Below are 44236 nucleotides of genomic sequence, written 5' to 3'. Positions count from 1 at the left end.
ACGATACTTAAATTATTGAACCGCCGTATACGGATCCGTACGTACGGTGGTGTGAGAGGTCGACTAGCCAATTAATGGCTAGTCATCTACTCGATTTAGTTAAATCGTTTGTTCTAAGTGTTGCTCCTCAGCTTCATCATCTGAGCGAACAACAAGGACATCACATGGAGCATAGCGTGTTATATTTTCTGAAACACTGCCAATTAGAAAGCGCTCTACTGCATTTAAGCCTGTTGCACCGCACATGATCAAATCTGCACTAAAAGCTTTTGCTACATATTTTGGGATGCGAACCTTAGGTGATCCATAATCAATATGGGTTTCCACTTTTCTTACACCCGCATTTTCTGCTTGAACTTTATAATCATTTAATAACTGACTTGCATATGTTTCAGAACGATTTATCATCGATTGATCATAGGTTTCAGCAGTTGAGATTGTTTTCGTGTCAACAACATGGGCAATAATAAGATCAGCATCATTACGTTTAGCGACATGCACGGCTTTTTTAAAAGCTTTTAAAGAAGCTTGTGAACCGTCAACTGCAACGACAATGCGTTTATATTCTTCTGCTGGCATCGCTATCACTCCTCTAACGTTTTATATATTCCTATACCCTATTATAGCATTTGTAAACCTTTACGTTTAATCGTAACACCCTTTTCTTTCATTATATTGATTGAAAAGCTTAAACATGTTTTCAATTAAAATCTTTTAAATCGTATGACCAAAATTGATAGTTCAAGTAAAGAACTGTATAATAACACTTGTAGATAAGAAATATAGTACAGTTAAGAAAGTTAGGTGAAGTACCTTGGCGACTAAGCATGAACAAATATTACATCATATTGAGTCATTAAAAGTTGGTAATAAAATTTCGGTTAGACAAATCGCTAAAAATTTAAGCGTAAGTGAAGGTACCGCATATCGAGCGATCAAAGAAGCTGAAAATCAAGGATTAGTTAGTACAATCGAACGGGTAGGAACAATTCGAATTGAACAGAAAAAAAAGGAAAACTTCGAACATTTAACCTTTGCTGAGATTATCGGAATTGTAGATGGTCAAGTGTTGGGTGGACGCGAAGGATTACATAAAACCTTACATAAATTTGTTATTGGTGCAATGAAAACAGATGCCATGATGCGCTATTTAGAAAAAGACTCTTTGTTGATTATTGGTAACAGAGTAGAGGCACATCAATTAGCGTTGGAAGAAGGAGCAGCTGTCCTTATTACGGGTGGATTTGATACAGATGATCACATTAAACGTTTAGCCGATCAACAACAGCTCCCAATTATATCGACAAGCTATGATACTTTTACGGTGGCGGCCATGATTAATAGAGCGATATACGATCAATTAATTAAGAAAGAGATCGTTCTTGTTGGGGATATTTACACCCCTTATGAAAAAACTCATTATTTAAAAAGAACAGATCAATTAGAACGTTGGTATTATTTAAAAGATCATACTACACATTCGCGCTACCCAGTGGTCGATGAACAGATGCGTGTGGTTGGGATTATTACGTCTAAAGATGTGATTGGCAAGTCACCGGAGATCACTGTTGAGAAAGTGATGACAAAGAATCCCATTACTGTCTTCAATCAAACCTCGTTGGCTTATGCCGCTCACATGATGGTTTGGGAAGGTATTGAAATAGTACCTGTTGTTAGTTCGAATCATCGACTGATTGGATTAATTTCTAGGCAAGATGTGTTAAAGGCCCTTCAACATGTACAGAGACAACCTCAAGTTGGAGAAACCATTGATGATATTGTAACGAGCGGGCTTACGATGAGACAAGAAGGATCACAATATATGTTTAAGTCTCAAGTAACACCACAAATGACCAACGCACTTGGTACCTTATCTAATGGGGTGTTGGTTTCATTTATCACTGAAGTAAGTAGCCGTCTTATGGCTTATACTAAAAAAGGTGACCTTGTTGTTGAGAATATTTCTGTTTATTTTATAAAGCCTGTTCAACTTGAAAGTACGATCGATATCATTCCACGTATTTTAGAAATTGGAAGAAAATCTGTTAAAGTAGATATTGAATTATTTCACGAAAAGGATATCGTTGGTAAAGCGGTCTTGATAGGCCAATTGATTGACCGCTATTAAAGATAGGAGTTGACAATTATGAATGACGTCACTGAACGGATTATTGATAGAATTACAGTATACAATCGAATTATTATTCATCGTCATGTTAGACCGGACCCAGATGCACTTGGTGCTCAAGTGGGTTTAGCGAAAGCCATTCAAACAAGCTTTCCTGAAAAAGAAGTCTATTGCGTTGGAGAAGATGAAGCATCATTGGGTTATTTAGCCACAATGGATCAAATAGCAGACAATCTTTATGAAAATGCACTTGTTATTATTTGTGATACAGCCAATCGCCCACGAATTGATGACCAGCGTTTTATGAAGGCAAGCGAAGTAATAAAGATTGACCATCATCCTGAAGTAGATTCATACGGCGATGTAAGCTGGGTCAATACCAATGCCAGCTCTACTTCTGAAATGATTTATACGCTAATTTCTGGGACACAGCAAGGATTAAAAATGAATACCGAGGTTGCACGTTTGCTGTATGCCGGAATGGTTGGAGATACGGGAAGGTTTCTATTTCCGAGCACGACGCCTTATACGTTTAAAGTAGCGGCAGAATTAGTCCGTTATCCATTTGATCGCAGTGCCTTATATAACCAAATGTATGAAATGGAGCTCCCTATTGCGCAATTAAAAGGATATTTACTGGACCAGCTTGATCATAGTCCAACCGGTGTTTGTACAGTAAAGCTAACCAAAGAAATTCTGGAACGTTATCAAGTTACAGCAGACCAAACGAGTGCACTTGTAGGGGTATTTGGTGATATAAAAGGAATAAAATGTTGGGCAATCTTTGTAGAAGAAGAACAATTAATTCGTGTTCGCCTGCGTTCAAAAGGTGTTGCGATTAATGAAATTGCAGCACAATTTAATGGAGGGGGGCATCCGCTTGCTGCGGGTGCTACCGTGTATAGTTGGCAAGAAGCGGATCAATTGAAAGCAGAGCTAGAACAAGCTTGTCAATGAAAAGTATTCTCAATCAATGATAGAGAAGAGTGTTCCAATTTCTAACAACGGTTAAAGAGATTGGAGCGCTCTTATCTCTGGATATCAAGCTCAATGTGAATTTCGCTTTGTTCATTGATAAATAAATGCTTAATATACGCTTGGTAAGTAAAACCATCTATTTCATATTTTTTATTTTCTACCATCTTAATTAATAAAGGATAGTTTTCATTTATAGTAGCCACTTCTGAACCAAGGATATCGCTTACTTCTTCCTTAATCAATTCTTCTAATTCATGTAAAATAAAACGATCTAATTTAAATCGATCAGCATTAGTAATAATGATATCAATCGCATTAATAACTAATTTCTGTTGATACTTTTCATTAAGTTCTGTTAGATTTTCTTCAAGGGTTTCATAAGCCAGTTGCAATTCTTGTCGCTCCGTTCTTAAACGCAAATTTTCTTCAATGCGTTTTTCCATTAATTCACCGTACATGTAAATAAAAACAAGGTAACCGATTAAAGCTCCTATAAACATACCAACCAATAAAAGTTGCCAATCTTTAAATTTAAAATAAGGAGGGATATGCATTAAGTCAGCTCCTCTTGGATTAACCATTCTATAATTAATAAAGCAACTTGAACGCCACCCATCGCGGTGATAATGACGATAATTTGTTTAACAATGTCCAGCGTAGAGCCTTCCATAATACCACGCTCAAAATTAGAAATAACATCAAAAGTTCCACCAATTGCAGCTACTATAGCCCATATCCTGAGGCTTCTAGCAATGCGGCCCATTAGTGTTAAAGGGGGTTCACCACTTGCAAAAGCACCGATACTACCAATGAACGCCCCACCAATAACAACACCTAAAGCAATAAAAAAACATTGGATGATCGTGGCAAAAAAACGTTCTTCCATACGATAAACTCCTTTTTAGGCAAAACATAAGGTTAGTGCTAGTCTATGATTGGAGAGGGTTGTCTATGTTTTATTTTTCAATTGGCTAATCGATCAGCTATAATAGACTATAATAAAGAACTTAATGTAGGAGGTTAGTCCATTGTCATTTGTACATCTACAAGTAAAAAGTGCTTATACGTTTATGCAGAGTACAGTAAAGATTAATGACCTTGTGCAAATGGCGAAGCAACATCAAATGCCAGCTGTTGCTTTAACTGACCACAATGTATTGCACGGGGCAGTGGCTTTTTATCAAGCTTGTGTAAAAGAGGGTATTAGACCGATTATCGGCATGGAGACATCCGTATACATAAATGATCAGTCTGAAGATATTATATTATTGGCGAAAAATACTGAAGGCTATCAGTCGTTAGTGCAAATAAGTTCAATCATTCAAGCAAATGTGGAGAAGTCGATTGATTATCAACAATGCTTAACGTTACTGAAGGATTGTCTGATTATTATTCCATTTCAACAAAGCATTTTAAAGCATTATTTAAATACATCAAATCAAGAAGGGGTGCGTCAATTTCTCAATATTTGGCCTGAGGGAACATCGATCGGCTTAACACGATTTGACTTAGATCAAGTTGATCAACTTCAACAGTTTCAAGTGCCATTAGTTGCGATTGGCGATGTCTCTTACTTAAGAAGTGAAGATCAACAAGCTTATCATTGTCTTCGTGCAATTGATAAGAAAAGCGGCTTGGATCAGTTCGAAATTGCAAATAATAATCACTTTTTTAATCAAACCGAGGCTTATCATTTTTTTGAAGATTACCCTGAGCTTATAGACCAAGCCAATAAAATGGCAACGGCTTGTAAGGTTGAGTTAACGTTTAATCAGCACATGTTACCGAGGTATCCGCTCGAAGACGATCAAGATGCTAGTACTTATTTGCGTGCACTTTGTGAACAGGCTGCAGATCAAAAGTATTCAGACATGAGCCAAGTCAAAGACCGATTGGCCTATGAATTATCAGTTATTCAAGAAATGGGTTTTAGCGATTATTTCCTAATTGTTTGGGATTTTATACGTTTTGCTAAATCTCAAGATATTTTAGTTGGACCTGGTCGAGGCTCAGTAGCTGGTTCTATCGTGGCTTATTTATTAGGTATTACAACGGTAGATCCATTAAAATATAACCTTTTATTTGAACGTTTCCTTAATCCTGAACGTGTGTCGATGCCTGATATTGATGTTGATTTTTCAGACCATCGCAGACAAGAAGTTATTGATTATGTTAAGGCTAAGTATGGTTATGAGTCTGTCGCACAGATTGGGACATTTGGGACCTTCAAAGCACGTTCGATTATTCGTGAATTGGCTAAAGTGTTCAAGCTCAAAGACGCCGATTTGCAATTTATTTTAAAGGAAATTCCTGCTCAAGGCGATGCTTCCCTTGTTGAGGTGGTTAAGTCATCTCATCGGTTATTTGATTTTATTAAAGAGAATGAAGAACTTCAACGTTTTTTTAAAGTTGCACGCATATTGGAAGGATTACCGCGTAATATGTCAACACATGCTGCTGGGGTAATTATTCATGATCAGCCGCTGCTGAATACGATCCCGCTCATTCATGATCAATCGGGAAATCTATTAACCCAGTTTCCTATGGGTGACTTAGAAGCTATTGGATTATTGAAAATGGATTTCTTAGGTTTGCGTAATTTGACTACCATTGAACGAATTATCAACTTGATTAGTCGTTATCAAAAAGAACCGATAAAAATAAGTGAGATTCCTTTTGATGATCAACGTACGTTTGATTTGCTTAAAAAAGGCGAAACCAATGGTGTTTTTCAACTTGAGTCCGCAGGCATGCAACGTGTTTTGAAAGCATTAAAGCCAACTAATTTTGAAGAGGTCGTTGCAGTCAATGCTTTATATCGGCCAGGCCCAATGGATTTTATTGATACTTACATTAAACGTAAGCATCAGCAAGAAAAGGTTAGCTATATACATCCAGATTTAAAGCCAATTCTAGATGCTACTTATGGGGTGTTAATCTATCAGGAACAAATCATCCAATTAGCCCATCAATTTGCGGGATTAAGCTTTGGTGAGGCGGATATTTTACGTCGAGCTATTAGTAAAAAGAAGCAAGCAGACATTGAATCCGTTAAACAACAATTTATAGCGGGTTGTTTGAACAAAGGCTATGCCCAGCATGTAGCTGAAGAGATCTTTTCTTGGATTTATCGCTTTGCCAATTATGGATTTAATCGAAGTCATGCTGTTGCCTATAGCATTATTACTTATCAATTGGCATACTTGAAAGCACATTTCCCGGTCTGTTTTTTTACGGAACTATTAAATACAATTACTGGTCAGCAAGAAAAGGTTCAGCAGTTTATTAGGGAAGCAAAGAAAGCTTCACTTTCGTTATTGCCCCCTTCAATTAATAAAAGTTATTATTACTATCGTCCAGATCGCGACTCAATAAGAATGGGTTTATCATCAATTAAAGGTTTAAGTTATCCGGTTATTAGTGAAATCTTGAAAGTGAGGCAAGCAGGTTCCTTCAAAGATTTATTTGATTTCTGTATGCGTATTTCTTTAGAAATGGTTAATCGTTCAGCAATTGAGACATTAATTCTTGCCGGTGTCTTCGATGAGTGGAATATAGATCGTGCTACATTATTAGCTACCGTTGATCGTGCGATGGAACAAGGAGAACTGTTTGGTGACTTTGGTGATCAAACGGATCTCTTTGTCGATGGCCTGCAACTTGAAGGGCAGTATCAGCAAGTAGAACCATTCTCTGTTATGCAGAAATTAGCATATGAAAAAGAATTATTAGGTATGTTCGTTACAGATCACCCACTTGCATTGAAGCGTCGTGTTCTTCGAAGACATGGTTTAATGGATATTACTTACATTTATTCGAAGCAAGATCAAAAAATACCAGCATTTGTTGCGATTATTCAATCGATTAGAATCATTCGTACCAAAAGAGGCGAATCGATGGCTTTTCTTCAGTTAGCGGATGAGAAGGAAGAGATTGAAGCCGTTATTTTTCCTGATCTTTATCGAGACATAAAGCCAAGTCTAGAAGAACAAATGATTGTTGCAGTTAAAGGGAAAAAAGATTGGCGTCATGGAAAGGTACAAGTCATTATTCAAAACTTAGAACAGCTAGCATTAGAGGAACTACCTTCTGAGCCAACCCTTGATAAACAATTATTTATTAAAGTCAATCAAGAATATGAGTTAGAAGCGTATCTGCCATTGATTAATGATGTAAGTCAGCAATACCCTGGTCAAATACCTATTATCATTTATCAATCCAATCATAAAAAGACCTTTCGCTTATCAGAAGACTATTTTATTGATCCTCAGTACCCAGCCATTAAGCAACTTGAGGCGCACTTTGGGCAAGGAAATGTGGTTTTAAAAGCATAAAACGAAGAAAGACGCTGAGACTATTGAGCTAGATTACACTATTTGTATAAAAATTTGAAGCGGTAATATTTACACGAGGGGCTTATTTGATATAATAGAGAAGTTAATTGGTCAGACCAATCGATACCATATAATGGTTACATACTAACTAAATAGAAGGGCGCGAGTCTCATTGACAACGTTAAAAGCAAAGGCATTAAATATGCATAAAGAGAATAAAGGTAAGCTTTCTGTACAATCGAAAGTATCAGTTACTAACCAAGAAGAGCTTAGCTTAGCCTATTCGCCAGGAGTTGCTGTACCTTGCCTTGAAATTAAAGATGACCCCGATTCTGCCTACTTGTATACAATGAAAAGCAATACGGTGGGTGTGGTTACAGATGGTTCAGCGGTGCTCGGCTTAGGTAACATTGGTGGGCAAGCGGCATTGCCTGTGATGGAAGGGAAAGCTGTTCTTTTTAAAAACTTTGCTGATGTTGATGCCTTTCCGATTTGCTTAAACACACAGGATAACGAAGCTATTATTGAAGCAGTTAAACAAATTGCACCGACATTTGGAGGGATTAACCTCGAAGATATTGCTGCACCTGATTGTTTCATCATTGAAGATCGGTTAAAACGTGAATTAGATATCCCCGTGTTTCATGATGACCAACACGGAACAGCAATTGTTACACTTGCTGGCTTAGTTAATGCTTTAAAGTTAGTGGGAAAAGAGTTTTCATCTACTAAAGTGGTTATAAACGGAGCAGGAGCTGCAGGGATTGCGATTGTTAAATTACTTGCGCATTTTGGTGTGAAAGATATGGTCTTGTGTGATTCTAATGGAGCCATTTATGCAGGACGGCCATATGGAATGAATCCGATTAAAGACGAAGTCGCTAAGATCACAAACAAAGAAAAGCAGGAAGGTGATTTGGCTACAGTTATCAAAGGTACTGATGTCTTTATTGGTGTATCTTTAGCCGGGTTGGTAAGTAAAGAGATGGTTGCATCAATGAATCAAGATCCGATCTTATTTGCGATGGCTAACCCGGATCCTGAAATATTACCAGAAGATGCAATCGAAGCTGGTGCACGTGTTGTTGGCACGGGTAGGTCTGATTATCCAAACCAAATAAATAACGTCCTTGCTTTTCCTGGGATTTTCAAGGGAGCACTTGCGGTGAGGGCTTCAGATATTAATGAAGAAATGAAAGTGGCAGCTGTTCATGCGATTGCCAACCTAGTTAGTCGCGCAGATCTAACGGATGGTTACGTCATTCCTAATCCTTTTGATGAAAGAGTTGCTACTTCTGTTTCCAAAGCTGTCGCTAAAGCGGCACAAGAATCAGGTGTTGCGCGACTATGATTTTGGCGTTTGTTAGCAAGCGTAGATATGATTTTGTTTTATCACAGATAACCATCCGTAAAACATCTGCTGATTGTAGGTTCGCTTTATAACGTATAGGGTATTTTTAGAAAATCGGTTATTTTAATAACAAACACGTTTGTCACTTCATTATCATTTTATCCTTTTCTATAGTAAATTAAGGGGTTGTAAAATGACAGACCGTAAAGACACCAAAGCATATGAAAATGTTTTAGAAAAAATCAAATCATATATCAAAGCGCAACAATTAAAAGCAGGAGATCGTCTACCCTCAGAACGGGAATTAGCTGAACAATTACAAGTAAGTCGTTCAACCATTCGTGAAGGATTGCGAGCAATAGAGTTATTAGGGTTGATTGAAACGCGTCAAGGCGAAGGGACGTATTTAAAAGCTTATCAATCTTATCAAACACTATCGTTACTTTCTACTTTTATTTTTCAAGATGCACGCGTAAAAGGTGAAATAACAGATGTACTTGTTTCACTTGAAGAAACGATTATTAGAAAAGGTTATACTTACCATCGGGAGACCGTTTTAGATGAATGGTCGCATTATAGTATGAGTAAATGGATTGAATTAGGTCATGAAAAATTTTTTCAAGTTATATTGAAGCAGATAAAAAATGAGTTATTCACCAAGATGTGGACACTGCTTTATGGCTTTAATTGCTCATTTGAAAATGATTATCAACCTCCAGATATGGTAAGACTGATGGAAGCTTTTAAATTCAAAAAACTAGAACAGTTTTTTTCAAATGAATGATGGTTTAAATGATGCAAGGGGGGGAAGATCGATGCAAATTAAAAGTATTTTTGCGAAAAAAAAGAAATACGCAGCGATACCAACAGAAAAAGCAAAACAAGAAATTCCTGAGGGCTTGGTTGAGAAGTGTCATAATTGCTCAAAGATTTTCTATGAGAAGGAATGGAAAAATAACCTTCACGTCTGTCCTGCTTGTGGTGCACATCATAAAATGACAGCACAACAAAGAATCAATAGTATCATCGATGAGCATACCTTTGAAGAATGGGATGCTGATATAGAAACAAATAATCCGCTTGATTTTCCAGAATATGAACAAAAGTTAAAAAAGGATCAAGAGAAGACGGGACTTAAAGATGCCGTTGTAACAGGAAAAGCAAAAGTAAATGGTTTACCAACGGCACTTGTTGTGATGGACCCACACTTTCGTATGGCAAGTATGGGAGCGGTTGTTGGTGAAAAGATAACGAGAGCTTTAGAAAAAGCACGCGAACAGGAGTTACCTATCATTTTCTTTACGGCATCTGGTGGCGCACGTATGCAAGAGGGAATGATTAGTCTCATGCAAATGGGTAAAACTTCAATGGCGGTTGAACGGTTTAATCGAGCAGGAGGTTGTATGATTGTTGTGATGACAAATCCTACTACTGGAGGCGTAACTGCCAGCTTCGCTTCAATTGGGGACTATCATTTTGCAGAGCCCGGAGCACTTATTGGGTTTGCTGGTAGGCGTATAATTGAACAAACGATTCGTGAGAAGTTACCAGATACATTTCAGACGGCTGAATTCCAATTAGAGCATGGACAAATTGATCGTGTCGTTAAACGTTCAGATTTGAAAAAACTTTTAACAACTATCCTAGACTTACATCGGCCAAAGGGGGACAAATAATGAAATATGTCCTTGATTTTGAAAAACCAATCTTCGAGCTTAGAGAGAAAATAAATGAATTAAAAACAATGACAGCAGCCAGTGAAGTGGATTTGTCATCTGAGATTAAGACCTTAGAAGCAAGACTAGAAAAGTTAGAAAAAGATATTTATGGACATCTAAATCCATGGGACCGAGTTCAAATTGCAAGACATCCTGAGCGACCGACTGCTTTAGATTATATTGAGCATTTATTTACTGATTTTATTGAATTGCACGGCGATCGTTTGTATCGGGATGACCCTGCCATCATTACAGGGATAGCTAAGTATAAGGATGAACCGGTAACTATAGTTGGACAACAACGCGGTAAAAACACGAAAGAGAATTTATATCGTAACTTTGCTAGCCCTCATCCTGAAGGCTATCGTAAAGCTTTACGCCAGATGAAACTAGCCGAGAAATTTAATCGTCCAATCATTTCATTTATTGATACAAAGGGTGCCCATCCGGGTAAAGGAGCAGAAGAGCGTGGTCAAGGCGAAGCTATTGCTCGAAACTTAAGGGAAATGTCCCATTTATCAGTTCCAAGCATTTCTATCGTTATTGGAGAAGGAGGAAGTGGGGGTGCATTAGGTATTGGTTTATCTGATCATATCCATATGCTTGAAAATTCAACGTATTCTGTCATATCCCCTGAAGGTGCAGCCAGTATATTGTGGAAAGATGCCACCAAGGCTAAAGAGGCGGCTTTGTCATTAAAAATTACCTCGCATGATCTGAGAAGACTAAATATTATTGATGAGATTATTCCTGAGCCACGAGGTGGCGCACATCGAGATTTACCAATGCAAGCTGCTTATTTAGATGTTTATATTGAGAAATCACTTAACTATCTAATGAAATTATCGTCAGATCAATTAATGAATAATAGATGGGAAAAATACAAAAATATTGGAAGTTTTTAATCGTTATTTTTTGAAAAATGTACAGATTATTACTCGACAGAATAAAAATAGTGAATTATCTTTATTTTCACCCCTAAAATGACATATTTAGGGGTGTGATTTTTTGTTCTTTCATGTATAATCTTAAGTGGAATTCATTTAGGATATATTTATGTTATAATGGCAAAGTTAGATAATGAAACATTTTGATTGAGGTGAAAGAGATGAAAAAAATAGGTGTATTAACAAGTGGTGGAGATGCTCCTGGTATGAATGCTGCTATTCGGGCGGTCGTTCGCAAAGGGATTTATCATGATATTGAAGTTTATGGTATTTACAATGGATATCAAGGTTTAATGGAAGGTAAAATCGAAAAAATGGAGCTTGGATCTGTTGGTGATATTATTCAACGTGGAGGGACGAAGCTATTCTCGGCCCGCTCAGAGAAGTTTAAAACAGAAGAAGGACAGCAACAGGCAATTGAGCAGTTAAAAAAAGTAGGGATTGAAGGCTTAATCGTTATTGGTGGAGATGGTTCATTTCAAGGGGCTGCTAAATTGACAGCTAAAGGGTACCCTTGTATTGGTGTGCCAGGAACAATAGATAATGACATTCCGGGCACAGATTTTACAATCGGATTTGACACTGCTCTAAATACAATCATTGAAGCGGTAGATAAGATTAGAGATACAGCCACTTCTCATGAACGTACATATGTAATTGAAGTAATGGGGCGTGATGCTGGGGATCTTGCTTTATGGGCTGGGTTGGCCAATGGAGCTGAGAGTGTGATTATCCCGGAAAAAGACGAACCTTTTGAAGATGTGGTAGAACGCTTAAAGCGTGGTAATGCTCGAGGTAAGAAACACAGTATCATTATTTTAGCAGAAGGTGTTGGTAATGGTATTGATTTTGGAAAACAGATCGAAGAGGCGACAAATTTTGAAACACGTGTGACCGTACTGGGCCATATCCAACGTGGTGGACGTCCAACGGGTTTTGATCGTGTCCTAGCCAGTCGATTGGCTGGAAAGGCTGTTGATTTATTGCTTGAAGGTGAAGCAGGGAAAATGGTAGGTATTCAAAATAATCAACTGGTACATCATGATATTATTGACATTTTAAAATCCCCACACCATGTAGATATGAGCTTATATCAACTTATGAGTGAACTGTCTATCTAATTTATAAAATAGATATACTTAGATGTGAAATTAAGAAGGAGGAAGAAAACAAATGAGAAGAACGAAAATTGTTTGTACAATTGGTCCGGCATCAGAATCAACTGAGAAGTTAACGCAATTAATCGAGGCTGGAATGAATGTAGCGCGTCTGAATTTCTCGCATGGTGATTATGAGGAGCATGGCGAGCGTATTAAAAATATTCGGGAGGCTGCAGCGAAGTTAGATAAAACTGTCGCCATTCTTTTAGATACAAAAGGACCTGAGATTCGTACAGGCACAATGAAAGATGGACAAGTAGATATTATTAAAGGTCAATACATTAATATTACCATGGACGAGACTGTATTAGGAACAACTGAGAAGTTTGCAGTGACATACCCTCAATTGATTGAAGACGTACATGTAGGCTCTAAAATTCTATTAGACGATGGTTTAATCGAATTGGAAGTTGTTGATATCTTGAATGACCAAAAAGAATTAAAAACAAAAGCTCTTAATTCTGGTCTACTTAAAAACAAGAAAGGTGTTAACGTACCAAATGTTAGTGTGAATTTACCTGGAATGACAGATAAAGATGCTGCGGATATTTTGTTTGGCATTGAACAAGGTGTTGATTTTGTAGCGGCTTCATTTATTCGCCGTGCAGCTGATGTGCTAACGATTCGCGAGCATTTAGATAACAATGGTGGTAAAGAAATTAATATTATTCCTAAGATTGAAAACCAAGAAGGGGTTGACAATCTTGACGCTATTTTGCAAGTTTCAGATGGGTTAATGGTAGCGCGAGGCGATTTAGGTGTGGAAATTCCACCTGAAGATGTTCCAGTCGTACAAAAAGAAATGATTCATAAATGTAATACAGCTGGAAAGCCTGTTATTACAGCAACACAGATGTTAGATTCAATGCAACGTAATCCGCGTCCTACCCGAGCAGAAGCATCAGATGTTGCGAATGCGATTTTTGATGGAACAGATGCTATTATGTTATCAGGTGAAACAGCGGCAGGTGATTATCCTGTTGAATCTGTTCAAACGATGCACAATATTGCATTGAAAACAGAGACTGTGCTTGATCATAAGTCGATTTTAGAGTTGCGTTCTAAAACAAGTGAAATGACAATGACAGATGCGATTAGTCAATCTGTTAACCATACAGCGATGAACTTAGAAGTTGATGCGATCTTAACGCCTACTGTAAGTGGCCATACAGCTCGAATGATTTCTAAATATCGCCCTAAAGCACCGATTGTGGCTGTTGCGTTTGAAGAAAAAATAAGTCGACGTTTAGCGTTAAGCTGGGGTGTACATGCCATTGTTGGCGAATTTGCTTACACTACTGACGAAGTCCTTGATTTAGCTATTGATCGTGGATTAGAAACAAATTACTTTAAACGTGGTGATCGTGTGATCATTACAGCCGGTGTACCTGTTGGAGAGCGTGGTACAACGAATATGATGAAAGTACACATTATTGGTGATGTACTCACTAACGGACAAGGTGTTGGTAAAGGAAGTACCATCGGCCGTGTCATTTTTGCTAAAAATGCTACAGAAGCTAATGAAAAAGTGAAAGCTGGAGATATCTTAGTTACTCAAGGTACGGATAAAGAGATGATGCCTGCATTAGAAAAAGTAAGTGGTATTATTACAGTGGAAGGTGGATTAACTTCACATGCTGCTGTTGTTGGATTAGACCTTGCGATCCCTGTTATTGTAGGTGTGAATGATGCAATGTCCGTTATCGAAGAAGGCAAAGAAGTAACAATGGATGCCAAAAAAGGTGATATTTACGCAGGTCGGGCGAGCATTTTATAGTTTAATCGTCCTTTTAAAAAGTGACTCACTTGCTCGTGTAAGATAAACACATTTTAATGTTTTTCTATAATCAAGAAGGGGGAAAAGTGATCCCCCTTCTTTTTAACTCAACAAATGGATGGGACTTTGAAAATAAGAGAAATACTATTCACATGCTTTTCTCAATAAACGATAAGCTATTTTTAACGATAAGGTGTATATTTAACAGCCTCTGAATAGTACCATCAGGTTTTTCGTGATATGATAGAAAGATAAACTGCATATAAAGGATGTGTTTATATGTTTAAATGGCTATTTTTACTACTACTTATTATGCCTGCTTTAGAAATTGGTGTCTTTATTTGGGCAGGGGCACAAGTAGGAACATGGTCTGTTATTGGTCTTATTGTGTTTACAGGTTTAGTCGGGGCGACGCTAGCTCGACAACAGGGAATGGATGCGTTAAGACGTGCCCAAGAAAGTATGCAAGCCGGACAAGTCCCAGCTGATGCTATATTTGATGGTATATGTATTCTAATCGGTGGTGTCGTGCTACTAACACCCGGTTTTATTACCGATTTTTTTGGCTTTATATTGTTAGTGCCATTCACACGTTCTCCACTTAAAGGCTGGCTCAAAGCATTTTTTCAAAAAATGATGAATAATGGCAATGTCTTTATTTACAAACGTTTTTAGTCAATTATGGAATTCACCACATTTTATGTAGTTAATGACCATTTCAATAAGATGACTTGCTCTAAGTGCCTGAAGAGAGATAAGAATAACTGGTGTCATTATAATTCCCCACATGCCTAGTAATGTGTAAGCTAGATAAGCTAAACAAATAACTAATAGTGGATTTGTACCTAGTTGCTTAGAGACTAAGCGCGGTTCAGTTACTTGTCGAATTAGAAGAATAAAACTATAAATAACGGCAAGTTGGATGGTTAAAGAAAAAGCCCCACTAAATAAGCTATAGATTAACCAAGGCCACATCAATAAACCAACCCCAACAAAAGGAATGAGATCAATGATTCCAAAAATAAATGCCAACACAATGGGATTGTTTAATCTTAAAATGTGGAACCCTACAATCAATATAGCGGTTGTAATACAAGATAAAGTGACCTGTGCGCGTAAATATCCCCAAGCCGTTTTAACGAATTGCATTTTTATCTCTAAAAGTAAACGACGTACCTTCTTTGGTATAATGGTACGCACCCTTTCTTGATAGTAACACCAATCTTTGCTTAACAAAAAAGTACCAATTAAAATAATAATGGTTGTTGACGTGAGCTGAACAGTTTGGACAATAGTCTGTCCAATAATTGGCAGCAATTGATTGGTTAATTGTTGGCTGACATCAATAATCGTTTGATAGAGTGTATCTATCGTCTCATTCAAATAGCCGACTATACTAAGATGAAATGGGCTCAAGAAGTGATCAAGGTGAACCAACGTGTGGCTAATCATATAATTAAAACTTTTTTTAAACATATCTATGGTATTCTCGAGGTATAGGGGTAATTGGTTAAATAAATGGTTGACACTATTGAAAAAGTAGATAAAGAGCATGACTAGGTTTAATCCAATCATTAAAAAGGTAATGAGAAATGTTAGCGTCGTTGCTAATAATCTGTTTATTTTTAATGTTTTTTTCAATTGACGAATTGGTTTTTGTAATAACCAGCTAAGTAAAATAATGATGATAAATGGGAACATATATTTAAAGATTAAATAAGTGAGAGCAATGATAATGGTACTAATTAAGACTGCGTAAATGAATCGCAATAGCTTCTGTTTTGATTGTGGAGACAGTTCAATCACCTCACTAGCTTGTCTTAGTAAACGTTATTTTATAATATTAGATTATGAGGTAGTTGTCCTGTTCATGTCACCATCTTTTCTATACCTTACATTTTATGATAAGATGTTCATTAACCAATCAATATTTTATCAAGTAGGAGACTCACTATGTTTAATCTGTCGACAATTTTTTTATTTTTACTTTTTATTTTAGGGTATATTGGAAAGAACCAACCGATCATGATAGCTGTCTACGTTTTATTAGGTTTACAATTATTAAGATTAGATCATAAACTTTTTCCTTTCATCCAAGAAAGAGGGATGGCGATCGGCGTGACCATTATTACGATTACTGTTCTTATACCGATTGCAGCAGGAGAGATTGGTTTTAAAGAACTAGCAGAAAGTGTTAAAACCTATTATGGTTGGATTGCTTTAGGATCTGGTATTTTTGTTGCTGTGGTCGCAAAGGGTGGGCTGGACTTACTAGCAAACGATCCTCACCTTACCACTGCATTAGTCATGGGGACCATTATTGCAGTCGTCTTTCTACAAGGTGTGGCGGTTGGACCTTTGATTGGTGCAGGAATTGCTTATATGATTATGCGAATGGTTGATTTTTTTATACATTAGTAAAAGTTCCAAATATAACAATAAGAAAAGCCAATACAATTGCTGAATGGCGAGTGAATGTGCGTTTTCTAATTTAAAAAGTGTCAATACTTTTTAAATTTACAAGTAAAGGGGGAGAAGGCGATATGTCAACATCAAAAGGTTTAGAGGGTGTTATTGTTGCAGAAACAGACATTACTTCAATTGTTGATGATCAGCTCGCATATGTGGGATATTCAATAGATGATTTAGCGAACCATGCTCTTTTTGAAGAAGTTATTTATTTATTATGGAATAAAAGATTGCCAAATCAAGCAGAGTTAAAGGATTTTACCCATCAATTAACTAAAGAAATGACTTTACCAGAAGAATTGTTAAGCCATTTTCAAACCATGAATTTGGATAAGACACACCCCATGTCGATCTTGCGGACAGCCGTCTCACTATTGGGTGTTTATGATCCGGAAGTTGATATCATGAGTGAAGAAGCCAATAGACGCAAAGCGATTCGTTTACAAGCTCGAATAGCTACTTCGATTGCAACATTTTCACGTTTGCGTCAAGGTAAAGCTCCGATTATGCCAAATCCTAACTATAGTTATGCGGAAAATTTCCTGCATATGCTAAAAGGTGAGGCTATTGATCCTTTGGAGGTAGAGGCTTTTAATAAAGCACTGGTACTCCATGCTGATCATGAGCTCAATGCTTCTACTTTTACTGCCCGTGTGTGTGTTGCAACATTATCTGATCTTTATTCAGGGATAACTGCAGCAATCGGCGCATTAAAAGGTCCGCTTCATGGTGGTGCTAATGAACAAGTCATTCGCATGCTAACAGAAATTGGGGAAGTCGATCGCGCGATTCCATATATTGAAGAAAAGATAGCTAATAAAGAAAAAATAATGGGTATGGGGCATCGCGTATATAAATCAGGAGACCCACGAGCTAAACATCTCAAAGAAATGTCACGTAAATTAACGGCAAAAATAGGTCAAGAAAAATGGTATCTGATGTCTGAAGCAATTGAAAATTATATAAAAGAAGAAAAAGGCTTACCGGCAAATGTTGATTTTTATTCAGCATCTGCTTATCATAGTATGGGAATTGACCATGATCTATTCACACCGATTTTTGCGATGAGTCGAACATCAGGTTGGATCGCTCATATGCTAGAGCAATATCAGAATAACAGATTAATCCGACCAAGGGCAGAGTATGTAGGACCAGTAAAGCAAGTTTATCAACCTATTTCTAAACGCTAAATACATAGCGATTAAGATTATATAGTTTAATTACAGGAGGAATGAACAATGTCAAATGGTGAGAAAATTACAGTGGAAAATGGTGTGGTTAAAACACCAGATCACGCAATTATTCCATTTATTGAAGGTGATGGGACAGGGCCGGATATATGGGCAGCTGCAAGTCGTGTGTTGGAAGGTGCTGTAGAAAAAGCTTATAACGGAAGTAAAGGAATTGTTTGGAAGGAAGTATTAGCTGGTGAGAAAGCATTTAATCAAACAGGAGAATGGTTGCCAGAAGCTACACTTGACGCAATTCGTGAATATAAAATAGCGATAAAAGGACCGCTTACCACACCTATTGGTGGCGGGATTCGTTCATTAAATGTCGCTTTACGTCAAAAACTCGACTTATTTACGTGTTTGCGTCCCGTTCGTTACTTTGACGGTGTGCCTTCGCCGGTTAAACGCCCAGAGGATACTGATATGGTAATTTTTCGGGAGAATACTGAAGATATTTATGCGGGTATTGAATGGGAAAATGGCTCTGATGATGTAAAAAAAGTCATTGATTTCTTTGAAAAAGAAATGGGCGTGACCAATATTCGTTTTCCAGAAACTTCAGGTATTGGAGTCAAACCAGTGTCAGAAGAAGGAACCAAGCGTATTGTACGTGCTGCCATCGATTACGCAATCAAAGAAGGGCGTAAAAGCGTTACATTAGTCCATAAAGGTAATATTATGAAGTTTACTGAAGGAGCTTTTAAAAACTGGGGCTATGAACTTGCAGAGCAAGAATATGGGGAACAAGTATTTACGTGGGCAGAGTATGACCAAATTGTCGAGCGAGAGGGTCGCCAGGCAGCAGATCAAGCTCAACAAGCGGCCGAAGAAGCAGGTAAGATTATTATTAAAGATGCGATAGCTGATATCTTCCTGCAACAAATCTTAACACGTCCTAAAGAGTTTGATGTTGTAGCAACAATGAACTTAAATGGAGATTATATTTCTGATGCTCTTGCTGCTCAAGTTGGTGGAATTGGTATTGCCCCTGGAGCTAATATTAATTATGAGACTGGACATGCCATTTTTGAAGCAACGCATGGTACAGCACCTAAATATGCAGGTTTAGATAAAGTAAACCCATCATCTGTTATTTTATCAGGTGTACTTATGCTTGAACATTTAGGCTGGAAAGAAGCGGCCGATCTAATTACCAAGGCAATGGACAAGACGATTGGATCAAAAGTAGTCACTTATGATTTTGCTCGTCTGATGGACGGTGCGACAGAGGTTAAAGCATCAGAATTTGCTGATGCGTTGATTAAAAATATGGATTAAGCCCCAAACAGGCATCAACTAAAATATTTATTTGTTAAATAACATTGGTAAAGTTATGTTTTTAGCCGATAAAATTATATTTTTTTAAAAACATCCAAGCTGGATTAGTAGCTTGGATGTTTGTTTTGGGTTCCGTTCTAAATTAATCTACGTAGGATCAGTCGGCTTGCTCAGTATATAATAGCATAGCAAGAGATTGTCCCTTTGATTCAAGATAAATGGTCTCAATAAAAATGATGTCTGTGAGATCTCTTTTTCACAAGCTGTGATATAGAGCTATTCACCAACGTCAAAGTGATAAACTGAGACAATTGAAAACGATGTGAGCAATAAATTTAGAAAAAAGTATCGCAATAATTTATCACAGATAACCCCGTACGTAAAACGGATGCTAATGTACTGATTTACGAAACCTTTTCATTCAGTGATCGAAAAATGACAATGCCCACTGAATGAAGTTTTCGTTTTATAAAAGATAGCTTTTGAATTCAAAATCAAAGCTAGAATCAGGGTGTTGAGATCTTTCCTAAAAGAGCACACATTTAAATGCTTTTAAAGATAACTGTTAAACACCTGAAGTAGAACATGGAGTTAGCTTTTCTGAATTGTTCACCTTCTAACGCTCTGATTTGCGAACGATTTTAAAGCTGAGCCAGTTCATCCTTAATTTTAAGTTTTGCCCATCTTTTTTCTACTTCTTTTTCAAAGGCAAAAAGCAACGGTTTGTTCGAGTCCTTTAACAAATGCTTTGCCTTTCCCATAAAACGAAGCCAGCTCTCAATAGGTAGCTTAGCCCCTTTTTGTTCAGGATTGTAAGTAATGGATGTGCATCCATTTTCAACTTCATATAATGGGAAAAAACAAGAATTTACAGCAGCCTCCATAACCTTGGTTCCGTACTGATCATCTGTTCGCCAATTCATTGGACAAGTCATCAAGAGTTTTCCATAAACAGTCCCAACATTTTGTGCATACCACTGTGCTTTTGCTGCCTTTTTAATTAAGTCATGTGGAAAGGCTTCCGATCCGGTAAAGACATATGGCATATGAGTAGCAGCCATAATTTGCACAGTATCTTTGTGATGCATGCTTTTCCCGGATTGTGTACGGCCAATATTACTTGTGCTTGTCATATGACCGATCGGAGTAGAGTAGGACATTTGCGAACCGGTATTCATATAGCCTTCATTATCATATTCAAGCATGATTAATCGATGATTCCTTAATGCAGTTCCAATTGCTGAACCCATGCCGATATCCATACCTCCATCACCTGTTATCATAATAAAAGTCACATCATCCGAAACATCAAGCTCTCCCCGTACTTTTAGCTCGTGAAAGGCTTCCAATGTCCCAGATAATGTGGCAGGCCCGTTTTGAAAAAGGTTATGAATCATTGTCTGCTTATGGGACGTATAGGGATAGCCTGTTGTTACCACATAGGCGCAACCCGTTTGAAATAAAACAACGATATCACCCTCTATACCTTTAAAAAAGAGTTCAAGTCCAGATAGAATACCACAGCCAGGACATGCCCCGTGTCCTGGGGCTAAACGCTTTGGCTTTTCAGTTAGTTCACGTAAAGATGGTATCTTTACATCAATTTTATTATGCTCTGCATCTTCAGTCAGTTTGAATAAGCCTGTTTTAAACATATCACCATGTTGTGGTTCAATGACAGGTTTTAAGGCTTGGTTTACTTCACCAGGATAATGTCCATAATAGTCAAACGGTTTTGCAATTTGCTTGGTATCAAGTGCAGCTAGCGCTTCGAAAAAGAAATGTTTGGCATCATCTGGATAGAAATCTTTCCCGCCCAGTCCGAATACACGGCTAATTATGCGTGTATTATTTTGCTGATCTTCTTGTACAGCTGATTTCACTTCATGTGTTAGGTTTGGGCCATGAGCTCCATAGGAATCTGCCCGTTCCCCGATCAATAAAATACTTACTTTTTTTAACGCCTTCCGAATGGCTTCGGCTGGAAATGGTCTGATTATATTTGGGCTGATAACGCCAGCTTTAATACCTTGTGTCCTCAATTGATCTGCAACGTCTTTAGCTGTTTCGGCAGCAGAGTTTAATAAAAATAGAGCAATTTCGGCATCATCCATTAAATACAAATCTAGTAGAGGATAATGGCGCTTCGATAAAAGATTGAATGATTCTGCTATTTCTAAAAAGACTGCTTCTGCACGATATAATGCTTCTGACTGTTGATAATGATTGTTTAGGAGGTCATCTCCATTCATGTGTGCCCCAATCGTTATTGGTTTCTTAGGGTCTCTAATTAAAGGGGCGTCTGTTGAAGCTGGACCAACAAAATTTTGAACAACTTGCTTGTCTTTAAAATAATTGACTTTTCTTTTTTGGTGTGAGGTGAAAAATCCGTCATATGCAACAATGACTGGCAATCTGACTCGACGATCTTCTGCAATTTTTAAGGCAAGAATATTCATATCATAAACTGCTTGTGGTGTTCTAGCTGTTAGAATAATCCACCCTGTATTAAGGGCGTAATATAAATCAGAGTGATCCCCTCTAATATCTAGTGGACCACTAATTGAGCGTGTGACTAAATTCATTACCATTGGAAAGCGAGTTCCTGATTGAACAGGCAGCTGTTCTAGCATATACATTAATCCATTTGCACTGGTAGCGTTTATAACACGTGCACCTGTTAAAGCCGCGCCATAGCAAATACCAGCTGATCCATGCTCTCCATCTGCTGGTATTAACTGAATGTCATGCTCCCCGCGTGCTTTCATTTGGTCTAAGTATTGGGCGATTTCAGTAGAAGGCGTAATTGGGAAATAACCCATAATATGATAATTAATTTGAGCCGCGGCGATTGCGGCCATCTCGTTACCTGATTCAAAAGTAGTGATCTGTTCGAAGGTTTGATCAAAAAGCTTATTTTCTGTCACAGTCTTCATCTTTTATTCCCCCTTAATAAGTGGAAAAGTGATCCGATCCTGTGATTCTGATATCGTTTGATCAGATTCCTTAACTTTTCTTAGCGCATTTGATGGACAGGCTTCAACACACTTAAGACACCCTTTACAATATTGATAATCAATCCCTGTTAAAAGCATTCTTTTTTTTCCGCGTTTGTTTATTCGTTCTTCCCATACAAAACAAAAATCAGGGCAAACCGCATCACATGCAGCACAGTTTATACAACTTTCTTTTTCTAACGCTGGTATAAATCCTTGACGAGAACTGGCAAGATCCCTTAGTAGACTGTTTCCCTGTGTTGAAATAACGCCACCTATTTCTTGAGTTAAATAGCCTAATTCAGATCGTTCCCGAGTAAAGGATCCCTTTTGAGCAGTAATAGAATTTTTAACAGTATGAATCTTCACCTCTTGGTAGCCCCGATTAAATGTTTTGATGTTCGCATCTACAAGCTCAGGATATTTCTTTTCAAATGTTTTTCGAATAGTCTGGAGCAAGTCATCCGGATCTAAAAAATCACAAATTCTAAATAAAGCACCCAACATCGCCGTATTAACACGTGTTTTTTCTTTTAATGCAATACTGTGTGCATCAATAATGGCAATTTTTCCTTGTGACAAATCAATAAATTGTGAAAGTTGTTCAATTGATTTTGATGAATTGATTAACACAATGCCATCCGTTTGTAATCCACTTAATACAGGTGTTGTTTTAAAAAGTGCTTCATGAAAGACTCCGATTACATCAGGCTCCTCGATTGGACTGTGCGACCTAATTTCAATTTCGTTATCACTAAATAAAACAAAGCTTTTTACTGGGGACCCCTTTTTTTCAGATCCATATGATGAAAAATTAACCCCATTGAAACCAGAACCTAGTGCCCCTGCTTCAGCAAGCATTTTTCCAGCTAAATTTGCCCCTAGTCCACCTATCGACTCAAGCCGAATACTAAAATAACCGAGTTCATTAGTTCTAGGTAATTCCATTTTACCCCTCCACTTCTTATTAATAATCTGAATATTATGAAAATTGAAATAAGTTAATAATTTTAAGTATAATTACCAAAAAAAAAGTTTTCAGTGATTTAAATCACACTTACAGTTTTTTACATGTTAGATAATTGTACATGTGAAATTAACTGGCTACTAAATTTTGAGGAGTTGCAATATTTGTTCTTACTCAGAAATCTTGAATAGAACAGGATAATTTGTAAATATTTATTCTGAATATTCAGAATAAATATTTACAAATGGATACACAACCGCTATAATCATCCTTAATATTATTTCCATATTTGTGAAATGAAATAAAAACTAGCGAAAGGATGTGTCGGTTGAAAAAGCTTTTATTTATAGTAATCGGTTTCGTTTTTTTGGTTTCATGCCGAACTAATGATGTGGATGAAGCTAATGAAGGAGAAATAATTATTTCTGCCGCCGCAAGCTTAATGGGTGTAATGGAGGAACTGAAAAATGAATTTGAAAGCATTCATGACGACATCACACTGACATTTAACTTTGCCAGTTCAGGAAGCTTAGCGAGACAAATTCAACAGGGGGCACCCGTTGATCTATTTATTTCGGCAAATCAAGAGTGGATGGACATACTGGGAAGAGAGGAGTTGATCCGATCAGATTCAAGGATTGATGTTGTGAATAACAAAATTGTTCTTGTGAAGAGCATTCAGGTAGAAGATAAATCGATAAGCTTTGATGATTTATCTGAAAGAAGTGAATTACAAATAGCTATTGGTGATCCAGAGACAGTCCCAGCTGGTTTTTATGCAAAACAAGTGTTTGAAAAGTTAGGAATATGGCAGTATTTAAAAGACAATATTGTATATGGGAAAGATGTACAGCAAGTAAGGACATATATTGAAACAAATAGCGTTGATTACGCTGTTCTATTTTTAAGTGATACGTATGTTACAGATGACATATTGATTCTTGATATTGCATCTCCTAGCTGGCATGATCCCATTGTTTATCCGGCTGCAATAACTGCAAATTCTGTAAACAATGAGGTAACAGAAAGTTTTTTGGACTTCATTGTTGCCGAAGAAGCAGAACCGATCTGGCACGAATATGGCTTTAATCAGAATTAACAATTAGTCTGGTTAAATTGTTAATGATAAGGAGGGAAGGGCATGAACATATGTAGTAAAGTAGTTAACAAGAAGCTATTAGTCCGACAATATGTCCTTTGAACCGCTTTTGTTGTCACTTCGGGTTTCCACTATTGCGACCTTTCTAGTATTTTTTTTCGCTATGTTCACCGCTCGGTTTTTCAGTAAAAGAGAATTTTGTGGCAAAGACTTGATCGAATCATTTTTTCTTTTGCCGATTGTATTGCCACCAACTGTTGTTGGCTTCATTTTGCTTTATTTGTTTAATAGAAATGGGTTGATTGGTGTGATTCTAAGTGATTGGTTTGGTATTCAAGTTGTTTTTAACTGGATTGGCGCATTAATTGCTGCAATCGTTGTGGCATTTCCATTAATGTATCAAAGTGCTTATGCGGCATTTTCTAGCTACGATCAAAAATTTGAGAATGCCGCGCTAACAATGGGGGCATCAAGATTTAGAGTGTTTTGGACGATAGCGTTCCCTCTGGCTTGGCCGGGCCTGTTAGCAGGCTTGGTTCTTACTTTTGCACGTGCTATCGGTGAATTTGGTGCAACGTTAATGCTAGCTGGTTATATTCCAGGAAGAACTGACACAGTACCAATGACAATATATTTTGCAGTTCAATCCGGAAATAACCGACTGGCAGCGATTTGGACAGGAATCCTTGTCATACTTGGGTATAGCGCAGTATTGTGGTTAAACCTTTGGAGTAAAAAAAAGATGCTTAAATACAAAAGAAATTAGCTTGAAGGAGAGATACTTGTGTTGCGACTAAAACTATTTAAGCAACTCGCACAGTTTAACCTTGACCTGAAAGTGGAGATGGGAAATGAAATAGTAGTACTGTATGGTCCTTCAGGGTCGGGGAAAACAACCGTGCTCAATTGCATTGCTGGCTTAGATCATCCTGATAAAGGTTTAATTCAGCTAAATGACATAAGATTTTATCAAACGAAGATGAGGGCATTACCCTTAAGTAAGCGAGAGGTCGGCTACTTATTTCAAGATTATGCACTTTTCCCACATATGAACGTTCTAAAAAACATTATGTATGGTGCAAAGCAAGAAAAGTTGGTAATCCGGGTCATTGATACACTCGCAATTTCTCAGTTAAAAACCAAATATCCTCATCAAATCTCAGGTGGAGAAAAACAACGCGTGGCACTTGCGCGTGCGTTGGCAACTGAGCCGAAAGTATTATTGCTTGATGAGCCATTCTCAAATTTAGATCAACAGTTAAAAAAAGAGTGTTATCGTTCCTTAATGGAGCTCTATCGTATTTGGGGGATTCCTATCATACTTGTCACGCATGATTACGAGGAAGCGCGAAAACTTGGGCATTTCATATATCATATCGATCAAGGAAAGGTGATCAAACGAGAAAAAATGTCTGTAAATTCAATCGTAGCGAATGAATTTATGGCTTAATTTAGTGAGTTGCTAACTAATCTCGTCCGCTTGAGAACATTTATTTATAGCAAACAATAGTCGAACAATCATGATCTTAATCAAATGATTGTTCGATTATTTATTGTGTAAATTTTTGAAATGTTTTAAATGAATGAATGTAAGCGATTAACCCTAAGAGGTGACATATATTCACCCTAATATATTTCGGATGAAAAAACTAACAAAAGTGACAAAAATGTGAATAGATAGGCCGCAATACTGTTAGAATATATAACAATCCTATTGATTCAGAATATTCTAAAAATTAAGATAAATCTATAAAATTGTTATTTTTATACAATTATCAGCATGAGTCCACTTGTTTTTATTTTTTTAAAAAATAAATAAAGGAGGGTGATCTTATTACAGTTGAGGAAAAAAGAACTTCTCAAAGTACTGAAGAAAAAACGGCTCGCCACCCCTGTTACAGTGAAGAGGCACATCATCATTTTGCTCGAATGCATGTAGCAGTTGCACCAAAGTGTAACATTAGTTGTAATTTTTGTAGTCGTAAGTTTGATTGTGCAAATGAAAGTAGACCGGGTGTTGTTAGTGAGCTAATTACCCCAGATGAAGCTGTGAAAAAGGTATTATTTGTTGCAAGCGGTATGAAACAACTGTCTGTTATTGGGATTGCAGGTCCTGGTGATCCACTGGCAAATCCAGAGAGAACATTTGCTACTTTTAAAGGAATTGCAGAGCACGCTTCAGATTTACGCTTATGCTTAAGTACGAATGGCTTAACGTTATTGGATCATATTGACCAAATTAAGGCATTAAATATTGATCACGTAACAATTACGATTAATGCAGTTGATCCAGAAATAGGAAAGGAAATTTATTCATGGATTTACTATAAGCGAAAGCGATACAAAGGTTTAGAAGCCGCCCAAATTCTTATTGACAGACAATTAAGAGGTTTAGAAGCATTAGTTGCACTTGGCATTTTAGTAAAAGTGAACTCTGTGCTGATCCCTGATATTAATGCCGATCATTTGAAAAAAGTAGCAGAGGTGATCACAGCCAAAGGGGCTTTTATTCATAATGTAATGCCTCTAATTGTTACACCAGATACTGTTTTTATGAAAAATGGTATCAGAAATCCGACAGCATTAGAATTGCAAAACGTACAGGAAAACTGTCAGGATGTTGGTCACCTAAAGATAATGAAGCATTGTCACCAATGTAGAGCTGATGCAATTGGATTGTTAGGCGAAGATCGGAGTGCTGAGTTTACAAAAGAGAGGTTCCTTAATAGCGAAATTGATTATAACGTACAGGCAAGAGCAGCGTATCAAGATCAGGTGGAACAGAAAATGAAGAGAAGAAGAGAAGGAAAGGAGAGAAGTCCGGCTTTGGAAAAAGAAACTGATATGTCAATTGTCAGGATCGCTGTAACAACCCGAGGGGAGGGTAGGGTTAACTTACATTTTGGTCATGCAAAAGATTTTTTAATTTTTGATGTTACCGAAGCTACGATCAAATTTATCGGTGTCAGAAAGGTACAGTCATATTGTGTTGGAGGGAAGGTGAATTGTGGGTCAGAAAAAATCTCTATTTTAGACGAAACGAAGGCTATTTTAAGTGACTGTCAAATTTTATTGTCATCAGGCATGGGTGCAGTTCCGCAAAAATATATGTGTGAACAAGGAATTATCCCCGTTATTAAATCGGGTGAGATAGAAGATTTGTTATATGAAAGCAGGAAATATTACCATTACATGAATCCAGAAACAAATCATCCAATCGAAGAACCCTCTTTTAGTTAGTCGCAAATCAAAAATCAAGAAAAAAAATGAGGAGGTTGTTTAACAATGAGACAGATCGCTTTCTACGGTAAGGGCGGAATTGGAAAATCAACTACATCACAAAATACATTGGCTCAATTAGCCACAAAGATGGGGCAAAAGATAATGATTGTTGGTTGTGATCCGAAGGCTGATTCGACACGACTAATCCTAAATCAAAAGTCACAAAACACGGTATTAGAGGAAGCAGCAAAAATAGGAACTGTCGAGGACCTTGATTTGGAGGATGTGTTGGCAAAGGGTTTTGGAAGTATTGAATGTGTTGAATCAGGTGGTCCAGAACCAGGGGTTGGATGTGCGGGTCGAGGAATTATTACGTCGATAAACTTTTTAGAAGAGGAGGGGGCATATGACGGGAAAGATTTTATCTCCTATGATGTTCTTGGGGATGTTGTATGTGGTGGCTTTGCAATGCCGATTCGAGAGAATAAAGCAAAGGAAATCTATATCGTTGTTTCTGGTGAGATGATGGCTATGTATGCTGCAAATAATATTGCCAGAGGTATTCTAAAATATTCGAGTAATGAAGATGGTGTTCGGTTAGGTGGCTTGATTTGTAACAGCAGGAACACGGATCGGGAAGCTGAGTTGATTTCAGAATTAGCACGTCGACTTAATACACAAATGATCCACTTTGTACCAAGAAATAATATCGTTCAACATGCAGAATTGCGTCGCATGACGGTAGCACAGTATGATCCAGAGCATGCACAGGCTAAAGAATATGAAATGCTAGCACAGAAAATTTTAGACAATGATAAATTAACTGTTCCTACCCCAATTGAAATGGATGAACTAGAAGATTTGTTACTTGAGTACGGTGTCATTGAAGATGACACTGAAAAAATAAAAAAACTAAACATGGAAGAGGCGACAAAATAAATTTAACAGGAGGGTGATGGGGTTGAATGTAAAAGTGGTTGCAGAAAAACAAGCACTGATTGAAGAACTGCTAGAGGTTTACCCAGAACGATCAAGAAAGTTTAGGAAAAAACACTTTGACGTTTCTGATGAAGAAAACATTGAATCAGGTAAGTGTTCAATTAAATCAAACAAGAAATCACGCCCTGGCGTCATGACGATTAGAGGTTGTGCTTATGCAGGATCCAAAGGTGTAGTATGGGGGCCAATCAAGGATATGGTCCACATCAGTCATGGCCCGGTAGGTTGTGGGCAATACAGTTGGGGAACGAGACGGAATTATGCCAACGGAAAGCTCGGTATTAATAATTTCACAGCCATGCAAGTAACAAGTGATTTTCAAGAACGGGATATCGTCTTCGGTGGCGATAAAAAACTTGAGCAACTATGCCGTGAAATAAAGGATATATTTCCATTAGCTAAAGGCATTTCTATTCAATCAGAATGTCCAGTCGGTCTAATTGGTGATGATATTAATTCTGTTGCGAAGAAAATGTCTAAAGAACTTGATATGCCGGTCATTCCTGTGAATTGTGAAGGGTTTAGAGGAGTTAGCCAATCGTTAGGGCACCATATTGCAAACGACGCTATTCGAGATCATTTAATGGGGACACGTGAGCTTGCAGAAACTGGTCCATATGATGTGGCAATTATCGGTGATTATAATATTGGTGGCGATGCTTGGGCAAGTAGAATCTTGTTAGAAGAAATGGGGTTAAGAGTTGTTGCCCAGTGGTCTGGTGATGGCTCGATCAATGAACTGGCTATTACGCACCATTCAAAGCTAAATCTTGTGCATTGCTATCGATCGATGAATTATATGGCTAAGGAAATGGAAAAAAAATATGGCACGCCATATGTTGAGTACAATTTTTTTGGTCCAAGTAAAACGATTGAAAGCTTAAGAAAAATTGCTTCTTACTTTGATGATTCGATTCAAAAAAACGCTGAAAAAGTCATTGGGAAATATCTTAATGAAATGGCCGAGACCATAAACAAGTATTTGCCAAGACTTAAGGGTAAGCAGGTGATGTTAGCTACTGGTGGCCTGCGTTCACGCCATACAATCGGTGCTTACGAAGATTTAGGTATGGAAATTGTTGCAACTGGTCATGAGTTCGCCCATAAAGATGATTATGAAAAAACGTTTCAAGAGCTTCAGGAGGGGGCGATTGTTTATGATGATCCAACTTCATTTGATTTAGAGTATATTTCAGAGCATCTCGATGTGGATTTAATAGGAGCTGGGATTAAAGAAAAGTATGTATATCATAAAACGGGAGTACCATTTAGGCAAATGCACTCTTGGGATTATAGCGGTCCTTATCATGGTTTCGATGGATTTAAAGTGTTTGCTAAGGATATGGATAGTGCCATAAATAGTCCAGTTTGGGACTTGATAGAAGTACCATTTTAAAAGGAGGAAACTAGGTGGATAATTCTACAAATTTGAAGGATCATAACACTTTGTTCCAAGAGGAAAGGTATGTAAAACAAGCAGAGAATAAACAGCAATTTGAAATGCCTTGTTCAAGCGAAGAAATTGAAAAGATGGAGGCATATTTAAAAACAGATGACTATAAAGCGGTGAATTTTAACCGTGAGGCAGCGGCGATAAATCCTAATAAAGCTTGCCAGCCACTTGGCGCGGTTCTAGCAGGACTGGGCTTTGAAGGAACGCTTCCTTATGTCCATGGTTCACAAGGCTGTGTTGCTTATTTTAGAAGCCACTTTGCTCGGCATTTCAAAGAGCCAGTTCCTGCAGTTTCTTCATCGATGACAGAAGATGGTGCAGTGTTTGGCGGCATGCGCAATTTAATAGAAGGGTTGGAAAATTGTCAAGCCTTATACAAGCCTAAAATGATTGCAATTAGTACGACATGTATGGCCGAAGTTATTGGAGACGATTTGGGCGCTTTTATAGAAAATGCAAAAAAAGAAAAAGTAGTTGCTTCCGATTTTCCACTGCCATATGCAAACACGCCGAGCTTTGTTGGCTCACATAATGAAGGATATGACAATATGATGCGTGCTATTTTAAGTCATCTGTCTGAAAAAGATAACGGACTTTCATATAAGGAGCCAAGTGAAGCGATAAATATTATCCTTGGTTATGATACTTATACGGGAAATTTTGCTGAAATTAAACATATTTTAAATACCATGAATGTGGCGTATACCATTTTAGGCGATCATAGTGAAAATCTAAATTCACCAGCAACTGGCCAGTATAAATATTTTTATGGAGGGACAAAGCTGGTCGCTGTCCAGCAATCACCAAGCGCTAAAGGTACAATACTTTTACAGAAGTACTCAACTCGAAAGACGGCAAAGTATATTGAAGAAAAATGGGAGCAACCTGTGGTGACAACCTGCCCCCCTATCGGCATTAAGGCCACCGATCAATTTGTAGAGCAGATTAGTGATTTGACCGGTGTGGAAGTACCTCAATCATTAATTGCTGAGCGTGGTCAAGTTGTTGATGCCTATACAGACTCTCAGGCCTATTTGCACGGGAAACGTGTTGCACTATCCGGCGATCCTGATTTGCTACTTGGGTTAATCTCGTTTTGTTTAGAAGTGGGGATGGAACCCGTTCATATTGTTTGTACAAATGGGAATAAGAATTTTCAAGTTGAGGCAGAGGAATTATTACAATCAAGCCCTTATGGAGCTGAATCAACGGTTTATGTTGGGAAAGATTTATGGCATTTAAGGTCTCTGCTTCTAACTGAGCCAGTAGATTTTGCAATTGGCAATACGAATATGAAATATGCCACTAAGGATGCTGGTATTCCACTCGTTCGAATTGGCTTCCCTATTTTTGATCGCCATCATATGCACCGTTATCCGATTATTGGTTACCAAGGTGCTCTAAATGTACTAACAACGGTTGTGAATACGATCTTACAAGCGCTTGATGAACATGCACCGGATTATAGCTTTGATGCAGTAAGATAAGTGATGTTAATAACCCTATTTTGATGGGAAAGGGATTGATTTAATGAAAAACCATATGATAAATGCCTTCCAAGAACCAGCTTGTCAGCATAATCAAGCTCAATCAGGTCAGCAAGGCTGTGCACCAGCTAAACCCGGTCAATCAAATGGTGGCTGTGCTTTTGATGGGGCACAAATAACCCTTTTGCCAATTGCTGATGCAGCTCATCTTGTCCATGGTCCCCTTGCTTGTGGAGGAAATAGTTGGGAAAGAAGAGGGAGCCTAAGTTCAGGTTCCTCGCTTTACCGCTATGGTCTGACAACGGACCTAAGTGAGCAAGATATTATTTTTGGTGGTGATGATAAATTAGTTAAATCAATTAACGAGATTATTCAACGATTTCAGCCGCCGGCTATTTTCGTCTATGCTACATGTGTCACAGCACTTATTGGTGTTGATTTAGATGCCATTTGTCACCAAGCATCGAAGCGACATGCCATCCCAATCATTCCGGTCAATAGTCCAGGGTTTTCAGGTAGTAAAAATTCAGGAAATCGACTGGCTGGTCAAGCTTTGATTGATTACGTTATTGGGACAGAAGATCCTCCGTTTCAAACCCCTTTTGATCTAAATTTTATAGGTGAATACAATATAGCGGGAGAAATGTGGGATATTGAAGACCTTCTTAAGCAGCTTGGTATTCGCTTATTATCAAGGATTACTGGTGACAGTCATTTTAAAGAGGTACAGTGGGCTCATCGAGCAAAAGTTAATATGGTCGTTTGTGGCAGGGCACTTATTAATGTCGCACGGCATATGGAAGACAAGTATGAAATTCCTTATTTTGAAGGTTCTTTCTATGGGGCAAAACAGACTAGTTATTCATTAAGGAAAATTGCTAGATTATTTGGTGACCAGAGATTAATAGATAATGTAGCAGTTTTTACTGCCAATGAAGAAAAGAAAATAGAACAAGCACTCAAGGAAGCTCGGAAAGTATTGAAAGGAAAGCGAGCCCTTTTATATACCGGTGGCGTAAAAAGCTGGTCAGTCATATCCGCTTTACAAGAATTGGGGATGGAAGTCGTTGGTGTTGGAATCAGTAAAAGCAGTCAAGAGGACATTGTCAGAATCAAAGATTTAGTTGGAGAGGATGCGCTACTCATTGATTCTCGTGGTGCTCGTGTTGTTTTGGAGACTTTTAAGAAGAAGCAAGGTGATATTCTTATTGCTGGCGGTCGAAACATTTATGTTGCGCTAAAAGAGCGGATACCTTTTCTTGAAATAAATCAAGAGCGCGATCATGCATACGCTGGTTATACAGGTTTTAGACAGATGGCTCGGCACCTCGTAACTGCACTCCAACACCCGGTATGGAAGCTTGCTAAATTAGATCCGCCTTGGAAGGAGTAAATTAAATATGACCATATGCTTTAGTGAAAAAAAACTGGTGATTAATTCATTGAAGATTAGCCAAACAGTTGGTGGTGTTTTAGCACTGCAAGGTATTTTCCGCTCAATTCCTATTTTACATAGTGCTCAGGGATGTGCGGCCTTTATTAAAGCGTTGATGACTAATCATTACCGTGATCCCGTTGCACTACAAACAACAGCATTGACAGAGCTGGACATTATTTTTGGGGCGGAGCAGAATATGATTAAAGCAATCGATACCGTTATAGATAAAAATGACCCATCTGTTATAGCTGTATTAAGTACAGCATTGTCTGAAACTGTAGATGATGATATGGAAAAAAACCTTAAAAATTATCGGGAAAACGATCCTACAGATTTACGGCTGATCTTTCCAGTCTCACTTCCTGATTTCGAGGGCTCATTGGAGTCGGGTTATGCACGTACGGTTGAAGCTTTTATAGTGGAATTATCTCACTGTATACTGGAGAATCGACCAGTGAAGAAGCAAGGGAATAGAGTGAACCTAATTCCCGGTTCCCATCTAACATCTGGTGATGTAATGGAAATCAAAACGATTTTATCAGATTTTGGCTTGGAAGTTATGACGTTCCCTGATTTATCTCACTCCCTTTCTGCCACACTGGCCGACGGCTATTCTCCTTTAACTCAAGGTGGAAGCACGCTTACAGATCTGAAAAAAATAGCATCTGCTCAGTTAACTATTGTCGTCGGAAATAGTATGGAAAAGGCGGGTCAGATCATCGAGGAGTTGCATGATATCCCTTATATCTTATTTGATTCGTTAACGGGTCTGGAAAAAGTTGATCATTTCTTCTCGTGGCTTAAGAATTTTACACAATCCCCAGTTCCGTCTCGTTATCAATGGGAACGTAAGCAATTAATTGATGCAATGGTGGATAGTCATTTCTATTTTGGCGGTAAATCTTATGCAATGGCATCAGAACCTGATCATCTTTATACACTAGTGATGTTCTTAAAAGAGCTAGGTTGTATGCCTGCTAAATTAGTCAGTTCTTATGCAACCCCTGCTTTAAAAACAATGGAGGAGACAGTTGAGATAGGGGATTTGGATGATTTAGAGAGAGGATCAGACGCTGCTGAATTTTGGTTGAGTAATTCTCATGGACAACAAGGTGCTGGCCGTTTATCTATTCCCTTTATGCCAATTGGGTTTCCAATAACGGGTCAAATCGCTAATGGTTACCGAAGGCAAGTCGGATTTCGAGGCACAATTGAGCTATTACTTGCCATAAGTCAAGTGATTATTTAATGAAGGAAGGTGATCAGATGAAGGTTGGTTTTTCATCAAGTGATGGTGTAACTATTAATTCCCATTTTGGCTATGCCAAAAACTTTACCATCTATAATATCGATAAGTATCAATATGAACAATATATGACAAAAGTTATCGAGGAAGATAATGGAGAAGATGATATTGATAAGATTGAAGTACGACTAGATGCGATTAAAGATTGCACAATTTTATTCATTACACAAATTGGTCCTGCTGCTGCTGCACGTGTAACACGAGCAAAAGTAATGCCTGTAAAAGTACAAGAAGGTGCATTGATTAAAGAACAACTGGATCGGTTATTAATGATGTTGCAAAATACGCCGCCATTGTGGTTGCGAAAGGTTTTAAATGAGCAAAGCATATAATAAATCCATCGTGTGAAGGGAGGTATAGGGTAAGATGAGTAAAAATCCAATGAATGAGTTGCAAGATGCTGAGGATTTTTTTGCTTATTTTCAAGTACCTTTTCATCCACAAATTTTAAATGTTTCTCGTATGCATATTTTAAAGACGTTTAGATCATATCTAGAGGATGCGGGTTTACTGGATGCTGATTCTGCAATTAAAGATGTATGGCGAACCCAACGTGCATATTTATTCCGAGCTTATGGCGATTTTGTCAAGCCAACACCTGTAAGGAAAAAATTTTTCCCAGAGTTTTATAAAAATTACGGGACATTTATACCGTTCTCAGATATTAAAAAACTTAAAACAAGTGATGAAGGAGAGCGATAAATATGCATATCACTGATGAAGCAAAGAAGCGAATTGTTGCTTATATAAAGGCGCACGATTTGATCAATTATTATCTTCGTGTTCATGCAACAGAAAAAAAGGGCAAACTAAGCTATCAACTGTTTTGGGATGATCAGATAGCAAATGATGATATTGTCCAAAAAGAGGATGGATTTACTATATGTACAAGTGTTGCATCTAGTCCTTTATTAAATTCCACACTTGTTTTTGTATTAGAGGAAGAAGGGGTTGAGGGTCTTTTTATTATGGAAAATCAATTAGATTGTGCCTCTTGCATGATTGATTGTTTTTGAAGTTAATGACTAAATAAACCTTTGAAATGGCTAGGTGAGTTATAGCGTGTCCAGTTAATAGAGTTCAAATAAATATCGCTTTATTTTGGGTTGAACGATAACATACGCGGGAGGGATGAAAGTGAGTGGAATACAATTTTGTGATACAACGCTAAGAGATGGTGAACAAACTGCTGGGGTAAATTTTCTGGCTGAAGAAAAGCAAGCGATTTTAAAATTATTGACTGAGGTGGGGGTTGAACAAGCAGAAATAGGGATTCCAGCAATGGGACTAACAGAACAACAAACAATTCAATCGTTGGTCGATATGGCGCTTCCTATTCAATTACTTACATGGAATAGGGCCTTAATTGATGATATTGATGCTTCAATTAAGGCCGGTGTTTCGAGTGTGCATATCTCGATCCCTACATCTGATATCCAGATTCAGCACAAGCTTCGTTTAAAAAGAACGGATATTGTTCTGAAGTTATTAAAAGCAGTTGAATATGCTAAAGCAGCAAATTTATATGTTTCAATAGGTTTTGAAGATGCTTCAAGAAGTGATCCATTCTTTCTAGTAGATCTTATCCATCACGTTGATCAGTTTGGGATAATAAAATATCGTTATGCTGATACCGTTTCCGCCCTTACGCCAAAGAAGACCGTTGCTAACATAAAGCAAATCCTAAAATACTGTCCTAAGGGGATTGAAATGGAAATTCATTGCCATAATGACTTTGGTATGGCAACGGCAAACACTTTAGAAGCTATCTCAGCTGGCGCTAAATGGGCAAGTACGACAATCTTAGGTTTAGGCGAACGAGCTGGAAATGCTCCGTTTGAAGAGGTTGTGATGGGCTGGAAACATTTATACGATGGTGAGATAGCAATTGACGCCTCCTGTTTGCACTTGCTTTCTGATCTTGTTAGTCGAGCGTCCGGTCGAGTAATTCCCGAAGCAAAGCCCATTGTTGGAGGGATGGTTTATACACATGAATCAGGTATCCATGTTGATGGCTTACTAAAAAATCAATTGACATACCAAATGTTTGACCCTAAAGAAGTTGGGAAAAGTCATCAGTTTATGGTAGGTAAGCATTCGGGGATAGCATCATTGGCTCATTTTTTTGAAGAGAAAGGTATGCAACTTGAGCGAGCAGAATTAGAAGCTTTACTAAGTCGTTTACGTCAAATGACTGTAGAGAAAAAAGAAGTAAAACAGTCAGATTTAACAAAACTATATCAGCAATCTAAAGGTAGTATCATCGTTTAGAATTAGAGGACCTTTGCATCTACCCTAGTATTTAATTGTATCTTTTTACAATGGTCTGGACTAGTGACTTTAGCCCTGTTCCTTTTACTTGCTTATTAATCTACATCTCTTATATTTCGTAACTTAACCACGCTTAAAATAGAAAAAGTTATTCATGTATTTTATCACAGACAACCGTTCTTAAAACGCTCGTCTTAGCATAGAGAGTAGAGCAAATCTATTTAGCTTGGAGATAACGGACGCTTGATCCACTCAGCAACCAATCAGGAGGAAAAGAACGAAAACGCTCACTGATTGAAGGTTCGTTTTATTTCGATTCTTCCACAGACACGACTTCAGATATCTCAAGTATCATTCGATGATTTAATTATTACTCCAGGTAAACAAAAATCATTACAGATTCCATCGCATTTAAAAATTTTATTGATATGAAGATTATTTTTAGCTGTCTTTACATAAAATTAACATTGTAAATAAAAATTAACACGTTAATTTGTGATTTCTGTTCACAATCCATTTATAGCAATGTATCATTGAGAGTAGAAGGATGAGGGGGATCAGAGATGAATCAAAAAATATTAATTGTCGATGATGAAGAATCGATTGTCACGTTACTACAATATAATATTGAAAAAGCGGGTTTTAAAACAACAGTGGCTTATACAGGTGTAGACGGTTTATCGTTAGCTACAAACGATAGTTATGACCTCATTATACTTGATTTAATGTTGCCAGGAATGGAAGGAACAGAAGTGTGTAAACAATTGCGTCAGCAAAAGGTCGATACGCCTATCCTTATGTTAACTGCTAAGGATGATGAATTTGATAAGATATTAGGTTTAGAATTAGGTGCTGACGATTACTTGACAAAACCTTTCAGTCCTAAAGAAGTTATTGCCCGAATTAAAGCGATCTTACGTCGAACGAATAAAGAAGTGGAGACAGCCCCACCTCACCTTACAATTGGAGAGTTATCAATATATCCAGAGCAGTATGAGGCAATGATGAACGACCAACTCCTTACCTTCACGCGAAAAGAATTTGAATTATTATTATATTTAGCGCGGCATAAAGGTAAAGTGTTATCTCGTGATCAATTGTTAAGTGCGGTCTGGAACTACGATTTTTCTGGAGATACAAGAATCGTAGATGTTCACGTTAGTCATCTTCGTGAAAAAATTGAACCTGACACGAAGCAACCTATTTATATTAAAACCATTCGTGGACTTGGTTATAAAATGGAGGATCCATATAAATGAAGCAGAAACAAACCCCTATTCGTTTGTTTTTCAGCTATGCTGTGATCGCAAGTTTACTCTTTTTAGCTTTGTTAGCTTTAATTGTGCCATTAACGAGTGGAGGAGATCGGGCGATTGCCGCAATGATTTTAATAGGATCCTATGCTGTTATCATTGTTTTGTTTTATCAAATTTACCTTAATTATGTGAAGCCAGTTAAAGGTATAACAGCTATTCTAAATGAATTAATAAAAGGGAATTATAAAGTAAGAGCGCAAGAGAGTTTTCATCACGATACGGGGCGTCTTGCTTATTCAGTCAACCGGCTTGCTCGTAATTTGCAAGATTTAAATCGCCAAGAGAAGATGCATGATAGGCAATTGCGAACAGTAATTGATAATATGGAAAGTGGTATTATGCTGATCGATGAACAAGGTTATGTCCATCTCGTTAATCGTAAATTTACTGAACAATTCGGTAAAAGCGTTGCTGATTATCATGACAAACTATATTATGAAGTGATAGATAGACGCAAGATTCATCAAACGGTTCAAGAAGCTTTTTTATATGAACAGACGGTAAAGGAATCGATTACTTTAGAACATGATTCGAAAAAAAGCTATATTGAAATTGTTGGAGCACCTTTCTTTAATGAGAAACATGACTTAAGAGGTGTTGTCCTTGTCTTTCATGATATTACTGATTTAAAAAGAGTTGAGCAAATGCGCAAAGATTTTGTTGCTAATGTCTCTCACGAACTTAAAACACCTATTACCTCAATTAAGGGATTTGCAGAAACAATTTTGGATGATGATGCAACGGATGCAACTGTACAACGTAAGTTTTTAACGATTATATACAACGAGAGTGATCGCCTTCAAGCATTGATTCATGATTTATTGGAATTATCTAAGCTAGAAAAAGAAGAAATGAAGTTGAAGCTATCGAAAGTTAATATAGTCAATTTGATTGAAGAGAGTATCGATATTGTTCGCGGTCAAGCCGAGAAAAAGGCAATTACGTTAAATTTTAAGTTTGATGAAGATTTAATCTTGACAGGAGATGCAGCCCGATTAAAACAAGTGATTTTAAATCTCTTATATAATGCCATTAATTATACACCCAATGATGGAGCGATCTACATTGAAGCAAAGAAAATAAATCACGCTTGTGAAGTAGCGATAAAAGATAATGGTATTGGTATTCCGCGCAGCATGCTTAATCGTATTTTTGAGCGTTTTTATCGCGTTGATAAAGCGCGGAGTCGAAACACTGGCGGAACAGGTTTGGGATTAGCGATTGTTAAGCACATTGTCGAGGCACATCACGGTTCCATTCATGTGAAAAGCGAGTTAAATAAGGGTTCAAGATTTAGCGTCCGCTTACCAATTAATTAATGATCATAGTAAGTAGAGTAGCAAAGCACAAATATCTCCTATAAACTCGCACCCATTAGCATAATAAAGTGAGTGTTCCATTTCAAAACGAAATGGAACACTCACTTTTAATTTTGGCCTTGAATATTTGTTGGGTTAACGAAACAACTTAACATTGTGCTCTAAGCCAAAGTGGATGAGATGATTTGCCACTGGCTTTTGTAGGCACGACCTCAACATGTCAAAACACACTGTCATGCCATTTTTGGATGATAAAGGATACCAAGTCATATTCATCTCATTTGTTACTTTTTCAAAAGCTAGACCACACGCTATAAAAGGCTGATACTTCAGCTTAACCTATATGAATCGTGAGTTGGACAAAATAAAGCTTCTTCTGAATCTCTGACAATCGAAAAGTGTTCAACATTGTAATGACCATGAAGAGTAGCATTATGATGTGCTATCATTTGTTCCGCACTCAAAATATCATTACCTAGCGTTGAATGTCCATCTCCAACTAATGTGACATCAAACCCATTAATAGTTGCTGTTCTGACAGCACTATCTATACAGTGCTGTGTTTCGCACCCCATTATGACAATATGCTCAATGTCCTGTGATTTTAAATGTTCTAACAGCCCTGTTCCATAAAAACAATTTGTGGCGGCTTTATCAAAAAATCTTGCTTCAGTGGGTACATGAATGTCACTATGGATGTGAAATCCATTACCTTTTCCTTCAGCGACATCGAGATCTCTTACAAATACAACTGCAGCATCTGATTGTTTTGATTTTTTAATCACTTTGTTTGCGTTCTTGATAAGTTGTTCTTTTTTGTAAATTGGACTTACTTGCTGATTTCCATCAAGTAATGCTTGTTGTGCATCAATAATTAATAAAATTTGTTTCAAATCATTATCCCCTTCCAAGATTGGGGACACGCTAAAGGGTTTAATTAATTAGTCGCAATCCCCTTGTTGTTTTTTAAGTTAACATTGCATTTATTTATCATAATATCTACCTCCAAAATTAAAAATTATCTAAAAACACTGAAAATGATTAGACTATTAAATGATAACACACTTGCTTCAATTATTTTCAAAAAATGAAAATGAAATCTGTGTATTGATATATTTATTGCATAAAAAAAGTCTTTTTTATCACAAATATCCGCCCGTAAAACACCGTTGCAAAATAGAGGTAGAGATCAGCTCTTTAGGCAGGAGATAACGAACGTCCACTGACTGAAGGTTCGTTTTATAAAAGGAAACGTGGTAATATATATAGTAAGTATTTGAATAAAAGGAGATTTAACATGACGTCTAAACAAAAGCTAGTTCTTATTGATGGAAATAGCATTTTATATCGTGCTTTTTTCGCTTTACCCTTGCTAAGTAATGATAAAGGTATTTACACAAATGCGGTTTTTGGCTTTACTAAAATGTTATTAAAAGTATTAGAAGATGAAGCACCTACCCATATTTTAGTTGCATTTGATGCGGGGAAAACAACTTTCCGTCATCAAACCTATAAGGATTATAAAGGTGGAAGACAAAAAACCCCACCTGAGTTATCCGAACAATTTAACTTAGTGAAGGAACTACTTAATGCAAGTTCGATTAAACATTATCAACTGGATCAGTATGAAGCTGATGATATTATTGGGACATTAGCACAGAAAGCCGCTGTTGATGGTTATGATGTCCGAGTCATTACAGGTGATAAAGATATGCTTCAATTAGTATCTGATCACGTTCATGTCCAAATTACAAGAAAAGGGTTAAGTGAAGTTGATGTCTATACACCAGACTTTATGAAAGAAAAGATCGAGCTTAATCCTGACCAGATTATTGATATGAAAGCATTAATGGGGGACAGCTCTGATAATATTCCTGGTGTACCTGGTGTAGGTGAGAAAACAGCGATTAAATTACTCAAGCAATTCCAAACACTTGAGCACTTATATGATCACCTTGATGAAGTGAGTGGTAAGAAATTGAAAGAGAAATTAGACGAGCATAAAGCCTCAGCTTTTATGAGTAAAGATCTTGTCACGATTAATGTATCCTCACCTATTGAAGTTGGCTTAGATGACATCGATTATCAGGGTTACGATGTGATGCAGTTACGTGCAGTGTTTAAAGACTTAGGTTTTCAATCATTATTAAATACAATCAGTGGAGATGATGATCAAACCGAAGCGAGTATGTCTGAAGCTTTGGCTCCGATCGATGTTAAAATGGTTGAGGATGTAGACCAAATAAATTGGTACAACAAAGAAGCGTTAGTGGTCGAAATGGTTGAAGACAATTATCATCATGCTGAGATTATTGGTTTCGGTATTGCTAATAAAGAAAGTACTTATTTTATTCCTACTGATATTGCATTAAATTCGACATCTTTTAAGGCTTGGTTAGAAGATCCTGAGCAAATTAAATTTGCCTTTGATTCAAAACAGGTGACAGTAGCTTTACTTCAACATGGTATTAAAGTAAAAGGAATAAGATTTGACCTTTTATTAGCTTCATATTTGATCAATCCTTCAGAAAATAATCATGATATACCGGCGATTAGTCATCGCTTGGGCTATGATGAGATTTTGTATGATGAGGAAGTCTACGGAAAAGGGGCAAAGTTAAAAATACCTGAACAAGCTCACTTGGCTGATCATATTGGTCGCAAGGCAACTGCCCTATATCAATTGACAAATACGGCAGAGCAATCGTTGGAGAAAAATCAACAGCAAGCTTTGTTAAAAGAGTTAGAACTACCGCTAGCACTTATTTTAGGTGAAATGGAAGCAACAGGTGTAGCCGTAGATCGCAAGCAGTTGGAAAACATGCAAGTCGCACTGAAAGAACGTTTAGATAAGATTGAACAAGAGGTACACGAGTTAGCTGGAGAAACCTTTAATTTGAATTCACCAAAACAACTGGGTCCAATTCTATTTGAAAAACTAGGGTTACCTGTCATTAAAAAGACAAAAACCGGTTATTCAACTTCAGCAGATGTGTTAGAGCAACTTGAAAACAAGCATCCGATTATTGGTAAGCTTTTACTGTATCGACAATTGGGTAAACTACAATCGACTTACATTGAAGGTTTATTAAAAGTGATCCATGACGATCAGAAGATTCACACCCGATTTAATCAAGCATTAACACAAACAGGTCGGTTAAGTTCAATAGAGCCGAATTTACAAAATATACCGATAAGGTTGGAAGAGGGACGTAAGATTAGACAAGCTTTTATTCCAAGTGAAACCGAGTGGGTGATGTTTGCTGCTGATTACTCACAAATTGAATTGCGTGTGTTAGCACATATTGCAAATGATGAGAAACTAATTGAAGCTTTTAAAGCCGGACGTGATATCCATACACAGACAGCGATGGACGTTTTTCATGTTAGTGCAGAAGAAGTTAATGATCTCATGCGCCGACAAGCTAAAGCAGTAAACTTTGGTATTGTATATGGAATTAGTGACTATGGTCTATCCCAAAACTTAGGTATTACGCGTAAAGAAGCCAAGGCATTTATAGATCGTTACCTTGAAAGTTACCCAGGGGTGAAGACGTATATGAATGATATTGTTCTTCAGGCAAAACAAGATGGGTTTGTCACGACATTAATGCGTAGACGTCGCTATTTACCTGAAATTACAAGTCGGAATTTTAATCAAAGAAGTTTTGCTGAACGAACAGCTATGAATACACCGATCCAAGGAAGTGCAGCTGATATTATCAAGAAGGCAATGATTGATCTTGATCATACATTAAAATCAAAAGGGTTGGAAGCTCGTATGTTGTTGCAAGTTCATGATGAATTAATCTTAGAAGCACCAAAAGCGGAAATTGAGATATTAAAGGAAATGGTTCCAAAAGTGATGGAAGAGACTGTTGAATTAGCGGTACCGCTTAAAGTTGACTATGCTTATGGTTCTACATGGTATGATGCGAAATAGAAGGGAGCGAGGGGATGCCTGAATTACCAGAAGTAGAAACGGTGAGAAAGACCTTATTAGCCCTCGTGCTTAATGAGCGGATTAAACATGTTGACGTTCAGTGGCCAAACATAATAAAAATGCCGGCTGAGCCAAATGACTTTCAACACTTACTTGAAGGGCAATCAATACTAGATATTAAGCGGAAGGGCAAGTTCCTAATATTTGAATTAGATAATTATAGTTTAGTTTCTCATTTGCGAATGGAAGGTAAATACGGTGTTTACACTAAAGATGAACCGATCGATAAGCATACGCACGTTATTTTTTATTTAGAAAGCGGCAAAACGTTACGGTATCATGACGTGCGTAAATTTGGAACGATGCACTTATTTGCTAAGGGACAAGCTTTTCATGACTTGCCACTTAAGCAATTAGGGCCTGACCCATTTGAACAAGAGTATACAGTAGATCACCTTTTACCAAAAATAAATAAAAGTACGCGTGCAATCAAGAACATTTTGCTCGATCAAACGGTTATTGCTGGCCTTGGAAATATCTATGTCGATGAAACGTTATTTCGGGCACGCATTCACCCGCTTCGGACGGGTGACTCACTAGATCGTAAAGAAGTGCAAGCGATAATAGTTGAAGCGAAAGCAACGATTGAGGAGGCTGTTAAACAAGGTGGTACAACGATTCGTAGTTATGTCAACAGTCAAGGGGAAATCGGGATGTTTCAACAACAACTCTATGCCTATGGGCAAGAAGGTCAACCTTGTGCAAGATGTGGTACTGAAGTGTTGAAGATTAAGGTCTCCAATCGAGGCACGCATTTATGCCCATCTTGTCAACAAATCAGTTAATGGGCGCTTTACTCACATTTTTTGCATCCATCCATATACTATTCCAAGTTAATCTATTTGAACTTGGAGAGGGTGGATGTGGAGATGGTCAATATACTCTCCTTATTTGTGTTGGCAATTGCAGTAAGTGTCGATAGTTTTATGGTTGCATTTGGTTATGGGTTAAGACAAGTAAAGTTGGCACCCCATGTTATTATATTAAT

At 37.5% G+C, this 44236-nt stretch carries 38 protein-coding genes (1 of these 38 cut by a window edge); 31 read left to right on the top strand and 7 right to left on the bottom strand.

Translation table 11 applies throughout. From position 1 onward, the window contains the following. Positions 1 to 99: 99 nt before the first annotated feature. Entirely contained in the window at positions 100 to 579 is a 480-nt protein-coding gene (locus JOE23_RS10800; RefSeq protein ID WP_204438325.1) for a universal stress protein, read from the bottom strand. A 235-nt stretch (positions 580 to 814) separates the two neighbouring features. Between JOE23_RS10800 and JOE23_RS10795 the strand changes: the two genes are divergently transcribed. Both JOE23_RS10795 and JOE23_RS10790 read left to right on the top strand, forming a co-directional pair. After that, positions 815 to 2128 carry a DRTGG domain-containing protein gene (locus tag JOE23_RS10795; RefSeq protein ID WP_204438323.1) on the top strand — a complete coding sequence of 438 codons (1314 nt, stop codon included), beginning with the start codon at positions 815 to 817 and terminating at the stop codon, positions 2126 to 2128. Between the two features lie 18 nt (positions 2129 to 2146). Then, complete coding sequence (locus tag JOE23_RS10790) at positions 2147 to 3085, top strand: DHH family phosphoesterase (RefSeq protein WP_204438314.1); 939 nt, start codon at positions 2147 to 2149, stop codon at positions 3083 to 3085. A gap of 71 nt (positions 3086 to 3156) precedes the next feature. On the opposite strand, the gene ytrI is transcribed toward JOE23_RS10790, so the two are convergent. After that, on the bottom strand, positions 3157 to 3660 hold the full coding sequence (ytrI, locus tag JOE23_RS10785) for a sporulation membrane protein YtrI (RefSeq protein WP_204438313.1): 504 nt from the start codon (positions 3658 to 3660) through the stop codon (positions 3157 to 3159). Beyond that, a complete protein-coding gene (gene ytrH / locus JOE23_RS10780) occupies positions 3660 to 3992 on the bottom strand; it encodes a sporulation membrane protein YtrH (protein WP_204438312.1) in 333 nt (110 codons plus the stop codon). Before ytrH ends, ytrI begins: the two co-directional genes overlap by 1 nt. A 142-nt stretch (positions 3993 to 4134) precedes the next feature. On the opposite strand from ytrH, the gene dnaE reads away from it, so the two are divergent. The 8 genes from dnaE to JOE23_RS10740 all read left to right on the top strand — a co-directional run bounded on the left by dnaE (position 4135) and on the right by JOE23_RS10740 (position 15068). Beyond that, the gene (gene dnaE, locus JOE23_RS10775) at positions 4135 to 7440 is read left to right on the top strand and encodes a DNA polymerase III subunit alpha (protein ID WP_204438311.1); all 3306 of its coding nucleotides are present in this window, start codon (positions 4135 to 4137) and stop codon (positions 7438 to 7440) included. 172 nt (positions 7441 to 7612) lie between these two features. Continuing rightward, positions 7613 to 8791, top strand: coding sequence for an NADP-dependent malic enzyme (gene ystJ / locus JOE23_RS10770; RefSeq protein ID WP_275581480.1), 1179 nt, complete (start codon positions 7613 to 7615; stop codon positions 8789 to 8791). Positions 8792 to 8984: 193 nt separating this feature from the next. Continuing rightward, positions 8985 to 9575: a FadR/GntR family transcriptional regulator gene (locus JOE23_RS10765; protein ID WP_204438310.1), complete on the top strand. Its 591-nt coding sequence runs from the start codon at positions 8985 to 8987 to the stop codon at positions 9573 to 9575. Between the two features lie 31 nt (positions 9576 to 9606). Then, complete coding sequence (gene accD, locus JOE23_RS10760) at positions 9607 to 10467, top strand: acetyl-CoA carboxylase, carboxyltransferase subunit beta (protein ID WP_204438308.1); 861 nt, start codon at positions 9607 to 9609, stop codon at positions 10465 to 10467. After that, positions 10467 to 11414, top strand: coding sequence for an acetyl-CoA carboxylase carboxyltransferase subunit alpha (locus JOE23_RS10755; RefSeq protein ID WP_204438307.1), 948 nt, complete (start codon positions 10467 to 10469; stop codon positions 11412 to 11414). The genes accD and JOE23_RS10755 overlap by 1 nt, the downstream gene beginning before the upstream one ends. Positions 11415 to 11617: 203 nt before the next feature. Continuing rightward, positions 11618 to 12577 carry a 6-phosphofructokinase gene (gene pfkA, locus JOE23_RS10750; protein ID WP_204438306.1) on the top strand — a complete coding sequence of 320 codons (960 nt, stop codon included), beginning with the start codon at positions 11618 to 11620 and terminating at the stop codon, positions 12575 to 12577. Positions 12578 to 12629: 52 nt separating this feature from the next. Continuing rightward, positions 12630 to 14393, top strand: coding sequence for a pyruvate kinase (pyk, locus tag JOE23_RS10745; protein ID WP_204438305.1), 1764 nt, complete (start codon positions 12630 to 12632; stop codon positions 14391 to 14393). Between the two features lie 279 nt (positions 14394 to 14672). After that, complete coding sequence (locus JOE23_RS10740) at positions 14673 to 15068, top strand: FxsA family protein (protein WP_204438304.1); 396 nt, start codon at positions 14673 to 14675, stop codon at positions 15066 to 15068. Here JOE23_RS10740 and ytvI read toward each other — a convergent pair whose 3' ends face one another. Continuing rightward, positions 15069 to 16163, bottom strand: a complete 1095-nt coding sequence (ytvI, locus tag JOE23_RS10735) for a sporulation integral membrane protein YtvI (protein WP_204438303.1) — start codon at positions 16161 to 16163, stop codon at positions 15069 to 15071. A 183-nt stretch (positions 16164 to 16346) separates the two neighbouring features. On the opposite strand from ytvI, the gene JOE23_RS10730 reads away from it, so the two are divergent. The 3 genes from JOE23_RS10730 to icd all read left to right on the top strand — a co-directional run bounded on the left by JOE23_RS10730 (position 16347) and on the right by icd (position 19372). Beyond that, positions 16347 to 16811 (top strand): DUF441 domain-containing protein, encoded by a 465-nt coding sequence (locus JOE23_RS10730; protein WP_204438302.1) that lies wholly within the window; start codon positions 16347 to 16349, stop codon positions 16809 to 16811. Positions 16812 to 16936: 125 nt separating this feature from the next. Further along, positions 16937 to 18052 carry a citrate synthase gene (gene citZ, locus JOE23_RS10725; protein ID WP_204438300.1) on the top strand — a complete coding sequence of 372 codons (1116 nt, stop codon included), beginning with the start codon at positions 16937 to 16939 and terminating at the stop codon, positions 18050 to 18052. A 48-nt stretch (positions 18053 to 18100) separates the two neighbouring features. Continuing rightward, positions 18101 to 19372: an NADP-dependent isocitrate dehydrogenase gene (icd, locus tag JOE23_RS10720; RefSeq protein WP_204438299.1), complete on the top strand. Its 1272-nt coding sequence runs from the start codon at positions 18101 to 18103 to the stop codon at positions 19370 to 19372. Positions 19373 to 20013: 641 nt separating this feature from the next. Here the strand turns inward: icd and JOE23_RS10715 are convergent. Both JOE23_RS10715 and JOE23_RS10710 read right to left on the bottom strand, forming a co-directional pair. After that, the gene (locus JOE23_RS10715) at positions 20014 to 22308 is read right to left on the bottom strand and encodes a transketolase C-terminal domain-containing protein (RefSeq protein ID WP_204438297.1); all 2295 of its coding nucleotides are present in this window, start codon (positions 22306 to 22308) and stop codon (positions 20014 to 20016) included. 3 nt (positions 22309 to 22311) lie between these two features. After that, positions 22312 to 23316: a 2-oxoacid:acceptor oxidoreductase family protein gene (locus tag JOE23_RS10710; protein WP_204438296.1), complete on the bottom strand. Its 1005-nt coding sequence runs from the start codon at positions 23314 to 23316 to the stop codon at positions 22312 to 22314. A 347-nt stretch (positions 23317 to 23663) separates the two neighbouring features. On the opposite strand from JOE23_RS10710, the gene modA reads away from it, so the two are divergent. From modA to pnpS, 15 genes are all read left to right on the top strand, one after another. Then, positions 23664 to 24434 (top strand): molybdate ABC transporter substrate-binding protein, encoded by a 771-nt coding sequence (modA, locus tag JOE23_RS10705; protein WP_204438295.1) that lies wholly within the window; start codon positions 23664 to 23666, stop codon positions 24432 to 24434. A 91-nt stretch (positions 24435 to 24525) separates the two neighbouring features. Continuing rightward, positions 24526 to 25200 (top strand): molybdate ABC transporter permease subunit, encoded by a 675-nt coding sequence (modB, locus tag JOE23_RS10700; protein WP_204438294.1) that lies wholly within the window; start codon positions 24526 to 24528, stop codon positions 25198 to 25200. An 18-nt stretch (positions 25201 to 25218) separates the two neighbouring features. Then, positions 25219 to 25884, top strand: coding sequence for an ATP-binding cassette domain-containing protein (locus tag JOE23_RS10695; RefSeq protein WP_204438291.1), 666 nt, complete (start codon positions 25219 to 25221; stop codon positions 25882 to 25884). A gap of 365 nt (positions 25885 to 26249) precedes the next feature. Further along, positions 26250 to 27674, top strand: coding sequence for a nitrogenase cofactor biosynthesis protein NifB (gene nifB, locus JOE23_RS10690; protein WP_338021912.1), 1425 nt, complete (start codon positions 26250 to 26252; stop codon positions 27672 to 27674). Between the two features lie 45 nt (positions 27675 to 27719). Then, entirely contained in the window at positions 27720 to 28595 is an 876-nt protein-coding gene (nifH, locus tag JOE23_RS10685; protein ID WP_204438290.1) for a nitrogenase iron protein, read from the top strand. 16 nt (positions 28596 to 28611) lie between these two features. Then, the gene (gene nifD / locus JOE23_RS10680) at positions 28612 to 30051 is read left to right on the top strand and encodes a nitrogenase molybdenum-iron protein alpha chain (RefSeq protein WP_204438289.1); all 1440 of its coding nucleotides are present in this window, start codon (positions 28612 to 28614) and stop codon (positions 30049 to 30051) included. A gap of 14 nt (positions 30052 to 30065) precedes the next feature. Further along, entirely contained in the window at positions 30066 to 31595 is a 1530-nt protein-coding gene (nifK, locus tag JOE23_RS10675; protein ID WP_204438288.1) for a nitrogenase molybdenum-iron protein subunit beta, read from the top strand. A gap of 43 nt (positions 31596 to 31638) precedes the next feature. Next, entirely contained in the window at positions 31639 to 32988 is a 1350-nt protein-coding gene (gene nifE / locus JOE23_RS10670; protein ID WP_239585360.1) for a nitrogenase iron-molybdenum cofactor biosynthesis protein NifE, read from the top strand. Between the two features lie 7 nt (positions 32989 to 32995). Then, positions 32996 to 34282 (top strand): nitrogenase iron-molybdenum cofactor biosynthesis protein NifN, encoded by a 1287-nt coding sequence (nifN, locus tag JOE23_RS10665; RefSeq protein WP_204438286.1) that lies wholly within the window; start codon positions 32996 to 32998, stop codon positions 34280 to 34282. Positions 34283 to 34299: 17 nt separating this feature from the next. Next, positions 34300 to 34671 (top strand): nitrogen fixation protein NifX, encoded by a 372-nt coding sequence (nifX, locus tag JOE23_RS10660; protein ID WP_204438284.1) that lies wholly within the window; start codon positions 34300 to 34302, stop codon positions 34669 to 34671. 34 nt (positions 34672 to 34705) lie between these two features. Then, complete coding sequence (locus JOE23_RS10655; RefSeq protein WP_204438281.1) at positions 34706 to 35041, top strand: nitrogenase-stabilizing/protective protein NifW; 336 nt, start codon at positions 34706 to 34708, stop codon at positions 35039 to 35041. Between the two features lie 2 nt (positions 35042 to 35043). After that, on the top strand, positions 35044 to 35355 hold the full coding sequence (locus JOE23_RS10650) for an iron-sulfur cluster assembly accessory protein (RefSeq protein WP_204438279.1): 312 nt from the start codon (positions 35044 to 35046) through the stop codon (positions 35353 to 35355). A gap of 121 nt (positions 35356 to 35476) precedes the next feature. Continuing rightward, a complete protein-coding gene (locus JOE23_RS10645; RefSeq protein ID WP_204438277.1) occupies positions 35477 to 36610 on the top strand; it encodes a homocitrate synthase/isopropylmalate synthase family protein in 1134 nt (377 codons plus the stop codon). Between the two features lie 563 nt (positions 36611 to 37173). Continuing rightward, the gene (locus JOE23_RS10640) at positions 37174 to 37869 is read left to right on the top strand and encodes a response regulator transcription factor (protein WP_204438276.1); all 696 of its coding nucleotides are present in this window, start codon (positions 37174 to 37176) and stop codon (positions 37867 to 37869) included. Continuing rightward, positions 37866 to 39245: a two-component system histidine kinase PnpS gene (pnpS, locus tag JOE23_RS10635; protein ID WP_204438275.1), complete on the top strand. Its 1380-nt coding sequence runs from the start codon at positions 37866 to 37868 to the stop codon at positions 39243 to 39245. Before JOE23_RS10640 ends, pnpS begins: the two co-directional genes overlap by 4 nt. A 329-nt stretch (positions 39246 to 39574) precedes the next feature. On the opposite strand, the gene JOE23_RS10630 is transcribed toward pnpS, so the two are convergent. Next, on the bottom strand, positions 39575 to 40138 hold the full coding sequence (locus tag JOE23_RS10630) for a cysteine hydrolase family protein (RefSeq protein WP_204438274.1): 564 nt from the start codon (positions 40136 to 40138) through the stop codon (positions 39575 to 39577). A 404-nt stretch (positions 40139 to 40542) separates the two neighbouring features. Between JOE23_RS10630 and polA the strand changes: the two genes are divergently transcribed. From polA to ytaF, 3 genes are all read left to right on the top strand, one after another. After that, positions 40543 to 43188, top strand: coding sequence for a DNA polymerase I (gene polA, locus JOE23_RS10625; protein ID WP_204438272.1), 2646 nt, complete (start codon positions 40543 to 40545; stop codon positions 43186 to 43188). A gap of 14 nt (positions 43189 to 43202) precedes the next feature. Further along, positions 43203 to 44033 (top strand): DNA-formamidopyrimidine glycosylase, encoded by an 831-nt coding sequence (gene mutM, locus JOE23_RS10620; protein ID WP_204438269.1) that lies wholly within the window; start codon positions 43203 to 43205, stop codon positions 44031 to 44033. 84 nt (positions 44034 to 44117) lie between these two features. Continuing rightward, positions 44118 to 44236: the beginning of a sporulation membrane protein YtaF gene (ytaF, locus tag JOE23_RS10615; protein ID WP_204438267.1), read on the top strand. The gene runs 505 nt beyond the window's last position; the window shows 119 of its 624 coding nt (coding positions 1-119); the start codon lies at positions 44118 to 44120; the stop codon falls past the right edge of the window.

Source organism: Amphibacillus cookii, assembly GCF_016908375.1.
In the GTDB taxonomy this organism is placed as follows: domain Bacteria; phylum Bacillota; class Bacilli; order Bacillales; family Amphibacillaceae; genus Amphibacillus_C; species Amphibacillus_C cookii.
Note: the sequence above shows the minus strand (reverse complement) of the source record. Positions and strands in the feature narration are given on the sequence as shown.

Coding starts and splice junctions, on each gene's coding strand:
- modB (WP_204438294.1), top strand. CDS start 24,526: ATGTCCTTTGAACCGCTTTTGTTGTCACTTCGGGTTTCCACTATTGCG.
- ytrH (WP_204438312.1), bottom strand. CDS start 3,992: ATGGAAGAACGTTTTTTTGCCACGATCATCCAATGTTTTTTTATTGCT.
- JOE23_RS10640 (WP_204438276.1), top strand. CDS start 37,174: ATGAATCAAAAAATATTAATTGTCGATGATGAAGAATCGATTGTCACG.
- JOE23_RS10710 (WP_204438296.1), bottom strand. CDS start 23,316: ATGGAATTACCTAGAACTAATGAACTCGGTTATTTTAGTATTCGGCTT.
- JOE23_RS10755 (WP_204438307.1), top strand. CDS start 10,467: ATGAAATATGTCCTTGATTTTGAAAAACCAATCTTCGAGCTTAGAGAG.
- JOE23_RS10655 (WP_204438281.1), top strand. CDS start 34,706: ATGAGTAAAAATCCAATGAATGAGTTGCAAGATGCTGAGGATTTTTTT.
- accD (WP_204438308.1), top strand. CDS start 9,607: ATGCAAATTAAAAGTATTTTTGCGAAAAAAAAGAAATACGCAGCGATA.
- mutM (WP_204438269.1), top strand. CDS start 43,203: ATGCCTGAATTACCAGAAGTAGAAACGGTGAGAAAGACCTTATTAGCC.
- nifE (WP_239585360.1), top strand. CDS start 31,639: ATGAAAAACCATATGATAAATGCCTTCCAAGAACCAGCTTGTCAGCAT.
- citZ (WP_204438300.1), top strand. CDS start 16,937: ATGTCAACATCAAAAGGTTTAGAGGGTGTTATTGTTGCAGAAACAGAC.
- pyk (WP_204438305.1), top strand. CDS start 12,630: ATGAGAAGAACGAAAATTGTTTGTACAATTGGTCCGGCATCAGAATCA.
- icd (WP_204438299.1), top strand. CDS start 18,101: ATGTCAAATGGTGAGAAAATTACAGTGGAAAATGGTGTGGTTAAAACA.
- polA (WP_204438272.1), top strand. CDS start 40,543: ATGACGTCTAAACAAAAGCTAGTTCTTATTGATGGAAATAGCATTTTA.
- JOE23_RS10730 (WP_204438302.1), top strand. CDS start 16,347: ATGTTTAATCTGTCGACAATTTTTTTATTTTTACTTTTTATTTTAGGG.
- pfkA (WP_204438306.1), top strand. CDS start 11,618: ATGAAAAAAATAGGTGTATTAACAAGTGGTGGAGATGCTCCTGGTATG.
- nifH (WP_204438290.1), top strand. CDS start 27,720: ATGAGACAGATCGCTTTCTACGGTAAGGGCGGAATTGGAAAATCAACT.
- ytrI (WP_204438313.1), bottom strand. CDS start 3,660: ATGCATATCCCTCCTTATTTTAAATTTAAAGATTGGCAACTTTTATTG.
- JOE23_RS10790 (WP_204438314.1), top strand. CDS start 2,147: ATGAATGACGTCACTGAACGGATTATTGATAGAATTACAGTATACAAT.
- pnpS (WP_204438275.1), top strand. CDS start 37,866: ATGAAGCAGAAACAAACCCCTATTCGTTTGTTTTTCAGCTATGCTGTG.
- JOE23_RS10765 (WP_204438310.1), top strand. CDS start 8,985: ATGACAGACCGTAAAGACACCAAAGCATATGAAAATGTTTTAGAAAAA.
- JOE23_RS10740 (WP_204438304.1), top strand. CDS start 14,673: ATGTTTAAATGGCTATTTTTACTACTACTTATTATGCCTGCTTTAGAA.
- JOE23_RS10650 (WP_204438279.1), top strand. CDS start 35,044: ATGCATATCACTGATGAAGCAAAGAAGCGAATTGTTGCTTATATAAAG.
- nifD (WP_204438289.1), top strand. CDS start 28,612: ATGGGGTTGAATGTAAAAGTGGTTGCAGAAAAACAAGCACTGATTGAA.
- JOE23_RS10715 (WP_204438297.1), bottom strand. CDS start 22,308: ATGAAGACTGTGACAGAAAATAAGCTTTTTGATCAAACCTTCGAACAG.
- nifN (WP_204438286.1), top strand. CDS start 32,996: ATGACCATATGCTTTAGTGAAAAAAAACTGGTGATTAATTCATTGAAG.
- nifX (WP_204438284.1), top strand. CDS start 34,300: ATGAAGGTTGGTTTTTCATCAAGTGATGGTGTAACTATTAATTCCCAT.
- JOE23_RS10800 (WP_204438325.1), bottom strand. CDS start 579: ATGCCAGCAGAAGAATATAAACGCATTGTCGTTGCAGTTGACGGTTCA.